Annotated in this window: 53 protein-coding genes (2 of these 53 cut by a window edge); 28 read left to right on the top strand and 25 right to left on the bottom strand. The window is 37.9% G+C overall.

Annotation, left to right across the window (positions count from 1 at the left end):
• Window positions 1-1,300, top strand: partial view of an excinuclease ABC subunit A gene (locus tag DIZ80_04000; protein RDH84641.1) — the 3' portion only. It extends 4,298 nt beyond the left edge of the window; 1,300 of the gene's 5,598 nt are visible here — the last part of the coding sequence; the start codon falls outside the window, past its left edge; its stop codon occupies window positions 1,298-1,300.
• 54 nt (window positions 1,301-1,354) lie between these two features.
• Here DIZ80_04000 and DIZ80_03995 read toward each other — a convergent pair whose 3' ends face one another.
• Together DIZ80_03995 and DIZ80_03990 are read right to left on the bottom strand one after the other, a co-directional pair.
• Window positions 1,355-4,414, bottom strand: coding sequence for an MFS transporter (locus DIZ80_03995; GenBank protein ID RDH84640.1), 3,060 nt, complete (start codon window positions 4,412-4,414; stop codon window positions 1,355-1,357).
• A gap of 89 nt (window positions 4,415-4,503) precedes the next feature.
• Window positions 4,504-5,622 (bottom strand): efflux RND transporter periplasmic adaptor subunit, encoded by a 1,119-nt coding sequence (locus tag DIZ80_03990; protein RDH84639.1) that lies wholly within the window; start codon window positions 5,620-5,622, stop codon window positions 4,504-4,506.
• 105 nt (window positions 5,623-5,727) lie between these two features.
• Here DIZ80_03990 and DIZ80_03985 point away from each other — a divergent pair, with 105 nt between their 5' ends.
• Complete coding sequence (locus DIZ80_03985) at window positions 5,728-6,306, top strand: hypothetical protein (protein RDH84638.1); 579 nt, start codon at window positions 5,728-5,730, stop codon at window positions 6,304-6,306.
• 98 nt (window positions 6,307-6,404) lie between these two features.
• Here DIZ80_03985 and DIZ80_03980 read toward each other — a convergent pair whose 3' ends face one another.
• Window positions 6,405-6,662, bottom strand: coding sequence for a hypothetical protein (locus DIZ80_03980; protein RDH84637.1), 258 nt, complete (start codon window positions 6,660-6,662; stop codon window positions 6,405-6,407).
• A gap of 187 nt (window positions 6,663-6,849) precedes the next feature.
• On the opposite strand from DIZ80_03980, the gene DIZ80_03975 reads away from it, so the two are divergent.
• Window positions 6,850-7,251 (top strand): SCP-2 sterol transfer family protein, encoded by a 402-nt coding sequence (locus tag DIZ80_03975; protein ID RDH84636.1) that lies wholly within the window; start codon window positions 6,850-6,852, stop codon window positions 7,249-7,251.
• A 64-nt stretch (window positions 7,252-7,315) separates the two neighbouring features.
• Here the strand turns inward: DIZ80_03975 and DIZ80_03970 are convergent, their stop codons facing one another.
• From DIZ80_03970 to DIZ80_03960, 3 genes are read right to left on the bottom strand one after another with little or no spacing between them, the layout of a single operon-like run.
• Complete coding sequence (locus DIZ80_03970) at window positions 7,316-9,334, bottom strand: hypothetical protein (protein ID RDH84635.1); 2,019 nt, start codon at window positions 9,332-9,334, stop codon at window positions 7,316-7,318.
• The gene (locus DIZ80_03965; protein RDH84634.1) at window positions 9,292-10,278 is read right to left on the bottom strand and encodes a hypothetical protein; all 987 of its coding nucleotides are present in this window, start codon (window positions 10,276-10,278) and stop codon (window positions 9,292-9,294) included. The genes DIZ80_03970 and DIZ80_03965 overlap by 43 nt, the downstream gene beginning before the upstream one ends.
• A complete protein-coding gene (locus tag DIZ80_03960) occupies window positions 10,278-11,225 on the bottom strand; it encodes an AAA family ATPase (protein ID RDH84633.1) in 948 nt (315 codons plus the stop codon). The genes DIZ80_03965 and DIZ80_03960 overlap by 1 nt, the downstream gene beginning before the upstream one ends.
• 268 nt (window positions 11,226-11,493) lie before the next feature.
• Between DIZ80_03960 and DIZ80_03955 the strand changes: the two genes are divergently transcribed.
• The 8 genes from DIZ80_03955 to DIZ80_03920 all read left to right on the top strand — a co-directional run bounded on the left by DIZ80_03955 (window position 11,494) and on the right by DIZ80_03920 (window position 17,531).
• Window positions 11,494-13,203, top strand: a complete 1,710-nt coding sequence (locus DIZ80_03955; protein ID RDH84632.1) for a hypothetical protein — start codon at window positions 11,494-11,496, stop codon at window positions 13,201-13,203.
• A 1-nt stretch (window position 13,204) separates the two neighbouring features.
• On the top strand, window positions 13,205-13,654 hold the full coding sequence (locus tag DIZ80_03950) for an ATP-binding protein (GenBank protein RDH84631.1): 450 nt from the start codon (window positions 13,205-13,207) through the stop codon (window positions 13,652-13,654).
• 9 nt (window positions 13,655-13,663) lie between these two features.
• Window positions 13,664-13,984 carry an anti-sigma factor antagonist gene (locus tag DIZ80_03945; GenBank protein RDH84630.1) on the top strand — a complete coding sequence of 107 codons (321 nt, stop codon included), beginning with the start codon at window positions 13,664-13,666 and terminating at the stop codon, window positions 13,982-13,984.
• A gap of 18 nt (window positions 13,985-14,002) precedes the next feature.
• Window positions 14,003-14,794: an ABC transporter gene (locus DIZ80_03940; protein RDH84629.1), complete on the top strand. Its 792-nt coding sequence runs from the start codon at window positions 14,003-14,005 to the stop codon at window positions 14,792-14,794.
• Window positions 14,795-14,804: 10 nt separating this feature from the next.
• Window positions 14,805-15,662, top strand: a complete 858-nt coding sequence (locus tag DIZ80_03935; protein RDH84628.1) for an ABC transporter ATP-binding protein — start codon at window positions 14,805-14,807, stop codon at window positions 15,660-15,662.
• 8 nt (window positions 15,663-15,670) lie between these two features.
• A complete protein-coding gene (locus DIZ80_03930; GenBank protein ID RDH84627.1) occupies window positions 15,671-16,525 on the top strand; it encodes a hypothetical protein in 855 nt (284 codons plus the stop codon).
• A 9-nt stretch (window positions 16,526-16,534) separates the two neighbouring features.
• Window positions 16,535-17,128 carry a hypothetical protein gene (locus DIZ80_03925; GenBank protein RDH84626.1) on the top strand — a complete coding sequence of 198 codons (594 nt, stop codon included), beginning with the start codon at window positions 16,535-16,537 and terminating at the stop codon, window positions 17,126-17,128.
• A gap of 85 nt (window positions 17,129-17,213) precedes the next feature.
• Window positions 17,214-17,531 carry a hypothetical protein gene (locus DIZ80_03920; protein ID RDH84625.1) on the top strand — a complete coding sequence of 106 codons (318 nt, stop codon included), beginning with the start codon at window positions 17,214-17,216 and terminating at the stop codon, window positions 17,529-17,531.
• A 1-nt stretch (window position 17,532) separates the two neighbouring features.
• Here the strand turns inward: DIZ80_03920 and DIZ80_03915 are convergent, their stop codons facing one another.
• The 6 genes from DIZ80_03915 to DIZ80_03890 form a co-directional block, all read right to left on the bottom strand.
• Window positions 17,533-18,147 carry an adenylate/guanylate cyclase domain-containing protein gene (locus DIZ80_03915; protein ID RDH84624.1) on the bottom strand — a complete coding sequence of 205 codons (615 nt, stop codon included), beginning with the start codon at window positions 18,145-18,147 and terminating at the stop codon, window positions 17,533-17,535.
• 91 nt (window positions 18,148-18,238) lie between these two features.
• Window positions 18,239-19,687 (bottom strand): exodeoxyribonuclease I, encoded by a 1,449-nt coding sequence (locus DIZ80_03910; protein RDH84623.1) that lies wholly within the window; start codon window positions 19,685-19,687, stop codon window positions 18,239-18,241.
• Window positions 19,688-19,874: 187 nt separating this feature from the next.
• On the bottom strand, window positions 19,875-20,108 hold the full coding sequence (locus DIZ80_03905; GenBank protein RDH84622.1) for a hypothetical protein: 234 nt from the start codon (window positions 20,106-20,108) through the stop codon (window positions 19,875-19,877).
• A 130-nt stretch (window positions 20,109-20,238) separates the two neighbouring features.
• On the bottom strand, window positions 20,239-22,266 hold the full coding sequence (locus tag DIZ80_03900; protein RDH84621.1) for a hypothetical protein: 2,028 nt from the start codon (window positions 22,264-22,266) through the stop codon (window positions 20,239-20,241).
• Between the two features lie 111 nt (window positions 22,267-22,377).
• Complete coding sequence (locus DIZ80_03895) at window positions 22,378-24,498, bottom strand: hypothetical protein (protein ID RDH84620.1); 2,121 nt, start codon at window positions 24,496-24,498, stop codon at window positions 22,378-22,380.
• Between the two features lie 9 nt (window positions 24,499-24,507).
• Window positions 24,508-25,326 (bottom strand): AAA family ATPase, encoded by an 819-nt coding sequence (locus DIZ80_03890; GenBank protein ID RDH84619.1) that lies wholly within the window; start codon window positions 25,324-25,326, stop codon window positions 24,508-24,510.
• A 220-nt stretch (window positions 25,327-25,546) separates the two neighbouring features.
• Between DIZ80_03890 and DIZ80_03885 the strand changes: the two genes are divergently transcribed.
• Window positions 25,547-26,677, top strand: coding sequence for a hypothetical protein (locus tag DIZ80_03885; GenBank protein ID RDH84618.1), 1,131 nt, complete (start codon window positions 25,547-25,549; stop codon window positions 26,675-26,677).
• Between the two features lie 140 nt (window positions 26,678-26,817).
• Here DIZ80_03885 and DIZ80_03880 read toward each other — a convergent pair whose 3' ends face one another.
• Complete coding sequence (locus DIZ80_03880) at window positions 26,818-27,225, bottom strand: hypothetical protein (protein RDH84617.1); 408 nt, start codon at window positions 27,223-27,225, stop codon at window positions 26,818-26,820.
• Window positions 27,226-27,378: 153 nt separating this feature from the next.
• A complete protein-coding gene (locus tag DIZ80_03875) occupies window positions 27,379-28,782 on the bottom strand; it encodes a malate:quinone oxidoreductase (GenBank protein RDH84616.1) in 1,404 nt (467 codons plus the stop codon).
• A 105-nt stretch (window positions 28,783-28,887) separates the two neighbouring features.
• Between DIZ80_03875 and DIZ80_03870 the strand changes: the two genes are divergently transcribed.
• Together DIZ80_03870 and DIZ80_03865 are read left to right on the top strand one after the other, a co-directional pair.
• Window positions 28,888-29,754: a ribosome biogenesis GTPase YlqF gene (locus DIZ80_03870; protein RDH85028.1), complete on the top strand. Its 867-nt coding sequence runs from the start codon at window positions 28,888-28,890 to the stop codon at window positions 29,752-29,754.
• 414 nt (window positions 29,755-30,168) lie between these two features.
• Complete coding sequence (locus DIZ80_03865) at window positions 30,169-30,789, top strand: hypothetical protein (GenBank protein RDH84615.1); 621 nt, start codon at window positions 30,169-30,171, stop codon at window positions 30,787-30,789.
• A gap of 84 nt (window positions 30,790-30,873) precedes the next feature.
• Here the strand turns inward: DIZ80_03865 and DIZ80_03860 are convergent, their stop codons facing one another.
• On the bottom strand, window positions 30,874-31,353 hold the full coding sequence (locus DIZ80_03860; protein RDH84614.1) for a hypothetical protein: 480 nt from the start codon (window positions 31,351-31,353) through the stop codon (window positions 30,874-30,876).
• Window positions 31,354-32,075: 722 nt separating this feature from the next.
• On the bottom strand, window positions 32,076-33,137 hold the full coding sequence (locus DIZ80_03855; protein RDH84613.1) for a 23S rRNA (cytidine(2498)-2'-O)-methyltransferase RlmM: 1,062 nt from the start codon (window positions 33,135-33,137) through the stop codon (window positions 32,076-32,078).
• Window positions 33,138-33,420: 283 nt separating this feature from the next.
• Between DIZ80_03855 and DIZ80_03850 the strand changes: the two genes are divergently transcribed.
• The gene (locus tag DIZ80_03850; protein RDH84612.1) at window positions 33,421-34,248 is read left to right on the top strand and encodes a hypothetical protein; all 828 of its coding nucleotides are present in this window, start codon (window positions 33,421-33,423) and stop codon (window positions 34,246-34,248) included.
• Between the two features lie 125 nt (window positions 34,249-34,373).
• Window positions 34,374-34,616 carry a hypothetical protein gene (locus DIZ80_03845; protein ID RDH84611.1) on the top strand — a complete coding sequence of 81 codons (243 nt, stop codon included), beginning with the start codon at window positions 34,374-34,376 and terminating at the stop codon, window positions 34,614-34,616.
• Window positions 34,617-34,761: 145 nt separating this feature from the next.
• Here the strand turns inward: DIZ80_03845 and DIZ80_03840 are convergent, their stop codons facing one another.
• Complete coding sequence (locus DIZ80_03840) at window positions 34,762-35,559, bottom strand: inositol-1-monophosphatase (protein ID RDH84610.1); 798 nt, start codon at window positions 35,557-35,559, stop codon at window positions 34,762-34,764.
• A 131-nt stretch (window positions 35,560-35,690) separates the two neighbouring features.
• Between DIZ80_03840 and DIZ80_03835 the strand changes: the two genes are divergently transcribed.
• Window positions 35,691-36,440: a tRNA (cytosine(32)/uridine(32)-2'-O)-methyltransferase TrmJ gene (locus tag DIZ80_03835; protein RDH84609.1), complete on the top strand. Its 750-nt coding sequence runs from the start codon at window positions 35,691-35,693 to the stop codon at window positions 36,438-36,440.
• Window positions 36,441-36,535: 95 nt separating this feature from the next.
• Here DIZ80_03835 and DIZ80_03830 read toward each other — a convergent pair whose 3' ends face one another.
• Complete coding sequence (locus DIZ80_03830; protein RDH84608.1) at window positions 36,536-36,904, bottom strand: DUF423 domain-containing protein; 369 nt, start codon at window positions 36,902-36,904, stop codon at window positions 36,536-36,538.
• Window positions 36,905-36,955: 51 nt separating this feature from the next.
• Between DIZ80_03830 and DIZ80_03825 the strand changes: the two genes are divergently transcribed.
• Together DIZ80_03825 and DIZ80_03820 are read left to right on the top strand one after the other, a co-directional pair.
• Window positions 36,956-37,441 (top strand): YajQ family cyclic di-GMP-binding protein, encoded by a 486-nt coding sequence (locus DIZ80_03825; GenBank protein ID RDH84607.1) that lies wholly within the window; start codon window positions 36,956-36,958, stop codon window positions 37,439-37,441.
• A 93-nt stretch (window positions 37,442-37,534) separates the two neighbouring features.
• Window positions 37,535-37,753, top strand: a complete 219-nt coding sequence (locus DIZ80_03820; GenBank protein ID RDH84606.1) for a DUF2835 domain-containing protein — start codon at window positions 37,535-37,537, stop codon at window positions 37,751-37,753.
• Between the two features lie 14 nt (window positions 37,754-37,767).
• Here the strand turns inward: DIZ80_03820 and DIZ80_03815 are convergent, their stop codons facing one another.
• From DIZ80_03815 to DIZ80_03800, 4 genes are all read right to left on the bottom strand, one after another.
• Window positions 37,768-39,267, bottom strand: a complete 1,500-nt coding sequence (locus DIZ80_03815) for a hypothetical protein (GenBank protein ID RDH84605.1) — start codon at window positions 39,265-39,267, stop codon at window positions 37,768-37,770.
• A gap of 5 nt (window positions 39,268-39,272) precedes the next feature.
• Window positions 39,273-39,713 carry a hypothetical protein gene (locus tag DIZ80_03810; GenBank protein ID RDH84604.1) on the bottom strand — a complete coding sequence of 147 codons (441 nt, stop codon included), beginning with the start codon at window positions 39,711-39,713 and terminating at the stop codon, window positions 39,273-39,275.
• A gap of 210 nt (window positions 39,714-39,923) precedes the next feature.
• The gene (locus DIZ80_03805; protein RDH84603.1) at window positions 39,924-40,292 is read right to left on the bottom strand and encodes a hypothetical protein; all 369 of its coding nucleotides are present in this window, start codon (window positions 40,290-40,292) and stop codon (window positions 39,924-39,926) included.
• Window positions 40,293-40,455: 163 nt separating this feature from the next.
• Window positions 40,456-41,244 (bottom strand): 16S rRNA methyltransferase, encoded by a 789-nt coding sequence (locus tag DIZ80_03800; GenBank protein RDH84602.1) that lies wholly within the window; start codon window positions 41,242-41,244, stop codon window positions 40,456-40,458.
• Between the two features lie 118 nt (window positions 41,245-41,362).
• Between DIZ80_03800 and DIZ80_03795 the strand changes: the two genes are divergently transcribed.
• From DIZ80_03795 to DIZ80_03755, 9 genes are all read left to right on the top strand, one after another.
• Complete coding sequence (locus DIZ80_03795) at window positions 41,363-43,108, top strand: 30s ribosomal protein S12 methylthiotransferase accessory protein YcaO (protein ID RDH84601.1); 1,746 nt, start codon at window positions 41,363-41,365, stop codon at window positions 43,106-43,108.
• 22 nt (window positions 43,109-43,130) lie between these two features.
• Entirely contained in the window at window positions 43,131-43,958 is an 828-nt protein-coding gene (locus tag DIZ80_03790; protein RDH84600.1) for a hydrolase TatD, read from the top strand.
• Between the two features lie 183 nt (window positions 43,959-44,141).
• Window positions 44,142-44,762 (top strand): hypothetical protein, encoded by a 621-nt coding sequence (locus DIZ80_03785; GenBank protein ID RDH84599.1) that lies wholly within the window; start codon window positions 44,142-44,144, stop codon window positions 44,760-44,762.
• Window positions 44,762-45,493: a flavoprotein gene (locus DIZ80_03780; protein RDH84598.1), complete on the top strand. Its 732-nt coding sequence runs from the start codon at window positions 44,762-44,764 to the stop codon at window positions 45,491-45,493. Before DIZ80_03785 ends, DIZ80_03780 begins: the two co-directional genes overlap by 1 nt.
• Before the next feature lie 251 nt (window positions 45,494-45,744).
• On the top strand, window positions 45,745-48,018 hold the full coding sequence (locus DIZ80_03775) for a hypothetical protein (GenBank protein RDH84597.1): 2,274 nt from the start codon (window positions 45,745-45,747) through the stop codon (window positions 48,016-48,018).
• Between the two features lie 20 nt (window positions 48,019-48,038).
• Window positions 48,039-48,836, top strand: a complete 798-nt coding sequence (locus DIZ80_03770) for a Stp1/IreP family PP2C-type Ser/Thr phosphatase (protein ID RDH84596.1) — start codon at window positions 48,039-48,041, stop codon at window positions 48,834-48,836.
• Between the two features lie 9 nt (window positions 48,837-48,845).
• Entirely contained in the window at window positions 48,846-49,025 is a 180-nt protein-coding gene (locus DIZ80_03765; GenBank protein RDH84595.1) for a hypothetical protein, read from the top strand.
• 15 nt (window positions 49,026-49,040) lie between these two features.
• Window positions 49,041-50,030: a LacI family transcriptional regulator gene (locus tag DIZ80_03760; GenBank protein ID RDH84594.1), complete on the top strand. Its 990-nt coding sequence runs from the start codon at window positions 49,041-49,043 to the stop codon at window positions 50,028-50,030.
• A gap of 20 nt (window positions 50,031-50,050) precedes the next feature.
• Window positions 50,051-52,474 carry a hypothetical protein gene (locus DIZ80_03755; GenBank protein ID RDH84593.1) on the top strand — a complete coding sequence of 808 codons (2,424 nt, stop codon included), beginning with the start codon at window positions 50,051-50,053 and terminating at the stop codon, window positions 52,472-52,474.
• A gap of 18 nt (window positions 52,475-52,492) precedes the next feature.
• Here the strand turns inward: DIZ80_03755 and DIZ80_03750 are convergent, their stop codons facing one another.
• The 3 genes from DIZ80_03750 to DIZ80_03740 all read right to left on the bottom strand — a co-directional run.
• Window positions 52,493-53,770, bottom strand: coding sequence for a hypothetical protein (locus DIZ80_03750; GenBank protein ID RDH84592.1), 1,278 nt, complete (start codon window positions 53,768-53,770; stop codon window positions 52,493-52,495).
• Between the two features lie 144 nt (window positions 53,771-53,914).
• A complete protein-coding gene (locus DIZ80_03745; protein RDH84591.1) occupies window positions 53,915-54,652 on the bottom strand; it encodes a phosphopantetheine-protein transferase in 738 nt (245 codons plus the stop codon).
• On the bottom strand, window positions 54,649-57,671 hold the 3' portion of the coding sequence (locus DIZ80_03740; GenBank protein ID RDH84590.1) for an AcrB/AcrD/AcrF family protein. It continues 73 nt past the right edge of the window; only the last 3,023 of its 3,096 coding nucleotides appear in the window; its start codon lies beyond the right edge, outside the window; the stop codon is at window positions 54,649-54,651. Before DIZ80_03740 ends, DIZ80_03745 begins: the two co-directional genes overlap by 4 nt.

Genomic DNA, 57,671 nt, shown 5'->3' with positions numbered 1-57,671 from the left:
GATTAAAACACTTCGTCAAATACAGCAGCAGGGCAATACAGTTTTAGTAGTCGAGCATGATGAAGATACCATTCGTGAAGCCGATTATCTCATTGATATGGGGCCAGGCGCCGGAATAGAGGGGGGGGAAGTTGTCGCGCACGGTACGTTGAAGCAGATGATAAAGAATAAAAAATCATTAACCGGGCAGTTTATTTCAAGTCCGCTGCGTCACCCGATGAATGATTTACGTGATAATGAAAAACGTTCATTACTGGAAGCTGAGAAAATTAAAATAGTAGGTGCTGTTCAGAATAATCTGACAAATATAGAGGTTGTTATACCCTTACGAAAACTGGTTAGTGTTTCTGGTGTGAGTGGCAGTGGTAAAAGCACATTGATTAGATCGGTTTTACATGGAAACTTAAAAACGGCGATAAATAATCAACGAAGCAAAGCAGGGCGTAATAAAAAAATTAGCTGGCAAGGCTGTAAAGAGATTAAAGGCTGGGAATCTATACAAAGAATTCTGGAGGTCGATCAAACGCCTATTGGAAAAACGCCACGTTCATGTCCGGCAACCTATATTGGTATCTGGGATACAATTCGAAAACTATTTTCAGATACTGTTGATGCGCGATTAAAAGGATTCAAACCCGGGCGTTTTTCATTTAATGCGGGTGATGGTCGATGTGATGCCTGTGGTGGTCACGGTATGCGTAAGGTTGAAATGAATTTTCTTCCTGATGTCAGGGTGGAGTGTGAAGTTTGTCATGGCTGGCGTTTTAATGATGAAACGTTGTCAGTTCGTTATAAAGACAAACATATTGGTGAAGTGCTTGGCATGAATGTAAAAACAGCCACAGAATATTTTTCAGCTATTCCGAAATTGCACCATGCATTACAGTTATTACAGGATGTTGGTTTAGGTTATTTAACATTAGGCCAACAAAGCCCGACATTAAGTGGAGGCGAGGCTCAACGAATTAAGCTAGTGGCAGAGCTGGCCAAAGCCAATACCAGTCCAACGGCAAAAATTCGCCAGCATAATTTATATATTCTGGATGAACCCACGGTGGGTTTGCATATGGCGGATGTGGAAAAATTGTTACGGGTTTTACATCGTTTAGTTGATGCGGGTAATTCAGTTATTGTTATTGAGCATAATCTTGATGTTATTGCGGAATCAGACTGGGTAATTGATATGGGGCCGGAAGGTGGAAAATACGGGGGTAAAGTTGTGGCTCAGGGTAAACCTGAAATAATTTGTAAACGTAAGAAGTCTCATACTGGCGTTTATCTGAAAGAGCTTATTAATTGATGTGAATAAGTTTGTAGGTGCACCTGAAGGAGCACCTACAGAAGCATTACAGTTTTATTTTTCTAATGGAATATATTCAACCTTATAAACGATGGCATAGATTGCCGGTACAACAATTAATGTTAATACCGTAGCAAAACCTAAACCAAACATAATCGTTACTGCCATGGATGAGAAAAAGGCATCAAACAGTAATGGAATCATACCTAAAATAGTTGTTGCAGCAGCCATCGATACGGGGCGAACACGACTTACAGCTGAATCAAAAATGGCGTGATAAAGGTGTTTGCCTTCATGAAGTTCCAGATTGATCTGATCTACCAGAACGATACCGTTTTTAAGTAACATGCCTACTAAACTGATGAAACCAAGTAACGCCATAAAGGTAAATGCAGAGTTGGTAATTAATAAACCAAACGCCACGCCAATAATGGCCATAGGAGCCAGTGACCAGATTACCAATGGTTGTTTAATCGTGTTAAACAACAATACGGTAATGATAAACATAACGATCACCCCCATGGGTATTGCCCCCATCAATGCTCCATTTGCATCCGCAGAACTTTCTGCTTCACCGCCCCAGACTAAACTGTAACCTTTTGGCAGTTCAATCGCTTCAATTGCGGGTTTAACTTTTTTGTATAAATCGTTAGATGTCTCTTCGCCTAACAGGTTTGCATTTGCGATAATCGTAATGGTACGTTTTCTATCGCGTCGATTAATAACCGCATCTTCCCATTCAACGGTGAACTCTCTCACTACCTGTTCAATTGAAATATAACGTTCATAAACAGGGCTCCATATTTGCAGGCTGTGAATGGTATCAATATTTGAACGTTCATCTTCAGGTGGGCGTGCAATGATGGGAAGCAGGGTTGTGCCATCACGATACAGTCCGATAGATTTTCCTGAATAACTCATTTGTAACACGTCATCAAGATCCTGTTTACTAATGCCTGCACGTCTGGCCTGAGCTTCAGAAAACTGGGGTCTAACGACCTTGGTGCGTTTTTTCCAGTCATCGCGGATACCCACAACATTCGGTTGTTGATGTAAAATATCTTTTGCCTGAATGGAAAGTCGACGTAAAACATCCGGGTCAGGTCCAGAGAATCGGGCTTCTATTTTGCCGTCTTTACTGGGGCCTAATTCGAATTTTTTAAAGTCATAATTTACATCTGAATACTGGTCATCTAAATGCTGACTGATTGATGCGATGAATGGGTCAATCTGTTTATAGTCTTCGAACTCAACCATAAGCTGACCATAGCTGGAAAATATTTTTTCTGGCGAGTAAGTCAGCATAAAACGTGTGCCACCTTTGCCCGTATTTGAGCTTACTTTCACAACGTTGTCCTGTTGTAATATCCACTGTTCTACAGCCTGAATTTCTTTAAATGTCTGGCGTATATCCGTACCATGTTCTTTACGGTAATCAACCAGTACCATCGGTGTTGTCATTGCAGGGAAGAAAACAACTTTGACCTGCTGAAATCCGTAAATAGAGAGCACCAGTAAACCAACCGTGGTGCCAGCTGTTATCCATTTATGTCTTAAGCAGGTATCCAGTACACCTTTAAAGGCTTTAAAAAATGCTCCCTGATATGGGTCAGAGTCATCTGTGTCGGAATCCTTGTCTTTTAAAATCATATCTGCAAAGAAAGGCGTTAAACTGATTGCCGTAAACCAGCTCAGGAGTAATGAATAAAGCAGAACATAAAACAGTGAACCGAGCATTTCCCCGGTAGAATCCTGTGATAAACCGATGGGTGCAAATGCAGTAACCGCAATAACCGTCGCACCTAAAAGAGGCCAGATTGCCTGTTTTACAATGGCGCTTGCAGCTTCTATTTTTGTTTTACCACGTTGTATACCAATGAGTATGCCTTCAGTAATAACAATGGCATTATCAACCAGCATACCGAGAGCAATAATCAGCGCGCCCAGTGAAATTCGCTGTAAATCAATGCCCTGTAATTTCATAAAGGTAAAGGTGCCAATAACCGTAAGAAAGAGGATTAAACCGATCAATAATCCGCTTCGTATGCCCATAAAAACAAGCAGTACAATAATTACAATAGCAACGGCTTCAAGCAAGTTGACAGCAAAAGCTTTAATTGATGCCTCAACCAGTTTTGGCTGGTCATAAAGTGTTGATAACTCAATGCCTAAGGGGCGTGCATATTCAAGTTCCTTCAGTTTATCGTCGATGCGTTTACCAACATCAACAACATTAAACCCTGAGGCAAATGAAACACCTAGAGAAATGGCCTGTCGTCCATCAAGGGACATAAGGTGAGTGGGTACTTCCTGAAAACCACGACTAACAGTGGCTACATCTCTTAAATAAAGCAGGTTCTGGTCACCGGGGCTACTGATTAACAGGTCTTCCAGTTCTTTTACATTTTGAAATTCACCTGTTGGGTGAAAGCGTATGTTTTCAGATGAAATTTTTATGGCACCGGCATTTGAAACAATATTCTGTGTGGCAAGAATTTCATAAATGCGTTGATAAGGTATGCCCAGTTGCGTCATTCGACTAAGGGCAATTTCAACAAATACCTGTTCCTGTTGCTTGCCGGCAACTGTGACTTTACCTACACCTTCAACGAGTACCAGTTCACGACGCAGGTAATCGACATAATCATTTAATTCCTGATAGCTATATCCATCACCGATTACAGCAAATAATAAACCGAATATATCGCCAAAATCATCATTAACAAAGGGGGGCTGGACACCGGGGGGAAGGCTGGGTGCCAGGTCGTTTACTTTGCGTCGTAATTCATCCCAGATCTGTGGCAGGTCATTACTATTGTATTGACGCTTCATGGTCACGGTTATCTGTGAAAGACCATTGGTAGAAACTGAGCGAATGTAATCTACATACTGTAATTGCTGTAAGGCATTTTCCAGAGGATAGGTGACTTCTTCTTCTACCTGCTGTGGTGATGCACCGGGATACTGGGTGACAATAACTGCATCTTTAATTGTAAATTCAGGATCTTCCAGTCTGGATAATTTGCTGTAAGCAAAAGCGCCACCAATAAGAAAAATGATGGTGATTAACCAGCTGATTAGTTTGTTACGTATAGAAAATTCTGCAATATTCATAGCGTTGAATTACTTTAAGTGTAGAGAAATAAGGGATATTAAAGTTATAAACTTAATATCTTCCATTTATAAAATCCTGACAGATTTCTTTAAAGCCCTGCTTCTTTTACCCAGGGTTTTACTGTCTGGCCTTCTTTTATGAAGTTAACACCCGCAGTAATTACCTGATCCCCTGATGTTAGCCCTGATGTTATTTCAATTCCGGAACTGGTAATTTGCCCAATGGTTACTTTAGTTGCCTGAGTTTTCATTGTGTCATTATCAAGTTTCCATACCTGATAGCTGCGTGATTTAAGGTTATCATTTTCAGGAGAATAAACGGCTTCAATCGGTATGACTATTTTAGCTGTTTCAGACTCCACAAGTTTGTTGAAATTTAAATGTACATTTACACTCATGCCTGGCAATGCAATAAAATCTTTAGGAGACGGCATTGTGAGGGTCACTTTGTAAGTTCGAGTTGTCGCGTTTGCTTCAGAGTCAAACTCTTTCACGGATGTTTCATAAGACTTATCCGGGTAGGTATCAAACACAACTTTTGGTTGGGCTTTTTGATCACTGCCTTTTTTTAGTCTCGAGATGATGTTTTCAGATAATTGAAAGGTAATATCAATATCATTAACTGTTTGAATAACTAGAACAACTTCATTTTTTCTAACGTTTTCATGGTTTTTTACATTTAATTTTGAAACAACGCCATCGAAAGGTGCACGTAATTCTGTATAAGATAAATTGGCTTTAGCTAATCTTAGATCTGCTTTAGCTGCAAGCAGATTGGATTTTGCTGTATCGAAATCGGATATAGGTATTAATTGCTGCTTTACCAGTTTTTCGGTTCGGTCAAACTGTACCTGTGTTAAGTCAAATCTGGCCTGTTGTTCATCAACACGTAACTGAAAATCTGAAGCATCCAGTTGAGCTAACAGTTGCCCCTTTTTAACTTTTAAGCCGGCTTTCGCAGGTAACTTAACCAGTTCACCCCCCACACGAAAAGCCTGTTCAGAGCGGTCACCTGCTTCTACCTCACCGGGATAAACTCTTTGTACACCTGCAAGAGGGTCACCAACCGTAATAATTTTTGCTGGTCTGATAACTTCCGCTTTTACTTCGTTATTATCATTGCCACAGGCAGTGAGCGATAAAGCTGAAATAGCTGAAAGTAGGCAAATCAGGGTTTTGTGGGGTATCTGGCGAGTGCGTTTATTCATATAAATAGTTCCATTATATTTTATGGTTCAGGTTGAACCCGAATTTAGGCATAATAGCAGAATTATATAGTTAGATAAGATTATAAATCATTCAAAAGGCAACTTATGAAATCAATAAAAATGGCAATGGCAATTTATGCTTATTTAGTATGTATTTCTTTAGTCACATTTAATGCTCAGGCGGAAGTAACCCCTGAATTAATGAGATCATCGGTCGTGGTTGTGGCTCAGCCTGAATTTTCATTGACGAGTCTGAAATCATTTTCATGGGCGGATAATCATGCTGATATTTCAGCAGGGCTTCAAAAATCCAGTTTTTCCGTTTCGGCATTAATTGATGAGGCGATTGTTCAGGCAATCAGTAAAAAAGCCTATCCGATGGAGCAGGGCCCTAAAAGTAGTATGATGATTCAGTACCATGTGTCTTTAGCATCTGAAATGAGTGATACTGCTCTGACATTGAAATATGGTCTGTCTCCAGGTTTGAGAGGAAATAGTATAGAGGCAAAATCACGTGAAAAAGGCGTTCTAATTGTTGATCTGATTGATACGCAGTTAAATAATGTGGTGTGGCGTGGTGCAGTAGAAGTTTTTACCGGTATCGAAGATACAGACAATGGTCGCCAACAAAGAGTAAATGGTTTGCTGGTTGAATTGTTTAGTTCTATTCCTGATCTTAAATAGTCGGTGCTGAGTTAGGCAGGATTTAATAAAAATATAGCTACTACACTCTTATCTATGTTTCAGATACTTGTGAAGTAACTAGTATCAGGCTATAAAAATCATACTTCCAGGATCGTAGCACCGGTTATTGTATTTGGTGGTAACTTTTCGGGAGCAGGGTATACCTGAAGATATTTTATATTATCAACGGGAATAAATAACATGGCTCCGTTTGATTCAACCAGAAAGTGTCTGCTATCTAGCATTTCATTGAGTTTAGTGACCATGTCGTACTCATTGACATCCTGTTTAGGGTATTCAATCACAAGTTTTGTGCCGTCATTAAAGTAAATGGTCACGCCCTTAACTTCTTTCATTACTCTTTCCTTATTTGTTCGTATATTAGCTAAACATAGCCGAAAACAGTGCTTTCTGCTAATTAATATACATAATTTGTTATTAAATGATGACTGTGGTGTGAATTTACTGGATTCAAATAGCATTTTTTGCTAATTTCACCGCATACGTTTAAAATGTTGAAAAATACAATGGGGTCAATGGCTTATGCCTGAATTATTTACAAATGACTGGGCTACAAATTATAAAGAATTGTGGAACAGTAACGATGGCATTGCGAAGGAACTAGGTCAATCAAACTTCAATTCGGTTGTTGCTTTTGGAATAGAAGGGGAAGATGATCCTCGTGTAGTATTAACTATTTCCAATGGTCAAATTATTACTGCTGGCACGCCTAACGGGGAACTAATTAACTGGGATTTACGAGCATCCAATGAAAACTGGATGGCACTTGTAGCAAAACCACCTGGTTTGATGAAACTGGGGCTAGCATATACATCACGTAAGCTTAAATTTAAGAAAGGTGATTATGCTGTAATGATAAAGGACCCTCGTTTATCTACAGCCTTTGTAAAATGTTTTGCTTTAATGGGTAAGGCTGTTAATTAATTCAAAGAGCCCCTGTGTGAGGATTTTTTAACTAAATCTTCACACTACTTCTGCTACCTGTATTTCATTTAGATGGTTTAAACGTTCTGACGAGATGCCGGAACTGGTGAAACTGTTTTTCATTATTCGATGATTCATACCTCAATTTTGTATACAAATGAGTAATTAACTCAATTGAACTTTTATTGTTCGGTAATATCCTGATAGCTCTCTTTGAAAAATCTAATGGTCCTTCATATATCTCTCTGTGAATACCTCTGGAGTCTAACTTCCTGCAGAAGTTATTATAGGTTTTCACGACAGGATCAAGTTTCTGTTTTTTCCAGGGTTTGAAAATAATGATTGATAAAATAATAATCATTACGCTAAAACTGATCACCAGCATCAATATAATGTCAGAAAGGTTAATTTTTTTACTGGTTATCGCCTCTAATAAGTCCTGTTGAATTTTTTCATCATAACCAACTACCCATTCGTTCCATTGATTATCGACTGCATCCCAGTAAAATAAAACATCTTCAATGAAACCGCTATTAATCAACATATGAAATGGGCGATATTCAGAAGGTGCTAATGCTGCCTCAAGGTTACGTTCTATTCTCATAGGTGCTATGGCTGCTGTTGGATCAATACGTACCCAGCCCCTGTCTTTAAACCAGACTTCAGACCAGGCATGTGCATCACTATTGCGAATGGTCATTACTTTATTTAAAGGGTTTACTGTACCCCCCTGGTAACCTAAAACTACTCTTGCCGGTATGCCAGCTGCGCGCATCAGTAAGGTAAAACTACTGGCATAGTGCTCACAAAAGCCACGGCGTGAATTAAATAAAAACTGATCGACAGGATTAAATCCAGGCGTTAATGGTGGGCGTAACGTGTAATGAAAATTTTCTTTATTAAAAAGATTCAATACATGATTCACAATATCATCTTTATTCTTATATTGTTTTGATAGTTGCTTACCCAACTGAACAGTTTGGGGGTTTGTATTTATGGGGATTTTAAGTCCTGCACTTTTTTCCCACGGTGTTATTTTACTTTGAATAATATAATCAAAAATTGATGATACTTTATACTGATAAAGGCTATTTATTTTCTGCTTTGTGCGTAAATTATAGTTTTTTGTATAGAATGCATTGTCAGGTATATCGTAGGGGATATCTAATGCGAATAACCAGTTCTTCTGATGTGGTTCCATAGTTACTGTGTAACTAACTAAATCATTAGACCGTGGATATAATGTCGTAACGGGTGAAAGATTTTGTTTTCCCTGTTCCCATGTTTTACCATCAAAATACCATAAAACAAGGGCTCTCCAGTATAGTTTGTTTTGCTGGGGAATTTCTTTTTCAAAATTAACCCGGAATGCAACAGAGTTTGACTGTATCAGGTTAGAAATGTTGCCAGGAGACATGCTGTCACTCAAGCCGCTTTGAGAAGATAGATTGTCATCGGGAAGCTGCCATAAGGTTCCTGATATTCTGGGGAATAGCACAAACATAATTAACATGAGCGGGATAGCTTGCAGTAGCATTTTTACAGCGAATTTTGATTTGTATTTAAAACTAAGGGGAGCTGAACCCTGGTTAATACTAATCATGCTAATGATTAAAAATATTATAGCCATTAACATAAAAATAACAGTTGGGATGCTTTGTGAAAACAGAAAATTAGTAACAATGACAAAAAAACTTAAAAATATTAATAACATGTAATCACGGCGAGACTGACTTTCATGTAGCTTAATGGCAAGTAAAATTGATAACACAACAGAGCCTGCCGTTTTTCCAATCAGCGTGCCAAAAAATATAAATATTCCGGCTAATGATAATATACTAATTAATAATAGAAAAAATTTAGGCGGTAACCAGCGTTTATGTTTTATGCATACGAGTCGCCATAAAAATAAAACACTTATAAGAACAATTGACCATGCTGGGAACCGACCCAGATGAGGAGTAATGACAAATGCCAGTGACAATGTAACCCAGAATACAGGCGATTGACTAAGGGCATTTATTGTCTGGTTATTTAAATTCATTGTTCGTTGTGACCAAACAGGGCAAGCGCTTTTAAACATTGGTGTTTATGTTGTAAGCCAGAAGATGGAGCAATACTGGTACCCGGTATATCTACTCCATAAACAGTATTGTTTTCGCAGGCATCAATAATCATGCGACATAAAATTGATAGTCGTTGCTCTATATCCAGGGTTTCACTGGTGTTTTTCCAGCTTATCCATATCTTTCTTGAAGTTTCGTGGTTAAATAATTTTGTCTGTAGTTCACCTGTTTTAGCGATTGCTTTCCAGGCCATATGGTTAGGTAAATCACCCGCGTGGTATTGTCTGATACCAGCAAAATCATCTACACCCTGCTTATCGCTAATAGTTAAACCCTGATTATCGTCTTCTGAAAAACTGAAAGGGTGGTGATGTGAGTCTGGAGCAGGGTAAACCAGGCATTGGCTTTGAAGATTTAACCAGCTCCAGGCATGAAATAATCCCAGTGGGTATTCACTCGATAACTTAATTCGTCCGGGTGAAATATATCCCCTATGAAGTGTGCTTAATGAAAGATTACATTCGGTTTCTGTTGTCTCAATTAAATGCGCAGTTGATATTTGACCGGTTTCTGAAAGTAGCTTTAAGTTCGGACGGGTAATATTTGATACTTGCGAAATATAGACTGGAAATAAAATATCCTGCCCGGCAAAAACAGGTTCAGCGCGGCCCAGCTTTACTACAAGCTGGTTTATATTGAAGTGGGTATAGATCATTGCGAGAAAACCCAGTGCCACCAGTAGAAACGTCAGCATATAACCCAGACTGTTTTCATAGTTGATAGAGCCAAACAGAATTAGCAATAATATAAAGAGATATGTGATGCCATGACGAGTAGGCAAAATATATAACTGACGATGGTTTATGGTAATTTGAGGGTGAGTAAGGGGCTGACGTTTTTCTGCCCATTTGAGTATAAAACGTTCAAAAAACTGAGGAATTAAGGGCAGGCTGGATGCCATTAAACTGGCACCTGCTTTACAAGTAACGTTATCAGATCATTGATATTCTTACCCTGGTGCTCAGGATGTATTTGTAATCGGTGTGCAGCCACACAGGGAAGCACTTCCTGTACATCTTCAGGTAATACATGGTCACGATTCTGAAGAAATGCCCAGGCCCGGGCGCATCGTTGTAATGCAAGGCCAGCGCGAGGAGAAAGACCGCTAATAAACCAGGGAGACAGGCGACTGCTGCGTATAAGGGATAAAACATAATCCAGTATTGCCTGTGACATATGTATTTTTTCTACAGATAACTGTATTTCAATCAGTTGTTCAGGTGTGATAACGGTCTCAAGTTGCTGGATCATTTCATGGCGGTTACTGCCTTTTAATAATTCCATTTCGGCCTGTTGATCCGGGTAACCGATATTAATGCGCATCAGGAAACGATCGAGTTGTGATTCAGGCAAAGGAAATGTACCTACCTGTTCCATCGGGTTCTGAGTCGCAATAACGAAGAATGGGGTGGGTAAAGTTCGGGTTACACCGTCCTGCGTGACCTGTTTTTCTTCCATTGCTTCAAGTAATGCACTTTGAGTTTTAGGTGTAGAGCGATTAATTTCATCAGCAAGCAGTACCTGTGTGAATATGGGGCCCTGATGAAACGTGAATGACTGTTTGTGTGCATCAAATATAGAAACACCTAATACATCGGAAGGCAATAAATCGCTGGTGAACTGAATACGTTGAAAATCGAGCCCAAAAACACGAGCCAGTGTCAGTGATAGAGTGGTTTTGCCAACTCCAGGTAAGTCCTCAATTAACAGATGTCCACCGGCTAGCAGGCAGCTAAGGGCGAGTTGAATTTGCCTGTCTTTACCCAGAATAATAGAAGAAATTGATTTTGAAGTAAGTTTTATTAACTGCTGGCGTTGATCAATATTTAAACTAGACTGCTGAGGCATAAAAAATTCTCATAATAATTGCTATAAGACTGTGTTTTTGATGTGTGGTTCCATTTATGAGTATAGAGCTTAGTGGAGTAATATTCACAGGTACTATATAAGAATTTAGTTGTATCGCTTAACGAATATAAAAAGCGGAAAGCCGATTGTTCGGATTCATCTCTGTTCAGCTTACTTGCGATTAAATCACTGTTTTCTATCACTTTTGTGTCAAACAGCAGCTATACTCTATTCACTTTAATTTATAAAAATTTTAATCTGAAAACCTGTGCCTGCTCATAAAACAGTTAATTTAAATGCCCCGGGTATGCCTGATTTGCCCGCTATTGCCCGTGATTTTCTGGAATTAGCTCAACATACGGATGATATGGAGCAGGCGGTTAATCAGTTGATGGAAAAATATCCGCAATTTTTTCAGCGGTTGCTTAAAATTATTAACTCAGATCATTTTAATTTAACAACAAAAGTACAAACCATTTATCAGGCAATTAACTTGTCGGGTATTGAGCGAGTTACGCAAATAGCGATTATTCAGATTATTTATCGCACGTTAAATCAGTATAAAATTTTTGGTCTGGATATGCCTGCTTTCTGGCAGGACTCGTTGCGTCGTGCTGTTAGTGCAAAAATGGTCGGTGAATTAATCGGGCTTGATGCCAGCCTGTGCTTTACCGCTGGATTCATTCAGGATATCGGGTATCTGTTGCTGTTTCTAGAACAGCCAGACAAAGGTGCGCTCTGGTCTGAGTTTCGAAAACGTGAGCCGGAAGCCCGCTTAAGTATGGAACAGAATATATTCAATTTACAGCATGATGCACAGTTAAGTATTTTTATGAAAGCGTGGGGTATATTTCCGCAAATAAAAACCCAGTTAACTCATCATCACAATTGTAGCAAATCAAATTTAAGTGATGCCGGTTTTACAGAGCTGGATAAACAGCTTTGCAAAGTGGTTCATTGTGCAGACTGGATGACGTCAGTTTATACCGCTGATGATAAAAGTTATGTTATTAATAGATGTAGAAAAATGTTGTCTGACGATTTTTTCATGGAACCCTATCGAGCAGAAGAGTTACTTGAGGCAATACCGGATGAGGTTGATTTAACCGCATTGGTGATGGGAATACATGTACATGAACATATCGCTTTTTCACAAATATTATATGAAGCAAATATCAGGTTAAATGAAGATAATGTTAATTTTCAAGAGTTAACATTACGACTTGAGCAGGCACTGGATGAACGTGATCGTCTGGCAAAAGAAATCAATCGCGATTTAAATTTAGCGAGGGAAATACAACAAAGCTTATTACCTGCGAGTCAGGGTGATGGTTTTCCGGTTAACGGAATTAATATATCGGCAAAAATTTTATCTGGTGATTTTTATGATTTCTTTGAACTGGATAATGGTGATATTTATTTTAATCTTGGCGATGTTTCCGGCAAAGGTGTGAATGCCGCATTATTAATGGCTAAAACCTGTAGCCTTTTCAGGTGTCTGGGTAAACGGATTGATGAGCCGGCTCAGTTGATGTATGAAATAAATAATGAATTATGCGAAACATCGATCCATGGCATGTTTGTAACGATGGTTGCAGGTTTATACAGGCCATCAAAAGATGAAGTGCATCTGGTAAATGCGGGAAACCCGCCTGCATTGTTATTTTTAGAAGAGGGATTCTGTCAGGAATTTGAAGCAACAGCACCTCCATTGGGTGTGATGCCTGATACGCTTTATACAAAATCAATAATAAAATTAGGCAGTGGCAGTCTGTATATATACTCTGATGGTGTAACGGAAGGATTTGTTAATGAAAAGTCTATGCTTGAATTAGGTGGGTTGTTTAAGCTGATAGCCAGTATGGATAAAAAATTATCTCCAGTTGAAAGACTGAAGTTAATAGTTAATAAGTTTACGAATACGGCTCAGCCATTACGTGATGATGTGACGTTATTACTATTAGAAAAGTCTGAATAAGATGATTAGACTTGAACGTATTCATTTGTTATCCCGTGCTGATAAGCTGAAACCACTGCGACACTTTGTGCGTGATTTAGCTGAGAAACAGGGCTGTTGCCCTGAGAATCTGGACTGCATGGTTATGGCGATTAATGAAGGATGTATGAATGTAATGCAACACGCCTATCATGAGCAGGATAGTGAAGAGATTATTGTTGAATTCTGGAAAGATAAAGAAGAGTTTTTAGTAAAAATATTTGATTTTGCAGAGGGTGTAGATCTTGATTCTATACATTCAAGAGATCTTGATGATATAAGACCCGGAGGATTAGGTGTGCACATCATCAATCAGGTAATGGATAGTGTGGAATATAAAAACAACCCGAGTGGTACAGGAAATATACTGGAAATGCGAAAACAGTTAAATAATCCTGTTGTCTGTTGTATAGATGAACAATGTAAAAAATAAGGCAGTTTAATGAAGTATCCAGTTGCACAGCATTTAAATTATTCGGTTATCAGTTTGTCTGGTGAAATTGATTTGAATGAATCACCAAATGTAAGAAAACAAATATTAGCTTACATAAAGAAAAATTCGAATTTATTAATAGATTTATCACTAGTCGAATATATTGATAGCTCTGGTGTAGCGAGTCTGGTTGAAGGTTTGCAGACTGCTCGATCTAAAAAAATAAACTTTGCACTGGTCGGTGTGAGTGATTCTGCGATGCAGGTTTTACAGCTGGCTCGTCTTGATTCGGTATTTACTATTTATGATTCTCTGGATGAGGTTGAATAGAGGTATGACGCGTACAAAATGAAACGCCGAATTGAAAAACTGGGGCAGGTTGCGGTTGGAGCGGTTGAAGAGCTCGGCTATGGCGTCATGTTATTTATTGAATCAGTTTACTGGCTAATAATGGGCTGGTTTAATAAACAGCCTGTCAGTTTGCATCTTATTTTTACTCAGGCAGTACAGATAGGTGTAACCGCATCACCTATTGTTATCGTGTTGTGTTTTTCAGTAGGAATGATGCTTGCAATACAGGGGCTGGAAACACTCAAACCTTATGGGGCACAGGCGCAGGTTGTAACGGGGATTGCAGTCTCAGTGACACGTGAGTTCGCAGCTTTAATTACCGGTATTATTGTAGCTGGGCGTTCAGGCTCTGCTATCGCAGCACGAATAGGGACGATGAAGGAGTCACAGGAGATAGATGCATTACGAGTGATAGGCATAAACCCGGTGCGCTACCTTGCTGCACCTGCACTTGTAGCGATGCTTGTGGCGATGCCGGTATTAACTATTTTTGGTGATTTAATGGGAATGTTAGGTGGGGCAGTATATACATCTTACGAACTAGGTATGCCTGTAGACGTGTATATGAGTCGAAGTTTTGATGTGATTACCCGCTTTGATTTAATGCAGGGTATTTTTAAGAGCATCGTGTTTGCAATACTGATTGTTATTGTCAGTGTGCTTAATGGTTTTCAGGTTAAAGGTGGGGCTGAAGGTGTAGGGTTGGCAACTACTCGTTCGGTGGTTATGTCTATAAGTCTTATTGTAATTGCGGATATGATTTTTACTTTCTTTTTAACCAGAGTTTAGAGTATTTATTATGCAAGCTGAAAACAACCAGAAAGTAATTGAAGTGAGTGATCTGATTACGCATTACGGAAGTAAAAAAATACTTAATAGTGTTAGCCTTGAAGTGAATAAAGGCGAAATCATGGTTATTATGGGGGGGAGTGGTTCAGGTAAAAGTACTCTTTTACGGTATATGTTAGGGCTTAATAAACCAACTGCAGGTAGTATTAAATTACTTGGCAAAGACATTACCAGAATGACCTCTAACCAGCTGCATCAAATGAAAAAGCAGATTGGAGTGTCTTTTCAGGGTGGTGCTTTGTTTGGTTCCATGAGTGTATCTGAAAATATTCAGTTACCTTTAAGCGAACATGCAAACCTGGATGAGAACACCATGCGAATAATGAGTCAGATGAAACTGGAAGTTGTTAACATGGCCGGTTTTGAAGACTTAATGCCGTCCCAGTTATCCGGCGGTATGATTAAACGTGCCGCATTAGCCAGAGCAATTATCCTTGATCCGAAACTATTATTTTTTGATGAGCCCTCAGCCGGACTTGATCCGGTTGTGTCTGCAGAGCTTGATGAATTAATTCTGCGCCTTAGAGATGCAATGGGTATGACGATTGTAGTTGTTACCCATGAACTGGAAAGTGCATTTAATATTGCTGACAGAATTACTATTTTAGACAGGGGGGATATATTGATGTGTGGTACGGTAGAAGAGGTGAAAAATAGTGATAATCATCGTATCTATAATTTACTTCATAGAAAACCGCGTCGAGATATAGTTGATGTTGATGAATATTTGCAGAGATTGACGGGTAAAAGTCTGGATTCGGTACCTGAAAAATCAAATTTAATTAATCCTAATCATTCAAGATATTAGTTAATAATATGAAAAAAGAAAATACGAATTATTTTATGGTAGGAATTTTTGTTCTAACCGGTTTAATAATGTTATTTGTTATGTTGTATAAAATAACGGGTGGACAATCAGAATCAGATGAATATTTTGTTGAGTTTAATAACGTAACCGGAATAAAAGATGGCATTGTTGTCACGTATGGAGGTTATGCCATAGGTGCAGTTAAGGGTGTAGAACCTATATTTGATACCAATAAAACGGTTTATAAATTAACCTTATGGGTGAAATCCGACTGGAAAATACCAGCTGATAGTACAGCTCAAATTGTGATGCCAGCCATTATTTCAGATAAACAAATAGAAATAACTCAGGGAAGTTCAAAAAAATATTTATCTCCTGGAGATACACTGGAAAGTGCAGAAGCGGTTGATATTATGGAGCTGGTTGATTCAATTGCTTCTCAATTAAATGATTTTATTCCCCAGTCAACAAATAATATAAATAATTTAATAGCAAAATTAAATTATTCTGCGGATAAGGTGTCGCTTTTATTGAGTGATAATAATGTGCAACATTTAAATAATTTATTCAAACATGCCGATTCATCCGGTAAAAGTTTATCAGAACTGGCTGCTGGTTTTACAAGAATCAATAAACAGCTTGATAGCATTCTTACAAGAACTGATCTGATCCTGAATGATAATAGTGAAGATATTCGCTATACCGTAATAGAACTTAAAAAATCTATTGATGTTGTTTCCAGTCGCATTGAATCAGTTATGTATAATCTGGATGCAACCAGTCAGAACATGAATGAGTTCAGTCGAGAATTACGTAATAATCCGGGTGTGATATTAGGCAGTAAACCACCCACTGATAAGTAAGGAATATCAATGTTTCGATTAATATTATTACTCCTTTTAGTGAGTAGTATCTGGAGCTGTAGTCTGGGTGGTGGCCCTGCACCTACCGATCACTTTTATCGCCTACCTGAAGTTGCACTGGATTCTCAGGTTGCATCTTATAAATCGATAGTGGTTAAAGCGGTAAAATCCACGGGCTTATATCATGAGCGGGCTATTTTATTTATAGAAAGTGATAAACCATTAGAGCTACAGCGTTATCATTATAGTTTCTGGTCAACCACACCTGCTGAGTTAGTACATAATGCGTTATATCAGGGAGTAGTATCCAGTGGTATAGCTGATCAGGTTAATCGTGACTTAACAGAAAATCGACCTGACTTTGTTCTGGATACCCGAATTATTCATTTTGAGCGAATAATTAATGGTCAAACTGTAAATATAGAAATTGAACTTGAAGTATCTGTGAAAAGTGGAAGCCTCACTGGTGACACCTGGACTAAGCGTTACAAAGTAAATGAGGCGTTACAGAATACTGATATGCATAGTACTGCAGAAGCCTTTGGGGCGGCTTTGACGGCAATATCTAATGAATTGATCGAAGATCTTCTGAGTAAAAAATAACCAGTTAATCTATTGAATTAGTATTAAAGAAACTCATGTCCTGGCCGATATATTAAAAAGTAGCCTATTAGTGCAGGATATTCATATGTATATGTCACATCATCAGGCTGTTCGACAGCAGGGTGCTTACCATCAATTTAATGGCGTCGTTTTTAGCGATATCAGCTTTGGATTTATGCCGGCATTTAAAAATTTAAAGAACCAGCATATACATCTCTCACAGGACCGTAACGGTGAATTATCCGTCATGCATTTATTTGATGGACTGCCTGAATGCTGGATAAAAGAGAGAGATGATAAAGGTGTGGCATTGACCCTAAAAGAAGAAGTTATTGCAGGTTTTATGCGAAATGCACAGTTTTATACATTAAGTGAAATTGTGAATAATATTAAGGATAGTTGATCTAGTTTTTAAACTTAATTATTTCATATGAATCAATCATGATGCCTGAAATTTCATGTTGTTTAATTTTTGTATGATAGTTGTCAGTATTTTTAATCTGCTCCCAGGCAGTGTCAGTAAGTAAAATATTGTTTTTATCGGCTATATCTTCACCTAACTTGCTTGCACGATTGACAGGCTCACCCCAGTAATCGGTATCTTCAAGTAATAAATATTTTCCGTAATCAATTCCAATAGATAAATCTATATCAAGATCATCGTGTGTTGTTCTATTGGTCGCGTCGATCGCAACAAATATATACTTTACTGCTTTTAATGCTTCTTCTACGGTATTGAATCGGGCAAAACAGTTATCGGCTTCAAACTTAACGACGCTTCCATTGTGTTCTTTAATAATAGGTTCAACGATAATTTGCATTCTTCTTACCATTGACAGGTAGTAAATAATGCCCTTTTCCTGTGATGCCCGGGTAAAACCACACATATCTATAACGCATACAGCACCGGTTTTACCAAATTCTTTCCAGATAGAATCTTCAATTTTTTGTCGTCTATTGTCATCTCGATATGTATTGAAATCAAACAGGTGAGAATTTAAACAGGATAGAGATGGCATATAAGTTACCTATATATATTTTATAATTTACGATTTATTCGTTACCATAAAATAATGTTTGTATAGTTTTTGTTGTTAGATATCTATTGAGTTAAACGTTTAGGTCTTCCGTTATAGACTGCCCCCATTCCTGCAGTTCATGCAATATCTTCTTTTTATTGTTATCAATTGAATCGTCTTCCAGTCGTTCAGTTAATAATTTATTGTAAACTTCAAAACTTAAATTATTTTTTGTTTCATTATCAGTGAATCTGTTTGTTCGGTACTCATTCCAGCGGATATTTTCATCATTACTCAAACTGCCAGGGTAGTTACGTGCGCGATAACGGAATATCATTTCAGGAATTCGTTTATCTTTAAAATTAAAATCAACATTCGCTAATTCGGCTTCTCTTAACTGGCGTAAATCATCCATGCGTTTTTTATCATCAGGACTAAAAAATCCACCTCCATATAAACTTTTATCCGGATCAGTTTCAGGTGAAAATGGGTTGTGACTGAAAATCTGGTTCAGCTTTTTATTCAGGTCAGGTATGTCCTGTAGCATTTTAAGGTGTTCTGTATATTGTTGTTGATTGATTTCAGTTCTTTTAGAAGATGCTTCATCAAGTGTTTTAACGGGTGCAATTACCGGACATTTGTTTATGTGTATCGTTTTCAGAGGAATACGTTCAACGCCTTCAGGTAATTGATCTCTGGGTGTATACAGGCGTTTTATAATTTCTTCGGCACTGAGATTTTTCAAATCTTCAGGTGAAAATCGTAGGTCAAAAACTATAATGCCATTTTTATTGGTTGGGTGCTGAGCAAGGGGGTAAACGACCGTGGTATTGCAAATTGTGCTTGGATACATTCCGGAGGTGTGAAGAACAACCTCTGGTTTATATAAATTAAGCATTTTAGAAATCTTCTGCTTCTTTTTATTTTCAAATACGAAATCAAATAATCTGGGTTGTTTATCTTTAATTAATTTAGCCAGTGCAATCGTGGCATATACATCTGATAATGCATCATGTGCAGCTTCGTGGCTGATTCCATTTGCCTTCGTAATAAGCTCTAGTCGATTGCTTGCAATGCCATTTTCATCAACTGGCCATTCGATGCCTTCCGGACGCAGAGCCCGGGTCATTCTGACTAAATCAATAATATCCCAGCGAGAACAACCGTTCTGCCATTCACGAGCATAGGGATCAAAAAAGTTTCGGTACAGGCTGTAACGGGTAAATTCATCATCGAAACGTATACTATTAAAACCAACAACACAGGTATTAGGTGTAGCAAACTCTTTTTCAATAAGAGAAATAAACTCGGCTTCAATTAAACCATTCTCAAATGTTTTCTGTGGGGTAATACCTGTAATCAGGCAGGCTTCAGGATTAGGTAAAATATCATTACTTGCTCTGCAGTAAATATCTACAGGCTCTTCAATAATATTGAAGTCCATATCAGTACGAATGCCGGCAAACTGTGCAATTCGATCAGTTCTGGGGTCAGTACCGAAGGTCTCATAGTCGTACCAGTATAAACTTGGGGAGTGCATGATTATTATATTTTTTTAATGGAGTAGAGCTGAGTTTGAATTGATAAAATTGATGTGTCAAATGATATTGTTATTTGACTTAAGTAGGGTGGATATTAATAGATATCAGTAAGTATGTGGTAGATATATTATGATATCCGGCTGGATTAACTGTGTAATTAATCCAGCCGGATTGAGTTGTATTAAATTAGCCTTTCTGGAAGAACTGCTTTCTAAACATGCATGCAAACCAGAAACTCACCGTGTATAAAACGCCTGCTATTGCTGTCCAGCCCAGTATTGCTTCAGTTGAACGTCTTGTCTCAATACCATCGTAAGTGCCCGTAATAATCATATATATAGCGGCAACGGTAATAACCAGGCCAATTAACATATTAATTCTAAATATACGTTTAAATTTTTGTAGAATAGTATCAGACATCTTTAGTAACACTCCGTGAGAATAAACCGGAATGTTGAGTGTCAACTTCCAGAATAGTAGTTAAATTTGTAAGGTCTAATATATTAATGTACTGAAAAAACCGTATTGATATATATCAATACAATAAATATCAACCTGTTAATTGAGTTCTAAATACTGATATAACGTTATCTAGCCTGTCTGTTACTTTGTCCAGATCTGATTCTGCAGTGTGAAGGGACTCTGTGCTAAGTGAGGTTTTTTCTGCAATAGTGCTGATAGAGGCGATATTATTAGCTATCTCATGGGAGGTGCTGCTTTGCTGTGCGCTCGCGGTAGCTACCTGCCCTAAAACATTATTGATGTTATTTATTTCTTCTTTAATCTTGTTAAGTGAGTTTGCAACTTCTTCCACCTGGGCGCTATTGTTGTTTGCTTCGTCTATAGATGAAGCCATAACTGTAACCGCATTATCAGCGCCATGTTGTAATTTATCTATTAACTCCTTAATCTGGTCTGTCGAGTCCTGTGTTCGGCTGGCCAGGGTGCGTACTTCATCAGCTACAACAGCAAAACCTCTGCCTTGCTCTCCAGCTCTAGCCGCTTCGATTGCCGCATTAAGGGCTAATAAATTGGTCTGATCTGAAATGTCACGGATAACATCCAGTACCATACTAATGTTATTAGTATCTACCTGCAGAGAATGAATAACTTTTGCTGAATTATCAAGATTCTGTATTAAATGCTTCATTCCATTTAGTGCTGCATTAGATTTATCAGATCCGGTTTGAGTATCAATGTCTGCATGTTTTGCAGATTCAGAAGCTGCGGATGTGTTTTTAGCAACTTCTTCTGATGTTAAAGACATTTCTTCTGCTGCAGTTGAGACGAGTTCAGTTTCCTTGTTTTGTTGTTGTATATTTTCTGTTGTTACCTGAGTGACAGAAATCAGGTTGTTAGAAGTGCCGTGTAATTCTGACACGGAAGATCTAATTTCATCGATAATTGATTTCAAACTTTTGCTGAATTGATTTACTGTTTTCCCCAGACGACCAATGTCACCTGCTCGATTTTCATTCATGCGTAATGAGAAATCTCCACTCAGGATGTTTTTTAAGATACTGTTGATTTCCAGAACGACTGTATTGATTTGTTTACAAGTTATTTTCGCAGTGATAAAACCAGTTAATAGTGAAATTATTAATACAATAGAAATTAAACTTAACGTGTTTTTAGTTTTTGAAATAAGTTCATTGTTTCCAGATTCAACCTGATATTTTTGATAATCAATCATGGAATCTATTTGAATGCTTATATCATTCATTAACGGAGTTATTTCATTTTTAATTAAACTCACGTCTTCTCGCCATTTATTGTTTTTTAAAATATTAAAAATAACATTTATGTATTTGAAGTATTCATCTGATATTAAATTTAGTCTTGGTATGCCTTCTTCCTGTTCAAAGGTGAATAAGTCAGAGTTTTTATTAAGCGCATCCATCATGTTTTTATTCTGATCAATATAGATTGTTAGCTGATTTGTGCGTTCAAGATTTGGATTGGCGAGAAATGTTCGTAATAATGCGACAATACTCATCCAGTTCTGTCTTAAATTATTTATCTGTTGAAGATGTTCTCGACGTTCATTCGTTGCATCTTCATCAAATTCTGACTCAATCATTTCTGAAAATATCTGTAGTGTTTCCTGATACCTTGGGTTTATTTCAGAATTAGCTATTTTCATTGCAGGGTAATTTTCAATAAAGTTTTTATTAAGAAAATTAATCTTTTCCTGATGTTTAATAAACTGGTTAATTAATTTCTCAAGCTTAAGAGACTCATTCTGCATATTTACATCTTGTTGAACTGCAGGTAAGTCATTGTATTTTTTTAGAGAGATTACTAATGTATTCAAAGCATGAGTAAATTTTTCAGAATATTCAGGTGTTTTATTTATTATATAAAGCCCCATAAGACTGGTGGTGGACTGAATATGTTCTTTAAGCGTTAGAGCGGATAACATGGCCGGTTGTGCGTAGTCAGCAATACCTGTAGCCTGATTTTGTACCTGCAAGAGTCTAAAATATGAGATTGATGAAACGAGTAAAATGAGCAGCATTATGCTTATAAAACCAGCCCATATCTGTTTGCGAAGAGAAAGCTTGCTGAATATTTTCATAATCTAGCCTCGAAAATAAACTCTTGTCTTTTTTTCATTTAAAAACAAAAGCTTATAAATTTATTTCAAGATTTGTTTATTACTAATATATAGACTATTTTAATTGATTTATCAGCTGGTTATATTGCGATAAATATCAGCCACTTTGAGGGGCAGCTGTTTTACGTCATCAAGTACCACATAACTGGCACTGCCATACATGGTTTTTAAATAATCCCGACCCTCTTTGTCGATAGTGATGCAAAAGGGGTGAACGCCTTGTTGTCGTGATTCAAGCAGAGCCATTCGGGTATCTTCAATACCATACTCACCGCGATAACCATCATAGTCTTCCGGTTTGCCATCGGATAAGGTAATCAGGATTTTAGTTTTAGCTTCAACTGTTTCAAACATCTGATTGAAGTGACGAATAAATACCCCGAGACGAGTATAGTCCTGAGGTTTTATATTGCCTATTCGGCCTTTAGTTTCATCATCATACTCATCCTCAAATGTTTTGACCGGATAAACTTCGCAGCGTTTACGTGTGTTTCCAGTAAAACCGTAAATAGCATAACGATCACCCAGTGTTTCAAGGGCTTCACTTAACAGAACCAGTGATTCACGTTCTGCATCATTTATCCATCCTTTGGTTGAACCACTCATATCGACCATAAATATTACGGCGATATTACGTTCTTCTTTATGCATTTTGGTGAAGGTGTTTTGTGACATTTCAAGTCCGCTGGCCATATCTGCCCAGGCCTCAACGAGTGCATCAATATCAATATCATCACCATAAGGCTGTTTTTTTAATGTTTTATCTTCACCGCGTAATATTTCAAAAGTACGGCGTAAATTTTTTATTAAACCGGCGTATTTATTAACAGTATCTTTTACAAAACGAGTGTTACCCGATGTGAGCTTAACTTCACGCAGTGCACACCAGTTTTTCTTATATCTTTGTCTGCGGTAATCCCATTCTTTATGTAAATATGCGCCTTCTTCATGATAGGTTCCTGCCCAGACATTTTCATCTTCTGATTTTTCAGCTTCCGCTATTACTTTGTAGTTACCATCTCCTGCGGCGACCAGATATTCATCAGGAATTTCTCCTAGATCCTGAATTATAGAACTCATTAAGCTTTCAACACCGTCAGGCGGTTCAATTGACTGACCATCAAGCTCTAACCGATACTTAAAACCTTCAGGCATATCAGGGTCAGGGATTTCATGTGCACTGATTTCACGTCTTTCTTCTTCGGTGAATTCACTGGCTTTTTTATCTTTTTTCTCTTCTAGTACATGTGCTATAGCCTGACGAAATAAGTCCTTTTCTTTTATTAAACGTATTTCACGTCTGAGTTCAACCTGCTCAGTCTGTAAACAGCCTGCATAAAAATTTAACCCGGGAGCCTGTTGATGAACAACCTGAGGTAATAATTTAAGTACATCCTTAACGCTGCTTTGAAGAGTGATGGTTTTTTCCAGGTTTTTTTTCTCTAAACCTGTAATCTCTATATCGCAGACTCTGGTGTGGCCAGCCAGTTCACATAAACGTTGCATTTGTCGGTGTATACCAGGTAATTCGTGTTTTATTTTTTGATCAAGGCGAATCATTTCCATTACATGAAACCATTGCAGTGCAAGCGCCGGGTCATCATGTTGTGACAGTGTTTCTGTTAGATTATTGTGCCAGGTACCAAACCAGTTTTGAGCCCATAAAAAAACCACAGTGCATTTATATAACTGAAAGTTGTCATTTTTTTCGGAAAAACGATTTACCATGCCAGGGAGGAAAATGGTTTCTGTATCGGTATAGGTTTTTTTATCACTTTCAATTTTAAGTTTTCGACCATTTAGGCCGACAACAAAATGCTCAAGCATATTGCAAACTTCATCAAAGGCAATGCCAGTGAGTTTCTGTTTTGCATGATTGGCTACTGATTCCAGTTCGTCCAGTTTCTCTATTGCACCGTAAAGGCCTTTGCTGTCAAATACATCAATGGCCTGATCGAGCCACATCTCAATGGTGTCAACTTCCATTAATTCAATTGCACGTTGCAGACGATTGGAAAACTGGAATGCAAGACCGCTATTTGTGCTGGCGGCTTTTTCAACAATCACCAGCAAAGCATCCTGTGTTTGAATATCAAACTGGGTCAGGTGTTGTATAACTGACTCATTTGCTTCAACAAACATATCATCGAAACGCTCTTCGATTTCTGCAAATGTAAAGGGGGGTAAACTCATTGTATTATTTTAAAACAGTGAGGAACTGAGTTCATTAATTGCGGCAAGCATTTCTGGGTCATCTGTCAGTGCCTGAGAAATAGATGTATGGCAGGCATCAACTGGAGAGATTCCGGCAGATATTAATTTAGCAGCATGTACCAGTAAACGCGTACTTGCTCCTTCTTCAAGACCACTGCCTTTGAGGTTTCGTGTCATATGGGCAAATTTAACCAGACGCTCAGCTAATGATTGATCAATGTCAGCTTCCGTTTTGATGATTCGGGTTTCCAGTTCGGCAGACGGATAATCAAACTCAAGTGCTACAAATCGCTGGCGTGTGCTTTGTTTTAAATCTTTTAGTACGCTCTGGTATCCCGGGTTATATGAAATTGCCAGACAAAAATCATCTGTTGCTTCAAGCACTTCACCTACTTTTTCCATGGGCAATACACGGCGATCATCTGCCAGAGGGTGAATAACTACAGTCGTGTCCTTACGGGCTTCAACAATTTCATCTAAATAACAGATGGCACCGTTTCTGACTGAGCGTGCCAATGGGCCATCTATCCATTTTGTTTCACCACCGGATATCAGAAAACGCCCCACCAGATCTGATGCGGTTAAATCATCATGACAGGACACGGTAATCAGGGCTTTTTTTAAGCGCCAGGCCATATGCTCCATAAAACGGGTTTTGCCACAACCTGTCGGTCCCTTAAGCAATATAGGTATTTTTTGCTTGTATGCGGCCAGGAATATATCTATTTCTGACCCTACCGCTTCATAGTAAGGCTCGTCTGTAATAAAGCATTCTTCTGGCTTGAGGGATTTGGCAATGTCGTTCATTAATGGCTCCGGGGGCAAACAGGCAGAAATTTTAGCTGGTTACTGTTTGAAAACTGGTTATTTTTTCTATTCGTCATGAATTTACAGGTGGTGCTTAAGAAATACAATAGTAAGCCGATATAGATAATTAGAAAGCAATTAAAATGACAATTATCTCTCTTATTTACTGCAATGTCTGAAATCGTTATTTACCAAAATAATAGATCAGAAGGACGTCATCATGAATACTCTATTTAACGGCACTGGATTCGGTTCGGGTAATGGGTTAGATTTGCACGCCTTAAATAAACCTGAATTTAAACAAGGTTATTCTCAACATTCAGCACCATCTAAATCGCCAGTTGAATTACTGGAAAACCAGCTTAATAAAAAACTCTCCGGGTTTGCACCGGTGAATCAGGTAAATACTGCTGACTTTACCCCCAAGGCCGTTGCAGATCGTATTCTGGGTTTTGTAGAAACGGCAATTAATCAAAGGGCTGGTAGTGAGCTTGAAGCGCAGAGTATGTTGCAACAGGCGAAAGAGGGTATAAGTCAGGGATTTGAAGAGGCTAGAGAGATACTAAGTGCTATGCCTCAGATGACAGATGAAATTGCTGCACAGATTGATGAAACAGAATCACTGGTTTTTAAGGGTTTGGAGAGTATTGGAAGTACAACGATTGATACTCCACGACAACAACAGATAGGCCGGATAATTTCAGAAAGTGGCTCTTTAACAAGTCAGTTCAAACAGAGTAGTCAGGCTACTATTGAAATAGTTACTCAGGATGGTGATAAAGTGGAAGTGAGTTATTCTGCGTTTATTGAGTCGGCTTCAAGTCAGCAATATAGCAGTAATCAACAGGGTGAATCAGCCTCATTTGAGTATTCAAATATTTCATCAGCTTCTTTTCAGTTTAGCGTGCAGGGTAATATTGATGAAGGTGAGAAGCAGGCAATTAATGAACTGTTGAATAATGTAGGTGATTTAGCAAATCAGTTTTTTAATGGTGATGTGCAGGCCGCATTTAATTCAGCAATGGAACTGGGTATTGATAATAAAGAATTGAAAAGTTTTGCTTTAGATTTTCAGCAAAGTACTTATGTTGAAGTAATGCAGACTTATCAACGAACAGAATTGATTGATGATTCAGTAGCATCACGTTCTGGTGGAGGGTTTAGTCCCGCACCTGCAATCAATGTATTGTCTCAGTTAGAGGAGTTGATTGAGGTGGCAAAAGAAAATGCGTTAATAGAACAGCCGGAAAAGGCAATTAAGTCTTTACTGACTGATATGTTAGATTTATTAAAACTGGATGTTGATCTCCCGGTAAAAAATTATATTAAAAGTATTATTGATGATACCTGAAATAAAATATTATCTACTCCTAAAAAGATAAGTTTATTCTTGTCTCTGCCGGTTATGCACAGAAAATCCTAAAGGTAAAAACTGATTCCAGACAGAGAATGTAATAATATAGTTCGTTAATAATGTATTTTATAAAATTATTAATTTATATACGGAAACAGTTTATCCTCTTCCAGATTTATACGTTTCGTCACTAGATGAAAAATGTTTTTTGTCTCTTCCACAAAGGCTTCATTACTTGAAAAATCATGAGGCACATTACACCAGTGCTTGGCATATGACTTCATAATGCCTGTTAACTGGTTGGTGTTATTTATAAACTGCACAGCCACTTCGTGAGCACCATTATCATTTTGTGGTAATAGCTCTTTAATTGCGGTTCGTCCTTCATGATTTAAGTGCTCATTAACAGAGCTTGAGAAATCTTTTAATAAGTTGCAAAAAACGGGATTTTTACGTAATTCATTATGATTAAGTAAGTGTGCGAGTATTTCAATGGTATTGGATATACCCTGATTTTCCTGAAGAAGCTCTTCTTTAAGTGTCATTTTTTGCTCCATTTCTTCGTAAAGTTAAGAGAAAAATATTCTTAATTAAGAGCCTAGTTAAGGCTGCTGTTTTTGTTATTGCTTCACATCAATTACATGATTTATAAGATGTTGGCGATATTCTAATGTCTGTGGGTTGCTACATATGAAGTGTTAATTTGCATTATCACCGCTAATTACTACCCCGGCAAAATCATCTGCATTATGTTTAACATCATCAACAAGCAGGTCTTTTTGAAGTGCATCTTCATCAATTGTGGCGCCAAGATGTTTTACAATGGTACGCATATCAATTTCGGCATTTTCGATGCAGGATGTGCCACCGGGTGAAGGTGTCATATTGAAAATTCCCCCGATACCGGAATCTATTTTTGCTTCACCCATTAATAATTCGCAACGATCTTTATCTATTAACTGAGGCCGAATACCGCCAACTTTATTAGCGAACTTTAAATCTCTTAAATTTAATGAAGGGATTATTTTTCGAACATCTTTTAAGAAAAGAACTTTTCGTATAAAAGGAATTTCAAAAAGCATATTTTTAAACATATAGTTTCTAATGTCGCTTACTTTTAATAAATCCCATAGCACTTTAGCTACACGACTGTCGAACCGAAAAACCTGAAGAAAATCTGGCAGGGTTTTTAAGTTATACCGCTCAAGTATTGGCAGGACTAGTGCTGTTGGGCCAAATCGAGTTGCACCCGGTACGAGAACGTCAGGGTCACCATGAATTGCTGCAAAAGGCAGTGCATCGTTTTGAACGGTATAAACCTTGCCATTTAAAACGTGTGGGGTGAAATAATAACTACCGGCAATTGGGAGTACTGAATAGTGGTGTCCATAACCCATATCATGAGCCAGCTTAAGGCTGTGGCCACCGGCGCAGACAACAAGAGATTTAGTTCGATAACAGACACCGTTTGTTTCAACAATAAAACCGTGTTTATCGATTTTAATATGATCTACATATTCATTGTAATGAAGGTCGATGGATTTCTCAGGGTGCTCATTTGCGATAATTTCTGCCTGTCTGACAAAAGAGCGGGACAGGGCTTCGAAATTGACAGCGGTATATTCATCGGTTGAACCCAGAGCAATTATTTCATCTTCTCGAAATTTGTGATTATTCATCGCCACATTGGGCTCGATGCGGGCTATGGCTTTTTTATCAAGAAGCTTTAAATAAGGGTAGTGTGGGCTGAAGAGCTTGAATCGTTGTTTTAAAAGATCACATTCTTTTTTGCCTACACCAAGTACCATTTTTGAGTATTTAAATATGATGTGATGAGCATCTGGCTGCGCCACAGCATAATTGCGTAACATGCTGGCTGCGCGTTGAACTTTCAGTGCTTTATCCAGACTATAATTTGTTTCGATGTCGCCACAGTGCAACGTCTGGCTGTTATTGCTGGATAACGAGTTGACACGAGCAGGTGCTGAATATTTTTCAATAACTCCGATATGTTGAATATTTGTATATTTGGTGGTGAGATAAAGCAGTGCACTACCGGAAACACCGGCACCAATAATTAACAGATCGTACTGGTTTGACATAGGTTTCCAGTGGGTGAGAGTTATTAATAATTAAGATGAATTTTAGCCTAGTTTGATGCTGTTTTGGGTTAAAATGCGGCTAATCAAATGTTAATGGATAGTTTTATGGCAATTCAGTGGTTCCCGGGGCACATGCACAAGGCGCGTAAAGAGATCAAAAAGGTCATGCCTAAAATTGATCTAATTATAGAAGTACTGGACGCACGTATTCCTTATAGCTCTGAAAATCCGTTGATTGCTGAGCTGCGTGGTGATAAACCGTGCATCAAATTGCTTAATAAATCTGATCTGGCGGATGCCAGTATTACACAGTTATGGATAGATCATTTTCAGGAATCACGAAATATTAAAGCACTTGCTGTAACACAGGAGCAACCCGCTAAAATAAAACAGACATTGAAAATGTGCCGTCAGTTTTTTCCTGAAAGGAATGTATCGGTTAAACCGATACGTGTGCTGATTATGGGTATTCCTAATGTGGGTAAATCTACAGTTATAAATACTCTTGCTGGACGGTTTATTGCAAAAGTGGGGGATGAGCCAGCTATCACCAAACGGCAGCAAAAAATCATTCTGGATAATGGTATCGAGTTAATGGATACGCCGGGTTTTTTGTGGCCTAAAATTCATAATATTAATAGTGGTTATAGACTGGCTATTACTGGTGCAATAAAAAGTACAGCGATGGAATATGAAGATGTTGCGTTATATGCAGCGGGTTATTTTTCTTCAGCGTATAAATCATTATTGCTTAATCGTTATAAGCTTGATGATATACCTGAGGATGCAATGGGTGTTTTAGAAACCATTGCTAAAAAACGTGGTTGTCTGCAGGCGGGCGGAGTAGTGAATTTACACAAAGTTTCAGAAATATTACTCAATGAGTTTCGTGCCAAACTAATAGGTGAAATGAGTCTGGAAACACCGGGTATGATTCACGCAGAACTGGATGAAATGAGAAGCAGTTTATAACTATAGTTAAGAATTACATGTGCTTATTAAATATTACTGGTTAAATTCTCGTAAATTTTATAAATTAATAATAATTTATATTAATGGCTATTAATAAATTGGTTTTATGAGGTTAGTGGTTCTTTATTGATCCGAGTCAATGCAGGGTTTTACAATACTCTATAGCTGGAGTACCATGAATATCTCATTATAAGTTTTGTTATTAAAGCTAAGTACATAATCAAGATCTATTTCAATTTTATTTACAGTTTAATTTTGTAAATAACAGCGTAAATGTTTGTAAATACAAACTATCTAACATCAAAGAGTTATCGTTTATATGATATGGACGGGAGCTCTGAAAGTGTGACTTTCGATTTCATTTATGAAATTTGAATTTTAAAAATGATAAATCTGTAAAAGGTAGGATCTAATATGAATATTTCTAGAAAAATAGCGATTGCTTTATGTGTCGTCCCCCTCAGTCTATCAGTTAATACATCATACTCTGCATCTTGTTCACCAGGTGGTTATGCTAATTCATTCTCAAGCGGTACTGGTTTTGAAATAAGCTGGGATGTTTGTGCAGGAAATTTATTGCAGATGGAAATAAGTAATACGAGTACCGGCTGGATTGGTATTGGTTTTTCTTTTGATCAGTTAATGGCTAATACAGATGTATTTCTGGGTGGTTTTGATGGAGGAGCGTATGGCTATGATGGTTTTGCATTTGATGGTTTTAGTGGTCCACCAGTGGATGCATCTCAGGATTTTACGATAGAGTCATCTACAGAAGTGGGTGGTACTACAACAATGGAGTTATCCCGTTTGCTCTCTACGGGTGATATAAATGATTTCGATTTATCTATAGGTGAATACTATTTATTATGGGCATTCGGTGGTTTAGATGACTTTGCATTTCATGGCGTAGGTGATGGGCGTGGTTTTAGCGCAGAGACATATTCATTTGCAGCTGTACCTGTTCCTCCAGCATTGCCTTTAATGCTTTTTGGTCTTGGTTTTTTTGGTTTTATGGGATTTCATAATCGAAAATGAATTCAATAGTTGTTTAAAAAATACAGGTGGTTCTTCTGCCCGTATTTTTTGATCGGTTTATTTAAGTGTAATGAGTAATCAATGTTACATCATTTCAATTACCCATCGTGTAACAGTACCGGTGGCATGCGCGCACTGGTTTCCTCTATCTTTATCAAACTGCTGGTATTGCTTAGCATCCCACATATCATATGTGCGTCCGGTAAACTTTTTTTGCAGGTCCTCGCAGGTAATACCCCCGAACTCTTCCTCAAATTTTTCTACAAGTTCTTTACCGTTTTTAAAGTTATTAATAAATTTTCCTTTTTCGAGTTTATTCCTGTCTCGTCCTTTCTTTGCGCTGAGAGCCATTAAGCCACCAGTTAAAGCTCCACAGGTACCCTGGCCTAACAAACCGCCGCCTCCAGATAAACCGTGACTGGCTTTGATAGTCTGGTCATCAATAATGCCGATGGTTTCCTGAACGGTTGCTAATACGCATTGGGGGCAGCATCCGTAATCAACTTCATATTTAACGGCTTTAACATATGCTTTTTCTGCAAGTAGTTTTTTTGTTTCATTCATTGCCTGTTAACCTCGTATTAGTGTTTTCTTATATAGTATTCGTTTTAATATTTATAGATGTGACTTATATCAATTGGAAATATTTTTATGTGTTTAATGAATATTTTTAAATATAATGTTTTATTAACATCATTATTTTGTGATTATAAGTAGGGTTATCTTATGATCGTAAAGAATTAATTATAAATTATGAGTAATTAATTATAAGGTAATATTGCGTGTTAACTTATTGATATATATAGAATATAATCGATACGGATTTTGTCTATAAATGTATTATATAGTGGATAAAAACAGTTATTTAGATTGTTATGTATTTATTTGATATATATTACCTGTGGATCTTGAAGGGATGCTCGGTTGTTGCAGGTGGTTTTTGTTAATTTAAATTTAAATGATAAATAGGGGTTTAATGTTATGAGTAGTGTAGTGAAAGAAATTGGTGGTGTGTGTACTTTTTGCGGTGTGTTAGCTGTATCAATTGTTGCGATAGCATCTGCGGCTATATTGATCTGGATCCAGTTTATGTAGTTGTCTAATGCATGCTTGCGGGTGTGTATAAAGGTGATTGAGTAATTTTAAAAAAATCGCTTCAGCTGAGGCGATTTTTTTGTTTGTGAAACCGTGTTTTCAATTTTATAAGATGTTGCTTTTTTCATTTTAAAGGTAAAAGTTATAGCATTAGCAATGGTCTCAGCGTTTGGGGAAGAGTTTGAATGTTTTCAGGTTAATAAGACTATGCAGGTAACTTCTTCGCGGTCATGGTATAAGTGTTTTATGTTTATATTGTAGGAAATATTTAGCCGGTCTAATTCCTCCGAGATGTAATTCTTGCAGTCCATTACCATGTCATAGCGTTTTTTCATGGGAAGTTTTAAATTAAATGCAGCATACTTACAATGTCCATCTGTAAGCCATCGGGTCATTAGGCGTGTTATGTGCATAGGGCGTTCAACCATGTCACAAACTAGCCAGTCTACGGGGGTTTCAGGTAAATATTTAAAACCATCAGCTTTAATTTCTTTTACAATACCGCTATCCATTAATGCTTTGTCCATGGCTCCGTTATCAATAGCGTTTACGCGAATTCCTCTGTTAACAAGTTGCCATGTCCATCCACCTGGGCAGGCGCCAAGGTCTACTGCAGTCATTCCATTTTTCAAATAATCCTGTTGTTGTTTTTCGCTGAGCATGGTTTTAAATGCTTCTTCGAGTTTTAAGGTGGAACGACTGGGTGCCATTTTTGGAAAACGTAATCGTTTAATGCCCATAACTTCAGTTGAGCTATTTCTTATGTGGCTAATTCCTATGTATACAGCGCTAGAACTTAAAAAGAAAAGATGTAATCTCCATTCACTTTTTTTTTGAATTAAACTTTTTCGTTCTAATGCAATTGTTAAAGGCGTGGTAAATTTTTTACAGAAGCCGCTTAGCTGTTTGCCTTCGTTTGTATCTGGAGTTTCGAGAAATACAGTGTTAAAGGTAAGGTCTATTGTTTGAATAGCTGTGAGTAAGGGAGTGATTCTGTCTTCGGGTGGCAGCGTGTTAATCATTTCGCTTACGAATAGAGACTGTCTGGAAAAAATCATTTCTTTGAATTTAATAGATTTATTAAATTCAATTAAATCAATGGGGGATGTCGGATAAAATCCGACATAACCACTATCAGGTTTTGCTTTGATATATCCCATAATATTATGCGATTGAGTCAGTTGCATAATTTCAGAGGCAGATTCTTTTTCAAATCCGGGGCGGCAATATAACAGGCAGCAAAGTGGTTTCATATTAACTTCTTGAGTAGATAAATAAACTTATTAGTATTTATTATATAGAATAATTAAAAAATTATAATTAGCTAATAGTATAAGGTTGAATACGTTAAAAACCTATTCATAAGTTCACAATTAAATATCAGTGACTTAGCTGATAGTATAGTTCTGGTGCGAATAGCATAAATATATGAGGCTCAAAGTTGCATTTTAATAGCTTGTTCATAAACTGAATGCAGAAATAAAAAAATTATATTATTACTTTTTACTGGATGTTACAAAAATCAGAGGTATTGCCATGCTTTCAGCAGGAAAACCTCAAGCTGATATTGAATCGGTTGCGTTAAAAAATGATCATGTCAGCTTGTATGTTCTTTCGCATCATGAAATCTATACAGATGGATTGATTAATCTTTTATCTCAAAACACCCATTACCATGTTACCTGTTGTCTGGATGATGTGGTTGATTTAATGCATTTTAAAGTGTCAAACCCGGATGTATTACTGGTGCATCAAAGTATTGTTGAGCCGATGTTAGTGACCGGTACTTCTATTGATTTATTGTTTGCAGATTATAAAAATATATCACCTGATATTCGTATCATGATTTTTGGAAATCATGTAGATGAATCTGATATGCGAAAAATGATTCGCTCTGGTGTGCGGGGATTTATTGATAGTAGTATGACGCAGTATGATCTGACGATGTCTATTCGTGAAGTGAGTTTGGGTGGCTACTGGATTAATCGTCAGGTAATGGGTGAACTTATACACAATGCGATAGAGATTGAGCAGGTAATGGAGCAGGAGGTAAAAAATAGAATTGAAGATTTACAATACAAACTAACTCGACGAGAGGCAGATGTATTTCATCTGGTAATGGAAGGTATGCCGACTAAGCAAATTGCCAGTACCATGCATCTTTCAGAACAGGGGGTAAAATTACATCTGGGCAGGTTGTTTAAAAAGTTTAAGGTCAGTAATCGAACTCAGTTAATTCTTATGACGTTTACCCGAATGTGCCCGGTGAATAATTTAATCCAGTTGATACGTAAATCCGTTGATAAGCGTAGAATGGAGAAGGGGTATTCACCATTAATTGCTGATCCACTGAAAGGTATTTGACAGGTGTAAGGTTTGCAGATTGTTGTGAGCGCTCCGAAGTTAGCTTATATCCATTTTTTGAGACTGGTTGAAATATCGTATGGGCGGTGTAATATCCTACATCCAATAAATAGTTCGAGTTTAAAATGTCAGCTGAAGATGTAAAAAAGTTAATTGAAGACGGTGTAGAAGGCGCTCAGGCGATTATTTCCGGTGAAGGTTGTAATCTTGAGGCGATTGTTATTAGTGATGCATTTGAAGGTAAAACCATGCTGGCTGAGCAGAAAATGGTTTATGCGACGGTGAATCATTTGATTCAGACGGGTGAGTTACATGCATTAGGCATTAAAGCTTATACGAAAGCCGAGTGGGAAGAAAACAAGTCTTAAGTCATATAAGTTTTAAATCAATTCAAAAGAAGTCATCCTGAGCGGCAGCGAAGGATCTGGCGTAGTGAAAAAATAATGCAGCTATTAAATTATAATCCTTTGCTAACGCTCAGGATTATAGAAAAAACCTGTAGACTAATGACTATTATTTCAAGTTGTCAGTAAGGTGGGGCTTAATCGCTTCATAAAGCGCAGGGTAAACCTTATTGGCTCCTGCTACTACATTACCCGTTTCCAGATAGTTACCTTCACCACTAAAATCAGTGATAATTCCACCGGCTTCACGTACCAGTAATACACCTGCTGCCATATCCCAGGGGCTCAGGCCAATTTCCCAGAAGCCATCCAGGCGACCTGCTGCTACATATGCCAAATCAAGTGCGGCAGAACCTGCGCGTCGAATACCGGCTGCCTGTGGGTGCACAGCCTTGAATGTTTCAAGATAAGTATCTAAATGCTGAGGGTATTTAAATGGAAAACCAGTACCTAAAAGAGAGCCTTTAATGCCTTTATGATCAGTAACGCGGATACGTTTGCCGTTTAGCTGTGCGCCATCTCCGCGAGAAGCGGTGAATAATTCATTTTTAATCGGGTCAAATACCACGGCTACTTCCATGCGTCCTTTAAGTTGCAGGCCAATGGATACTGCGTACTGGGGAAAACCGTGGAGGAAATTAGTCGTGCCATCTAATGGATCAATAATCCATTTATAGTCGCTATCTTCGTTAAAAACACCGCTTTCTTCTGCTAAAATACCATGATCAGGATAAGCTTTCTGTAATGCTTCGATGATAACTTCTTCAGCTTTTCGGTCAACCTGAGTCACAAAATCATTTTGTGCTTTAACTTCAATTTTAATGCGATCGAGCTTGTCGATGTTGCGCAGGATGATATTACCCGCGTCTCGGGCAGCAGCAGTAGCGATATTTAACATGGGATGCATAGTTGACGGTCTTCACAGCAGTTCGGAGGGCGCAGATGATAGCAGAAATTAACTATGATTTCTGCTCAAAATGGCTGCCCATGTGATAATTAAATCGGTATCATGTCGTTTTTTCATAATGATAGTTTTCAATGTTAGATAATATTCGTATCGTTCTGGTTAATACGCACCATCCTGGAAATATTGGTTCTGCTGCCAGAGCCATGAAAAACATGGGTATAACACGGCTCTATTTGGTAGAGCCTAAAAATTTCCCTTCTTTTGAAGCCTCTCAGCTGGCCTCTTCCGCAACAGATGTGCTTAAAAATGCCGTGGTTGTTGATACATTAGCCGAGGCGTTAAAAGGCTGTAGTTTTGTCTGTGGAACAACAGCGCGTTTACGCTCGGTTAAATGGCCTCAGGTTGACGGTCGGGAGTGTGGTGAGCTTATCCATCATGAAAGCGAGCAGCATGAAGTTGCTCTTGTTTTTGGGCGGGAACGTTCAGGATTGTCTAATGATGAGCTGGAATTGTGTCAGACGCTGGTAAATATCACCACGGGGGAGGCGTATAGCTCATTGAATCTGGGGCAGGCCGTACAGGTTTTAAGTTATGAAATATTGATGGCTAGCCGTAAAGATGTAGTTGAGCCTGCTAAACAGGTGGCATCAGTTGATGAAAAAGATGAACTGGCTACGAATGATCAGTTAGAGGGTATGTATAACCATTATATGGATGCACTGTCAGATTTGAATTTTTTTGGTAAGCGTAATCCGGAACATATTATGCGCAAGCTGAGATGTTTATATGGCAGGGCAAGACCAACGTTAAGAGAAGTCCAGATAATGCGCGGTATATTATCTTATGCGCAGGGGCGAAGGACGCAGACGCCGGAGAAGTGATCCATTACATTGTTCAGGTGCATCTCCATCGGGGATGGAACTCGCTTTTTGAGCTCCGTCCCCTTATTGATACCATCAAGTGTTGTTCGGAGTAATTATTTTTGCTTATAAACAGAAACAACTAACCAGCCCCAAGCTATCAGAAAACACACCCCACCAAATGGCGTAACCATACCCAGTGCCTTAATTCCAGTCAGGCTCAACACATATAAACTGCCTGAAAACAGCACAATTCCGCTGAGCATAATCCATCCGGGTTTATTTAAATTTATTTTAAGGCTGTTTGCTATCAATCCGATTAGCAGCAAACCCAAAGCATGCGCCATCTGATAATCCACAGCGGTTTGCCAGATGCTTAACTCATAAACGTTCAGGCTTTGTTTTAAACCATGAGCTGCAAAAGCGCCCAATGCTACAGCGATAAGGGCATTTATTGCGCCTGCAATAATAAATTGTCTATACATTTTTACTGGTAATCCATAAAATCAGACACTAAGTATAACAGGAGAATTTAAATGCCATCATTTGATGTGGTATCTGAAGTTGATACGCATGAGTTAAGTAATGCAATTGACCAGGCTGTTCGTGAAGTGAGCACCCGTTTTGACCTTAAGGGTTCAAATGCAAAAATTGAATTAAAAGATTCTGTCATAAAAATTGAAGCAGAGAATGAGTTCCAGTTAAAACAGATATCACCCATAATTTATACAAAACTAGGGAAGCGTAATATTGATATTCGCTGTCTTGAAAAAGGCAAAGCAGAGCCACGTGGCAAACGCGCCTATCAGGATATAACGGTAAAGCAGGGTATAGAAAAGGAAGATGCTAAAAAGATTGTTAAGCTGGTTAAAGAAATGAAAGTTAAAGTTCAGGCTGCTATTCAGGGTGAACAGGTACGTATAACCGGTAAAAAACGTGATGATTTGCAGCAGGTAATGGCTTCATTAAAAGCATCAGATAAACTTGAGATGGCCTTGCAGTTTAATAATTTTAGAGATTAATATAAACCCCCTGTGGGAGTCAGCTTTAGCTGACGATGGTTAGTAGCCCAATAGTAAGCTAAAGCTCGCTTCTACAAAAAATAGTAAAATTTTATGCAAAAAATGCGTTTCTCACTCAGTATTTCATCTGAGAAATATCAGGCCTACTACGCAGGTCATGCAAAATTTGTGCGTGTGCATGCAGAAGATGGCCGTTCATTAAAATTTCCCGCAGTAAACCTGAAACAGTTTGTTATGCATGACGGAATTCATGGGCGTTTTGAAGTTGTGTTTAATGATCAGAGTAAACTAGTTAGCTTGCGGCGAATTTAAAATATTAAATATTTTTAATGCTGTGAAATGTTGGGAAGGTGAAAACCTAGAGAATTCTCTTTCGCGTGATACATGGCCTCATCGGCAATATTAATCAGGTCATCTGCTTTTTTATGGTGGTCTGGGTAAATGGCAATACCAATGCTCGCACCTGAGTTAATTGTCTGACCCTTTATATCATAAGGATTACTTAGGCATTCAGTTATTTTTTTAGCGATCACGAGTGCATCGTCATAGTGTGAGATGCCCGGGATTAATATAGTAAATTCATCCCCCCCTAAGCGGCATACAGTGTCAGCATCTCTTAAAGAGCACTGGATCCTCATCACTACTTTTTTAAGTAACTGATCGCCAATAATGTGACCATATGTATCATTGATTATCTTAAAGTCGTTTAAATCAAGAAACATCAATGCAAATTTTTCCTTGTTACGTTTACTGCGTAAAATTAATTCTTTTAAACGATCATTGAAAATAATGCGATTTGGTAAGTTAGTTAAGGAATCTGTCGTCGCCTGTTTATCAAGTTCTTCATAAAAACTGGCCAGCGCTTTTAAGTAGTTGCTAAAACCAGCTGTTTTTTCATCTGATTCAAGACTGGTGCCCCTTACCTGGTGTATTTTTTTTGTTAACTCCTGTAATGGGCCTAGTGTTGATTGCCTTAGAAATACAAAGCTAATAAACATAGCGAATACAATGATAATCATAGATATAATAATCATCGTATTACGAACATAATTCAACTGACTTTCAAAATCCTGCATATTATTTAATAATTCTATTTTTAAAGCAGTGGGGTGATTTTTGGATGTTAAATGTCGAATAATATGAATGTTTGATTTTGCCTGTTCCAGTGTGTTCCAGTCTTTTGATTGATATAAGGTGTTTTCATTTGCATCTGATAATTTGATAGGGTAATTGAAAAATTCCTCAAGCTTATGCAAATTATGTGCAGGATCAATTATAATCTGTATATACCCAAGTTGATTGAAAATCGAGCCAACAGGTACAAGGATGCTTAAAGAAAGTTTCCCATCCTTAAAACAGCGTCCTTCCATTATTTTTGAACGGTTTGCACCCTGTCTGTTTTTTGCTTCATTAATAAATGTCTGGCATAAAGTAACTGAATTAGAATTGGTTGTAATAAGATTCAGCTTTTTATCATATAAAAATATAGATTTTATTTTGAGAAATCCCATGGTGACAAAATAGCGATTCTGTTGAGCCTGTATATGCTTATCCAGAGTGTTAATGTTTTTGAATTTCATAGCATGCTGAAAATCAAGATCCTGTTGTACTGACAGGGCGAGTTCTTTGGCTGTTGTGATTGCTTCAGTCGTAATGTTATAAATTTGTATATCTAACAGATGTTCGATTGCTGTTTTCTGGTTTTCATATGTCAAAATTCGAAATTGATTAATAGTCAGATAAACAAGAAATATACCTATTCCACCTAATATAAGCAGCGTGAAAATAAGATTTTTTTTAAGGCTGAAACCCGTATGTTGAAGCATGATTATTATTCTTTTGCATAGGGGTATTCATTGGCTAGCCACTCGTCGAAGCCCCCTCTGAACCAGTATAGTTTTTGGTAACCACATGCACGAGCAATATTAATGGCATTTTCACTACGCTTACAGCGAACGCCATTGCAATAAAAAATGACAGGGTGTTTCAGGCTGGCTATATTTTGTTTGAGGCTTGTACAATTTGTACTAGTGTCAGGCAAAGGGATTGAACCCTGTATGAAACCCTGTTTTCTATCTGCCGGATAGCGTGAGTCAATTAATACGATAGTATTGTTATCTGTTATTTCATTGATAATCTGATTGGCTGAGAGAGTTGTTACCCCTTTGATAGCTTCAGGCGCTTCATGCTGAAGGGTATCGGAAGTAGCGGGATTAGCTCGTGCGACAGAGTATACCTGAAGGCTGAAAATGAGTAGTATTCTTAATATCATGGGGGTAAAAGTTAAATAGTGATAGATTTAAGTGTAGCACTCAAAAGCCCTTTGTGAAGGTTTGAGGCGAGTTAATGTTTTAGTAATAATTAAATTAAGGGCCATCGAAATATATGAAAAACAGCTTTTAAAGTACCAGGGAGTAGAATAAACATTATTCATTCCAATACGAGTGTAAATTCAATTATTGACTGTTCCTTAAAGGTATCTCTAATACTCTGTAATCTCACAACGTAAGAAATGGTGGTCTTTTAAACCTAGCCAGTCAATTGCATGAGAAACGTTTTTTTGTGACTCTTCATCCATGCCAGTAAACTGCACACCGATTTTACGAAAATCAGCTGATTCTTCTTCATCGATCCAGACTACACCGGCGTCAATATCAAACTCTTCAAGCCTGGATAGTTCCGGGTGTAATATTTTCATGCATACTTTACCTGATACGCCTTCAATGCTTTTTGAAATTAAAAGCCCTGCTCCTCCAGCAGAAATATTGATAATAAGGCTTTTTTTAGTTTCATCCGCATTGTCTATATTGGAAACACGGCATTGGGTGCGGCGCTCTACTGATTTAGACATCTATACTCTCCGTCAATTTTCTAAAAGTATCTTTAAATGTACATTGTAGTATAGACGGGGAAGAATGGTTTTTTAACTGATTGGCCTGCTGGTTTTGATGTGCCTCAATTAGCGGGTGCAAAATCTGGCTTCGAGTAGCCTGAATCTGCCTGTTCTTAATGTGTTATCTGGACTGAATTATATAAACATCATAACGTGTGCCTTTGCTTTCATAATTCAGGGTAGGAGGCTTATTAGCCTGCAAAACGGGAGCTCCTTTGGGGCGTTTAACAACTACACGCTTTTCTGCTTTGTCTAAAGCGGCTTCTAATACTTTATCTGTATCCAGATCATGTCCGAGTAATTTTTGCAGCATTTGCATATTCTTTTTAACCGAGGCAGATTTTTTTTTCTCCGGATACATTGGATCAAGGTAAATTACATCTGGTTTATTATTGCTTTCTATTGCCTGTATGTATTCCAGGGCATCACAATTGTGCAGGACAAAGCCTTTATCAATGATCTCAGTGAACTCAATATTCAGACTGGCGCGTTCAATTCCATCTTTGACCAGAGCGGCAATGACCGGTGAGCGTTCGATTAATGTAACCGGGCAGCCCAGGCAGGCAAAGACATAACTGTCCTTACCCAGCCCGGCCGTTGCGTCCAGCACGCTGGGCACAGGCTTGCCCTGTTTTATGCCAATGGCTTTAGCAATGGTCTGGCCTTTACCACCACCGTATTTTTTTCGATGCCCCAGGCTTCCACCAACAAAATCAATACTGAGTTTCATGTTTTGAGATAGATCGATAAGTTCTAACTGCATTTCAGTGAAGTTCAGAGTGAGTTCAGATTGTGCTTTGTGTAGTGCCTGACAAGGCAGGTTAAATTCACAGGCAAAGGCTTCGGCGGCCTGTTTTTGTGCCTGATGGGCAAAGCTGACACTTAATAGGTGATGTGTTGGTGTTTTCATTAGGCAAATTGTAATAAGATTCGCTCTTCTGTGCCATTACATATTGTAGCTGCCCCCTCAGGTGCACAGATACCAAACAATGTGCGCCTGAGAGTGCACCTACTGGAATAAGAATATTATGAACGAACAAACTTTCATTATAGGCAAGGATCAGGCCCTGGAAACTTCTATTGAAACCATGCAGCAGAAGTTGAAAGATTTGAATTTTGATATAGAAGAAGCCTCCTGGTTAAACCCGGTACCCAATGTCTATTCTGTGCATATACGTGATAAAGATTGTGGTCTGATGTTTACAAATGGTAAAGGAGCGACAGCTAAAGCCTGTCTGGCAAGTGCGTTGGGTGAGTATTTTGAGCGCCTAAGCTGTAACTATTTTTTTGCAGATTTTTATCTGGGACAGGACTTTGCAAAGGCGGATTTTGTTCATTATCCGGATGAAAAATGGTTTGATGCTGATAGCGATACCATGCCGGATGGTTTAATGGATGATTCTCTCTGGGATTATTATGACCCTGACAGGGTGTTAAAACCGCATAATATTGTGGATACTAATTCTGGCGTAGGTGAGCGCGGTATTTGCGCTGTGCCTTATGAGCGCCTACGAGATAACAAAACCGTCTATATCCCTGTTAATGTTATTGGCAATGTCTATGTCAGTAATGGCATGTCAGCAGGAAATACTCAGAATGAGGCCAGAGTGCAGAGCCTGTCTGAGGTTTTTGAGCGTTATGTTAAAAATAAAATCATTGCGGAAGGCATTTGTCTGCCCGAGATTCCTTCAGATGTCATCGCTCGTTTTCCGGGCATTAAAAAATCTATGGATGAACTGGAGTCACATGGTTATCACTTGCGGGTTGCAGATGCCTCATTAGGAGGTAAATACCCGGTAATCAGTGTGACTTTAATTAACCCGAAAGACGGAGCTGTTTTCGCCTCATTTGGCGCACACCCCTGTTTTGAGGTTGCTTTCGAGCGTACGGTTACTGAACTGCTGCAGGGTAGAAGCCTTGATCAACTGGATGGTTTTCTGCCTCCGTCATTTGATCTGGAAGAGTGTGCTGATCACCATAATCTGGAAAGCCATTTCATCGACTCCAGTGGATTGATCTCTTATGACTTCTTTAAAAACAAACCGGATTATGAATTTTCTGACTGGAACCATAACTCGAGCACTGAAGATGAGTTTGAATATTGCAGTCGATTAATTCATGAAATGGGATTTGATATTTATATATCAGATTACAACCATCTAAATGTTTACGCCTGCCGTATTGTTGTTCCCGGTATGTCGGATATCTATCCGGTAGATGATCTGGAGTGGAGTAATAATAATGAAGGTGCATTATTTCGTGAAGAAATTCTGTTACTCAATCATCTGGATAAAAATCAATGGCAATCTATCTTGCAACGTCTCGAAGAGGGTGGTTATAACGAAGTGCAACGTGTTGCAGAGTTTATTGGTGTAGCGCCAAACCCGGGTACTGTCTGGGCCGGCTTGCGCATTGGTGAATTAAAAGCCATGTTGTGTCTGGCACTAGAAGACTATGATCAGGCTATGGAGTGGAATGACTGGTGTTTACAGATGGACCAGTTAAGCGATGAACGTATTCGTTTTTATAGAGGTTTGCAGGCTTTATTGGAAATTAAACTGGATGATGCTCGTAACTATGATGATTATATAGAAAGCCTTAATTTGATGTATGGTGATGAAGTCATCAGTGTCGGGATTAAACTACTGGAAGGTGAAGAAAAATTTCATGGGTTACATAGCCCCGGCTTGAGTCTGGATGGTTTTACCCTGCATAAAAAACTGCTGGATGGTTATGCTAAATTGCATAAAGCGAAGCTTGAAAACTGGTCGTGAATTTTGTATTAGTGATTAAATAATGTCGACAGATAAAGCAGAAACATATAGTGATCTTATTGATATAGGCGTAAATCTGACCGCTAAATCATTTCAGAAAGATTTAACTCAGGTAATTAACCGCGCAACGGGTTCCGGTGTGTCGCAAATGGTTATTACAGGCACAAATTTGCAGCACAGTGACGCCGCGATTGAATTATGTGAGAAATGGCCCGGTGTTTTATTTTCAACAGCGGGTGTTCACCCTCATCATGCTAAAGAGTGGACTGATAAAACAGCTCAGGAAATTTATGGTATGGCGCAAACTAACAGTGTCAGGGCCATTGGTGAATGTGGTCTTGATTATAATCGCAATTTTTCTGACCCAAAAGACCAGCGACGCAGTTTTGAGGCACAACTTGAGCTAGCTGCCGACCTTAGGTTACCTGTCTTTCTTCATCAAAGGGATGCGCATGCCGATTTTATGTCTATTCTGGTGCGCTGGCGTGATCAATTAACCGGTGGCGTTGCGCATTGCTTTACCGGTACAGTAGAAGAAGCAAAAGCATATCTTGAGCTGGATTTAATGATTGGCATTACCGGCTGGTTATGTGATGAGCGTCGTGGCCAGTCATTGCAAAAGGCAGTAAAAGAAATACCGTTGTCGCAGTTGATGATAGAAACTGATGCGCCTTATCTGATGCCCCGTGATCTACCTGATTCGATATCGGCTGATTTACAGGAAAGGCGTAATGAACCTTTTGTATTACCTCACGTATGTACTGCTCTGGCTCGATATAAAGATGAGGAGCCCAGCGAGGTGGCTAAACAGACGACGGCTTCAGCGCGGCATTTTTTTAATCTTCGCTAGTTTTTTGTTAATAAGTGGTATCTCATGTGCTTAAATCACTTACTCTTTTCTTATATTGGGCTATATTCAATGGGTGTCTGTAATTAAATACAGGGCGACATTAATGTTGAGACATATCAAAGTTTATTGATATACCCATAATTAATGGCAATTAATCAGTGAGTTTATTTATATATTATTAATATGGCAAAAATAGAACTACAACCTCCTTTCGTTATTTCCGCATTACTGGCGGGCAGACTTTATCGAATGCTTGAAATTACAAAAGTAATGTATATCAGTTCAAGTAATGCTAAATGCATATCGATCAGGGGTGGGGATAAAACCGCCGGTTTTAAACCTATTACCGAGTTTATAAGTGATATGGCTCGAGACACTATCTCGATCTCATCAAAAATAAATGCAGTTGCATTGAAGTTTTCTATTACTGCGGTTAATGAAAAAAGAACAAATAATGCGCTTAATAATTTTACCAAGGCAATTGAAAAGCTGGAAAGTGAATCTAAAGCCAGAGAAATTTCAGCATTAATTGAAAAATTGCATATAAAAATAAGCGAATTAAAGAAATCTCAGGCAGATGACTGTAAATATCTGTCTGCTTTATTTGATGACATTTCTCAGGGTATTCGAGCTGCTAAAGTTATCGTAACAAATTCCAGAACTGAAGCATCAAGAGCGGGTGAGTATCAGACCAATTTATTTGCCATTGCAAATGACCTTGAGGGCTGTAGCGATGATATAACAAGTGAAATTAAAATCTGTAAAACCTATCTTGATGATCTTACAAAAATGACAGGAAAATAATGAAATCTACCATCTTTTATAACGGCAGGCATCAATGGATCGTATTTGGGCGTGATCCGGATAAACCAGATAAAATCATCGATACAAATCAATATATGATTGTTGATGGAGATAAATCGTTTTTAATGGATCCGGGAGGTATAGAGATATTTTCATCTATGCTGGCTGCCGTATTAAGGCACACAGAGATTGAAAATCTGGTTGATATTTTTGCATCTCATCAGGATCCGGATATCATTTCTTCATTAGGCTTATGGGATGAAGCATTACCAAAAGCAACGCTTCACGCACCATGGATATGGGAAAGTTTCATTCGTCATTTTGGTTTAAATAATATTAATTATAATGCGATTCCTGATGATGGTTTGTCTATCGTGTTGAATAATGCAAAGTTGCAGTTTATTCCGGCGCATTATCTGCATTCTTCAGGTAACTTTCATGTGTATGACCCTCAGGCTAAAGTTTTAATGAGCGGTGATGTGGGTGCCGCATTAGAGACGCCCGGTGCATCAATGTATGTAGAGGATTTTGAAGAACACACTGGGAAGATGAAGATGTTTCATCAACGCTGGATGCCATCAAATAGAGCCAAGCAGGACTGGATCAATAGAGTTAGAAAGCTCGATATTGAGTACATGGCACCACAGCATGGAAGAATATTTAAAGGTGAGGATGTGCAGAACTTTCTTAACTGGTTTGAACGACTGGATGTAGGCTCGGCTGTTGAATAAAAATTGCAGAAACATTAGCATTGGCTGATGTTTCTGCGACGTAATATACTTGGAACTGTTTCCCATAATTGTACATAGTTGTGCAATTATGCCCTCAAATCTGCTATAAATAGTGCTTATTCCCATAATTATAATAAGCGCTTATTTTGAATCAGCATCGAAGACTTTATTTTTCTCTTTTTATTTTAATTTGCTTTTTACTGGCTTTGTTGTCGCCACAAAATAGCACTGTTCGCTGGCTTGATGCCCAGATGTTCCGCTTTGCCAGTTATTTATTGCCCGCACAGGCTGAAATCAGTGGTGTGCGTGTTGTTCAGTTAAGTGAATCTCAACTGCAGAAACCGCAGGGTATTAAGGATTTCCGGTTTTTATTACGTAAATTAGACAAATCCAAAGCAGCGGAAATTGTCTGGCTGACAGATGACTTTCCTCAGATGGATTATGTTCAGCAGGAACCTCCAGAAAAGAAGAAAAATAAAAAACAAAAAGAAAAGAACAAGGATAAGAAAGTAGAAGAGACCGTTCACTGGAAACCAACAGAAGGGGAGCGTAATAAGCTGGCATGGATGTTAGAAAATCAGAATGTCTTTCTCACACAATATAAAAATACAGCTCAGCATCAAAACAACATTCCTTATAATGAAGTACTGATCTACCAGGATGGTTGGCGCAAATACATACCTGCACTGTTTTTATCACAGAAAAAAACCTTCAGATTAACTAAAACTGAATTGCCTTATCGTGTATACCCTTTCGATTATCAGGAGTCAGGTGAAAAATCGTTAATATGGTATGACCATGATGGGTCATTTACATTACCTGATCTGAGTCTTGCTTTGTTTAGCCAGTATCAAAATAATAAAAAATTATTCTGGAATGAATCGGGCCTTATAAAACTGGATACGCTTAAAATAAAAACAGGTCTGTCAGGAAAAGTGTTTAATTATTTCTCTGATCTTACGAATAGGCATACACGAATTAATTCACTGTCTTTAGAGATGGCAGAAAAAAAATCAAAATCGTACTTTAAAAATAAAATAGTTCTAATTGGTCAGGACGAACATCAGTTACAGGTGTTGGCAGACTCGCTAAGCAGTATTGATGCGGGTGCTGTTTATCATACGCCGGCATATAGCTGGTGGTTATTGCCCGTCATTATGTGTGTACTTGGTATCTACCTGTTATGGGTGTTGCCGTTATTATCAAAAACAAGTGGTTTGTTTTTAGGTGCATTTATTATACTGGGAATCATATCAGTTCAACCTGTGCTGTTGATATTAAACGGGGTATGGTGGCCGACAATTAACTTATTGTTATTTATGTTTATAGGCCAGATATCGGTTTATGTTTATCTGTCTGGTTATGACATATTAAAAGACCTGTCTCAGAAGCAAACAGATGCCTGGTTTCAATTGGGGCATTATCAATATCAAAAAGGTGATTATGAGACAGCTATTACAAGTTTACTTAAATGCCAGGCTAATGAAGAGGTATTGTCTGATTTATATGAAATAGGCCTTAGTTTTGAACGTAAGCGCCAATATGACAGGGCATTACAGATTTATTCAGAAATAAATATTCGACAGAAGAAATACAAAGATATAGATAAGCGACTGAAATCTCTTAGTGGTTTTTCGGAAACACGTACAGAAATATTATCACCTGCCCAGGCGCAGAAAACACTGGTTATGCCTGATATGGAAATGCCAGAATTTGGACGTTATAAAATTGAAAAGGAACTGGGGCGTGGTGCAATGGGCGTGGTGTATTTAGGTAGGGATCCTAAAATAAATAGAAAGGTTGCAATTAAGACACTTGATTATACCCAGTTTAATAAAACAGAATTAAAAACAGTAAAGTCACGATTTTTTCGTGAAGCAGAAGCAGCAGGCCGTTTGTCACATAATAATATAGTGACAGTTTATGATGTGGGTGAAGAAGATGGTTTTGCCTTTATTGCAATGGATTATGTAGAAGGCGTGCCACTTTCTGATTTCACTCAGAAGAACAAATTATTACCAGTGCGTGAAGTGTATCGAATTTTACAGGTAGTAGCGGATGCTCTGGGTTATGCCCATAGTCAGAATATCGTTCACCGTGATATAAAACCGGGAAATATTATGTATAACCCGGAAGACAGGCAAATTAAAATCACTGATTTTGGTATTGCGCGCATTACCGATTCGGTGAAAACCCGCACAGGAAGTTTTATGGGCAGTCCGTCTTACATGGCGCCAGAACAAATGACCGGTTCCCGAGTGGATGGGCAGGCTGATCTGTATTCACTTGGGGTGAGCATGTATCAACTGTTAACAGGTAATCTACCGTTTGATGCAGATAGTCTGGGTAATTTAGCTTATAAAATTACCAATGAAAAACATAAATCTATTCGAGAAATTCGACCTGAATTACCTGCCAGTGCAACACGTATTACCAATAAGGCTTTACAGAAAAAATCTGAAAAGCGTTATGCAAATGGTGCTGAGATGGCAGATGCATTGAATAGAGGCATGCCATCAGAGTAGTTATATAAACTATCTGGTTAATGGAAAATATGATGACGGATAAAAACACATCAATTGTTTATGCAGGAGGTACAGATAGAGGTAAGGTACGTCAGCAAAATCAGGATAGTATATTGATGTCAGAGTTTGAGCATAGTAATGCAGTGCTCTTGCTTGTGGCTGATGGTGTAGGTGGGCATAAAGGTGGCGAAGTCGCCAGTAAGCTAGCAGTAGATACTATACAGGCATATGTGGCAAAGGCTATTTTGCAGGCACATAGTGGTGGAGGTTATGGTTCTGACTGGTTAAGTCTTACACTTAAACATGCTATTGCTGATGCAAACCTGCATATAATGGAACAACAAAAACTTAATTTTGATTTGAATAATATGGCAACCACAATTGTTGCGATGTTAATTCATGATAATGAAGTAGCAATCAGTCATTTAGGTGACTCAAGGTGTTATCAGTATTCTCAGCAGTTACTTAAACAGGTAACAGAAGACCATACTATGTTGCAGAAAATGCTAAACGAAGGAAAAATTAATCAGCATGAATTTGAAATTATGCCGATGCATCACATGATTAGCCAGGCAATAGGTTTGGTAGATGACCCTGATATACAGGCAAATCGTTTAGAATTAAATCAAAATAGAATTTACTTATTATGTTCTGATGGTTTGACTAACTGTGTATCTGATGAGCAGATAAAGCTGATTTTAGAAAAGAATGAATGTCTGGAAACTGCGGTTGATGAGTTGATAACCAGAGCTAATGATAATGGTGGAGTAGATAATATATCGGTGATAATAGTTAAGTCTGAAGTGATGGCTAATTGAGAGGGTAATATGGATAAGTTAAAGAAAAATATTGATCAGCTTGTAGCGGGTAAAGTTTTAAATGATATACATAAGATAGTAAATGAAGAAGATAAAAAAGAAATACAGGAAAAGCATTGGTCCGTAATTATTTCAGTACTTATTGGGGTTGCAGTAGTCGTTATAGTCGTTTTGACAATATTAGGTTAAACTCTAAACTGGCAAATGTATAAAAATATTAAAAAGAGTCAACACCCTATGAATGCACATTTATTTAAACTGTTTACAAAATGTATCGTATTAATAACAATAATTTTTAGTATCAATATACAATTATCACATGCAGACAAAAGTGAGCATGATAAACAATATATAGTAGGTTTTGCACAGGATACACTTGCAAATGACTGGAGAAGGGCGCAGGTGAATGAGCTCATTACGGAATTCAAAAAACATCCTGAAATCAAGTTAATAGTTACAGATGCAGGCGGGGATAGTGCTAAACAGATACAGGATATTGAAAATCTGGCTTATCAAAAAGTGGATGTCTTAATTACAAGCCCGAGAAATGGGGTAACGAGCACACCCGCGATATCACGAGTCTACAAACAGGGTATTCCTGTCGTATTAATTACCCGTACTATTACATCAGATGATTATACTACGTTGATTGCGCCTGATGATTATCAGATTGCAACAAAAGCCGGGGAATATATTTCGAAAAAGTTATCAGGCAAAGGTAATGTGCTTGTGCTGCGCGGTGTACCCACAGCAACAACTGCGATAGCCAGGACAGATGGTTTTATGAATAGCTTAAAACGCTATCCCGGAATTAAAGTCAGTGCTATAAAAGATGCAAATTACCTTCGTGGAGATGCTATTACCCAGACTGAAGCCGCTATAATGGAAAATATAGCCTTTGATGCTATATATTCTCAGAGTGATAGTATGGCGGTAGGTGCTCGACTGGCTTTAAAAAAGGCGGGTATCTCACCTAAAGAGAAATTAATAGTGGGCATTGATTATATAAATGAAGCAAGAGAAGCTATTAGAACAGGAAATCAATCTGCTTCATTTGTTTATCCGACCTGTGCCAAAGAAACTGCAGAGATAGTACTCAGGATATTACATGGCAAATCAGTACCAAAAATTGTTCGAGTTGAAAGTAAAATTATAACTAAAGAAAATGTTGAGAAAATTTCACCTATATTTTAATCAGATATAATTAAATAAACATGAAAACGATCAGAAAAAAAATAATGTTATTACTTGTTCTCTCAATGGGGGGAAGTATGTTACTGGCGGGTTTGTCTTTAAGTTTCATTATTAAAGATGATTATGAAAATTCAACTCGATTAAATTTTAAAAGTTATTATGAGCGAGCAAAGAGTAGCTTTAATCAGATTCAGGTAGATACCCGATTTTATGCAGAAGAATTGTCTAATCGGAATACAGTAATAAACTCTCTTAATCTTATTTCTGAATATGCTGAAATAGAAACATATCAGGCTAATATTTACGATGAAGAGAAGAAAAACATAGCTCACGCATTATATGATTATGCTAAATCCACACGCTTATATGAATTAAGAGTTTATGATAAAAATGGCTGGTTAACGGCTTTCTCGAGACCTGGTGAAGTTGCAATGGGTATCTTATCATTCAAATCAGGAAAGCCTGTTTATATATTATCGGTTGAAAATGATAATGAATGGATAGTTTCTGAAAATAATAATTTGTTTCCGGTGGTTAATATTGAACCAGCCGTAAATAGAGCTGAGAGTGTTTATACTTACCATGAAGAAATAGTTGGTGTGGAAGCAGTATCTAGTGTGGACAGGTTGTATCTGGACGGTGCTAAAAAGAATATTGGTAGTTTATATCTGGTTAATCCTATAAATGAATCAATTTTAAATGTATTGTCTAAAGGCTCCAGAGCAAAACATAGTATAATTTTACCAAATAATAAGCATATCGGTGATGATATAAATGGTGCAAGGCTAGAAAGTTTAAAGTATTCGCCAGGGCTTTTTAATGATAAAGATGATCATAAAACAAGCTGGATAAAACATAAGAATTATTTGATAGAGTCATATTCTATTCCTCTTTCTAGTGGTGAGAGATTTTACCTGGTTTCAAGTCTTAATAAAAATATTATTAATATGCAAATTAATGACACCATAATTGTCATGTTTTTTGTGTTTCTTATATCAATTTTGACTTTATTGCCTATAGGTTTGATTTTTTCTCGTTATAGTATTACCACTCCAATCGATAAATTAGTTAAATCGGTGAGGTCTTTAGAGAAAGGGGATTATGAGTTATTTAATGCAGATGAAAGCACGAGTTATGAAATCAATGTGCTTGCAGATGCATTTAATGTTGCAGCTAAAACAGTTGATTTAAGAGAGAAGGAGTTGCTTGCGTCTCAGGAGTCACTTGAAAAACGTGTAGAAGAAAGAACAAGAGACTTGCTTGCTTCTAATGAAAGCTTACAGCGTGAAAATAAAGACAGAATTGAAGCTGAAATTAAACTGGAAGAGTCAACACAGTTTCTTAAACTTATAATGGATAACATCCCTCAGTATGTTTTCTGGAAAGATATTAATTCTGTCTATTTAGGATGTAATAAAAATTTTATAGATGTTTGTGGTTTGCAGTACCCTGAAGAGATTATAGGGAAGACAGACTATGATCTGCCCTGGACAAAAGACGAATCAGATTTCTATGTAGCTACTGATCGTAGAGTAATGGGCTCGGATCAGGCAGAGTATAATATTCAGGAGACTCAGGAAACATCATCAGAAGCTGAAACCTGTGTAGAAACTAATAAAATTCCTTTGCATGATATTGATGGAAAAGTTATTGGTATACTAGGCACGTATCATGATATTACCGAACGTAAATATTTTGAAAAAGAAATCCTGAATGCTAAAGAGTATGCTGAAAAAGCAAATCAGGCAAAATCTGAATTTCTTTCAAAAATGAGTCATGAATTACGCACTCCGTTAAATGCGATACTCGGCTTTGCTCAATTGCTTGAAATGGATCTTGCGAATATTGATGATGAGAATGTTTCAAGTAATATTAATGAGATTTTAGAAGCTGGCGGGCATCTCCTTGAGTTAATAAATGAAGTGCTGGATCTGGCACGTATTGAATCAGGCGGCCTTGTTTTAAAAATTGAAAGTATCAATGCATGTGATGTGTTAATTGATAGTTTAAAATTAACTAAATTATATGCAGAGTCTCAGAATATTAGTATTGAAGATGAAGTGACTAGTTGTCTACAGCCATTTGTTATGGCTGATGAAACAAGATTAAAGCAGGTTTTTATCAACTTTGTAACTAATGCAATTAAATATAATAAGCCAAATGGAAAAGTTATAATAAATTGTTCAGATGTAAATAATTCACATATTAAATTTAAAATTATAGATACCGGTTTCGGTATTTCTCAGGAAGGTATTGATAAGTTATTTACTCCATTTGAAAGACTTGGAGCAGATGGGTCGAGCGTAGATGGTACAGGTATAGGTCTGGTTATCTGTAAACAATTGATAGAGTATATGGGAGGAGAAGTGGGTGTTGAAAGTAAAGAAGGAGTGGGTAGTATCTTCTGGTTTACAGTGCCCTGTGATTTAGACAGTTTAGTGTAATGCTCTGTGACTTTATAATTACCACCATACTTCAGCTTGAGCTCCAACCGTCCAGCCCTGGGTATCGTTAGCATAGGGTGCATTTCCAGGAAAATGACCGATAAGCCCTTTCAGCTCATCACTCCATTCAGCAAGCGTAACGAAAAAACGTAGTACGGGCCGACTTTTTAGTCCTCTATCAGCCGAAATCTGTAATACAGTACTGAGTTTTGTTAATGTTCCATTGCGATTATTAACTTCGTCATCGACATAATCAATTCCGGCTTCAAATGCCAGGTTTATGTGTTTACTGAAATAAAAAATGGGTCTTGCACCTGTGCTGTACCAACTGAAATCGGTGTTTTCAGTAAAGCCATGATCTTCATGGCGATAGAGCAAGGTCCATTGTATAGAGTGATCTGGAAGCGACTCGTAAGTTAATGTATTACTTATTTCAAGAGCTGTTGCGTTATCAAGCTCCCAGCCCTTATCTTCACGAATAGGGTTAGGGTTAAAGTCTGCCTGCGTGATTGCAGATCCTGTCTGGTAAATAATGACAGAGGTGTTTTTTATATTTAAATGTTTATGATCTAACCATCCACCCAGGCCATATCCTGATTTATCTTCATAATTGAGATCATCATTTGCATGACGTAGAGACAATCCGGCCCAGAGTGTTAACTTTAAATTATCATTTATGTTTAGATCATGCCATCGAGTATCAATGCTTGTGCTGTTTATTAAGTGAGATGTTCCGTTGATATCAAAATCATCTTCATAACGGAACAGGGCAATATCTAATTTTCCACTACCTGTATTTATATCTTCAATGCCAGCTCCAGCCTGTGAGCGTTGTCCGGGATTAAGCCAGTAATGGTTCATAATATGGATAGATTTTCTATCATAATAACGACGCCCGACCCAAAGTTTTATTTCATTGTTAAAAAAATTATTAAAACTCAAATAACCCTGAGCAAGATTGTCTACTGTAAAACTATTGCTCTCACCGTGATGTTTAAAACCATCAAGCATAATAATACCCTGAACATGGCTGTTTTCATTTTCAGGTTCTTTCATGTCGTAAGTGTAAGTTAGCTGCAACTCCATATTGGTTTCAGGTTCATTGCCTAAGCGATATTTTGCGCGTGCCCCGGGTGCCTGAAATTTTGCCTGTGTTGCACCTGATTCGCTTGATCCCAGACCTCCGCGAAAATAACCATGAAATTCCAGACTGTCCTGTCCAGTTAATATATCTATGGCATAAGTTTTAGAGCTGATAATGAATATGATGAAAATAAGAATATTCTTATTAATCATTCTAACTGTCTCCAGGAAGTTATTAAAACTCTATGGTTTAAAGTAAAGGTATAGAAAGATAATAATATAAGATTTGATAAATTCAAGGCGTGATATATGGATTATAGAGTTAACCATTATATGCTTAAACGTAGATATTTTATTTCAGGAGTGTATGAACTGGGTAATGTTGTCAAAATCAAAGTCAGCAGATAGACAGGCGAAGTAATCTTTAAACATGTCTGGCAACCTGATATCTTTCATTTTGTAATAATGATTGTCTACTGTTTTCATATTGCCAATAAACTCGGCGGGTGACGGTGGAACAGTGACTTCAAAATGCGATGGTGCCAGAGATAAACCCTGACCTGTTACTTTCATATGCGCTTCTTTACGCGTCCAGACCTGGAAAAAAGCATCTCTTTGAGCTGATTCGTGTAATTTAAAAAGTTGTGATTGCTCATTTGGAGTAAAAAACCGTTTGCTAATACCCTGCCATTCTATTTTTCTTTCAGCGTATTCAATATCTACTCCCAAAGCATGTTGTTTACACACAGCAAGTATCGCAATATTGCCTGAATGACTTAAGTTAAATTGGATGTTATTAGAATTCTGTTTTTCAATGAGTGAGGGTTTCCCCAACTCTGTTTGAGTAAACTCAATTTCACCTGCAGATGCATCAATGTAATATGAAAGCACCATTTGCATAAAACCATGAGAAGCTATGAATGCTTTACGGTGTTTATAAAACTTAAATCGTTCGCTACGTTCTTTTTCTTTATTGGATAGAAGCGGGTAGAGGTGCTTTATTCTGGCTTCATGAACATTCAGGTAATTGAGCCATATGTGAATATCATTTTCAGCAAGTTCTGTATATGAATCCTGATTATACCAATCGCTCAAGTTAACGATTCCTTCTTATGAACAAGTAAATACAGCATGGGGATAAGTATTAAAGATACCAGTAATGAAAATGACAACCCAAAAACCACGACTGTGGCTAGTGGTTTTAGCATTTCAGAGCCTTCACTTAAACCCAGAGCCAGAGGTAGCATACCGAAGACGCTTGTTAAACTGGTCATAAGTATAGGCCTTAGGCGTAACATAGCTGCTTCTAATACGGCATTTACTTTTTCCATGCCCTGTTGTCGACAAATTTCAATTTGTTCAACCAGTACGATCGCATTATTAACCACAATGCCTGCCAACATAATTATTCCCAGTCTGGCAGGCATACTTAGCCGACCATCAAGTGCGAATTCAACTGCTAGATAAACACCTATTAATGTAAAGGGTACGCCTAAAATAATAATAACTGGATTGGTCAGGGATTCATATTGAACAGTCATTACAACAAAAACCAGAAATACGGCTAACGCTAATAAGATATAACTGGTTGAGCTACTTTCCTTGAGTGTATCAAGTGTGCCACCGTCATAAACAATATATCCATCGGGTATGGGCATCTCATTCACGATATCAAATACTCTTTCAATTAACTGCTGGTAATCTACATCAGAATTAACCGAGGCTGAAATTTCATTTATACGTAATTGATTATCCCGTTTAATGATACTGGGAGCAGGTGAAATGCTAATGTCAGCAACATCAAATAAGCGTATGGCTTCACCCTGCTGTAGTGAAATAATAATGTTATTTATATCATGTAACTGTTTTATTTCGCTTCGTTGTAAACGTAAACGAATATCATATTCTCTGTCACCTTCAATATACTCTGTCGCGACCTGTCCATTTAATGCCAGTTGTAATGCTGTGCCTATGTCTTCTGTGCTGATATTTAAATCAGCCGCTCGTTGGCGTTTTACTTTTATAACCAGTTCATTGCTTTGTTCTTCATAGCTATGACTCAAATTCTTTAATTCAGGAATTAACCGTATTTTCTCGATAATAGTTTCAGCTATTTCGGTTAAAACTTCGATCTCAGAGCCTTGAATACGCAGGCTAAAATCATCATCACCATGGCTTGTGTGTATGCCACGCACACCCTTTACGCGCATACGGACTTTGTAACCAGCAAGTTGTAGCTTCTTTATTTTTTTGTTAGTTTTTTTGACCCAGTTTGAGCTGCTTATATTATTTCTTTTGGATAAAGGTTTTAGTTGAACCGATATTGATCCACGGTTGCTTTTCTGAAACTGGGATCGGCCAAACACAAAGCCACCGGAGCTTACAAAAGCGGTGCTAACTTCGGGTTGCTGTAAAACGAGTTTTTCAATTATTTGTAATGTTTTATCTAATTCGCTAAGTCGGGTTCCCGGTTCAGTGCTAATGCTTATTGAAACCTTGCCTTCATCCATTGTTGGAAAGAAACTATTTTTTGCGTCAAGTAACTGCATAGAGCTTAATATTAATACGATGCTAAACAGGCTAAATATGAGTAAGCTATGGGGTAGTAAAAATGTCAAAACCTTCTTGTAATTCTGTTTTAATGTATCGAAAAAAGTATTTTTTTTCTGATCTACTGGTGCCTGTATCTTTGCTCCAAGTGCGGGAATCAATGTTAATGCAACGACCAGTGATGCAATGATAGCAGCACTTAAGGTAATAATTAATTCACTGAACAGCAGTCCAATTAAACCGCCTATAAAAAGAAAAGGTAGAACAGCTACCAGGTTAGTTGTGGTAGAGGCAGTGATCGCGCTAGTTACTTCTGCAGCGGCATTTGATGCTGCAATGTCGGGTGTCTTACCTAGCATCTGATGTCGTGATATGTTTTCCAGCATTACAATTGTGTTATCTACCAGCAATCCTATACCCAGCGCTAGTCCACCCAGTGACATAATGTTTAAACTAATATCATTTAAACTCATAATTAGAAAAGTAATGAAAATAGCCAGAGGAATTGCGGTTGCAACGATTAATGTACGGCGAATGTCACGTAGAAAAAGATAAACAACTAACATTGCCAGTAATGCACCGCTGATAGCGGCATAACTGGCATTGTTTAATGCATGTTTTACATAAACCGATTGATCATCGACGGTTTCAATTTGTATGTCAGATGGCAACAGGTTTTGAGTTTTAAACCATTCAATCTGTTGGTGTAAACGATCGGCAACATCAATAGTATTAGTGTCGGGTTGTTTTTGAATGGTAAGTTTAATACCTGGCTGTTGATTTAAACGAATGCGTAACTCTTCATCCTGATGGGCATCTATAATTTGAGCAATATCACTTAAAATAAGGTTTTTTTCACTGCTATTCAGTGGGCTGGTATTTAAGGGCAAGTTTGAAATTGTTTCTATAGAGTCGAAGCGGCCTTCTGTTCGTGCGCTTAGCTTGTGTGTGTCCATATAAAGAACACCACTGGATATATCCTGATTTTCATTTTGTAAAAGTTGTTTTATATCCGCTATTTTATAACCAGCTGCGGCAAGCTTTTCCTGATCAATAATAACCTGTATTTCTCGAACAAGACCACCACCCACTTCGGTTGAAGCTACGCCCTCAATATTTAAGAACCATTTTGAAAATTCATAATCAACCCAGCTACGTAGTTCAACGGAGCTGCGTGTTGATGAGCTAACAATCAGTTCCATTACCGGTAACTGGGATGGGTCTCGTTTATAGATGACAGCAGGTTCTGCGGTCTGGGGTAGAAAGCGTTTTGCTCTGTCGAGTCGTGTGCTGGCATCCTGTAAAGCTCTATCAATATCAGTGCCATAAGGAAAGATCAGATTTACGGCGCTACGTCCCTCGGATGTGTCGGACTGAACCCGTATAGCGTCTTCAGTAATAGCTAACTGTTCTTCAAGCTGGCGAGTGAACTTATCTTCCATTACCTTAGCTGGAGTGCCTGGTTCCAGTATACGTATATTTACATTTGGATAAATAATATCGGGTAGTAAATTGATATTTAAACGGTCAAATGAAAATAACCCTATAACGAGTACTGTCAGCG

This window comes from endosymbiont of Galathealinum brachiosum, from assembly GCA_003349885.1.
Classification (GTDB): Bacteria; Pseudomonadota; Gammaproteobacteria; order SZUA-229; family SZUA-229; genus SZUA-229.
The sequence above is the reverse complement of the archived record's forward strand: the minus strand, read 5'-3'. Positions and strand labels throughout refer to the sequence as shown.

What these genes read in the sequence shown, in the direction of transcription:
- DIZ80_03815 (RDH84605.1), bottom strand. Translation starts at nt 39,267, where the DNA reads ATGCTTCAACATACGGGTTTCAGCCTTAAAAAAAATCTTATTTTCACG.
- DIZ80_03805 (RDH84603.1), bottom strand. Translation starts at nt 40,292, where the DNA reads ATGTCTAAATCAGTAGAGCGCCGCACCCAATGCCGTGTTTCCAATATA.
- DIZ80_03790 (RDH84600.1), top strand. Translation starts at nt 43,131, where the DNA reads ATGTCGACAGATAAAGCAGAAACATATAGTGATCTTATTGATATAGGC.
- DIZ80_03885 (RDH84618.1), top strand. Translation starts at nt 25,547, where the DNA reads ATGAATACTCTATTTAACGGCACTGGATTCGGTTCGGGTAATGGGTTA.
- DIZ80_03900 (RDH84621.1), bottom strand. Translation starts at nt 22,266, where the DNA reads ATGAAAATATTCAGCAAGCTTTCTCTTCGCAAACAGATATGGGCTGGT.
- DIZ80_03935 (RDH84628.1), top strand. Translation starts at nt 14,805, where the DNA reads ATGCAAGCTGAAAACAACCAGAAAGTAATTGAAGTGAGTGATCTGATT.
- DIZ80_03835 (RDH84609.1), top strand. Translation starts at nt 35,691, where the DNA reads ATGTTAGATAATATTCGTATCGTTCTGGTTAATACGCACCATCCTGGA.
- DIZ80_03775 (RDH84597.1), top strand. Translation starts at nt 45,745, where the DNA reads ATGTTCCGCTTTGCCAGTTATTTATTGCCCGCACAGGCTGAAATCAGT.
- DIZ80_03865 (RDH84615.1), top strand. Translation starts at nt 30,169, where the DNA reads ATGAATATTTCTAGAAAAATAGCGATTGCTTTATGTGTCGTCCCCCTC.
- DIZ80_03845 (RDH84611.1), top strand. Translation starts at nt 34,374, where the DNA reads ATGTCAGCTGAAGATGTAAAAAAGTTAATTGAAGACGGTGTAGAAGGC.
- DIZ80_03765 (RDH84595.1), top strand. Translation starts at nt 48,846, where the DNA reads ATGGATAAGTTAAAGAAAAATATTGATCAGCTTGTAGCGGGTAAAGTT.
- DIZ80_03870 (RDH85028.1), top strand. Translation starts at nt 28,888, where the DNA reads ATGGCAATTCAGTGGTTCCCGGGGCACATGCACAAGGCGCGTAAAGAG.
- DIZ80_03750 (RDH84592.1), bottom strand. Translation starts at nt 53,770, where the DNA reads ATGATTAATAAGAATATTCTTATTTTCATCATATTCATTATCAGCTCT.
- DIZ80_03855 (RDH84613.1), bottom strand. Translation starts at nt 33,137, where the DNA reads ATGAAACCACTTTGCTGCCTGTTATATTGCCGCCCCGGATTTGAAAAA.
- DIZ80_03910 (RDH84623.1), bottom strand. Translation starts at nt 19,687, where the DNA reads ATGCACTCCCCAAGTTTATACTGGTACGACTATGAGACCTTCGGTACT.
- DIZ80_03875 (RDH84616.1), bottom strand. Translation starts at nt 28,782, where the DNA reads ATGTCAAACCAGTACGATCTGTTAATTATTGGTGCCGGTGTTTCCGGT.
- DIZ80_03940 (RDH84629.1), top strand. Translation starts at nt 14,003, where the DNA reads ATGAAACGCCGAATTGAAAAACTGGGGCAGGTTGCGGTTGGAGCGGTT.
- DIZ80_03990 (RDH84639.1), bottom strand. Translation starts at nt 5,622, where the DNA reads ATGAATAAACGCACTCGCCAGATACCCCACAAAACCCTGATTTGCCTA.
- DIZ80_03825 (RDH84607.1), top strand. Translation starts at nt 36,956, where the DNA reads ATGCCATCATTTGATGTGGTATCTGAAGTTGATACGCATGAGTTAAGT.
- DIZ80_03785 (RDH84599.1), top strand. Translation starts at nt 44,142, where the DNA reads ATGGCAAAAATAGAACTACAACCTCCTTTCGTTATTTCCGCATTACTG.
- DIZ80_03770 (RDH84596.1), top strand. Translation starts at nt 48,039, where the DNA reads ATGGAAAATATGATGACGGATAAAAACACATCAATTGTTTATGCAGGA.
- DIZ80_03985 (RDH84638.1), top strand. Translation starts at nt 5,728, where the DNA reads ATGAAATCAATAAAAATGGCAATGGCAATTTATGCTTATTTAGTATGT.
- DIZ80_03800 (RDH84602.1), bottom strand. Translation starts at nt 41,244, where the DNA reads ATGAAAACACCAACACATCACCTATTAAGTGTCAGCTTTGCCCATCAG.
- DIZ80_03925 (RDH84626.1), top strand. Translation starts at nt 16,535, where the DNA reads ATGTTTCGATTAATATTATTACTCCTTTTAGTGAGTAGTATCTGGAGC.
- DIZ80_03895 (RDH84620.1), bottom strand. Translation starts at nt 24,498, where the DNA reads ATGAGTTTACCCCCCTTTACATTTGCAGAAATCGAAGAGCGTTTCGAT.
- DIZ80_03915 (RDH84624.1), bottom strand. Translation starts at nt 18,147, where the DNA reads ATGCCATCTCTATCCTGTTTAAATTCTCACCTGTTTGATTTCAATACA.
- DIZ80_03755 (RDH84593.1), top strand. Translation starts at nt 50,051, where the DNA reads ATGAAAACGATCAGAAAAAAAATAATGTTATTACTTGTTCTCTCAATG.
- DIZ80_03840 (RDH84610.1), bottom strand. Translation starts at nt 35,559, where the DNA reads ATGCATCCCATGTTAAATATCGCTACTGCTGCTGCCCGAGACGCGGGT.
- DIZ80_03795 (RDH84601.1), top strand. Translation starts at nt 41,363, where the DNA reads ATGAACGAACAAACTTTCATTATAGGCAAGGATCAGGCCCTGGAAACT.
- DIZ80_03905 (RDH84622.1), bottom strand. Translation starts at nt 20,108, where the DNA reads ATGTCTGATACTATTCTACAAAAATTTAAACGTATATTTAGAATTAAT.
- DIZ80_03950 (RDH84631.1), top strand. Translation starts at nt 13,205, where the DNA reads ATGATTAGACTTGAACGTATTCATTTGTTATCCCGTGCTGATAAGCTG.
- DIZ80_03890 (RDH84619.1), bottom strand. Translation starts at nt 25,326, where the DNA reads ATGAACGACATTGCCAAATCCCTCAAGCCAGAAGAATGCTTTATTACA.
- DIZ80_03970 (RDH84635.1), bottom strand. Translation starts at nt 9,334, where the DNA reads ATGTTTAAAAGCGCTTGCCCTGTTTGGTCACAACGAACAATGAATTTA.
- DIZ80_03945 (RDH84630.1), top strand. Translation starts at nt 13,664, where the DNA reads ATGAAGTATCCAGTTGCACAGCATTTAAATTATTCGGTTATCAGTTTG.
- DIZ80_03975 (RDH84636.1), top strand. Translation starts at nt 6,850, where the DNA reads ATGCCTGAATTATTTACAAATGACTGGGCTACAAATTATAAAGAATTG.
- DIZ80_03980 (RDH84637.1), bottom strand. Translation starts at nt 6,662, where the DNA reads ATGAAAGAAGTTAAGGGCGTGACCATTTACTTTAATGACGGCACAAAA.
- DIZ80_03860 (RDH84614.1), bottom strand. Translation starts at nt 31,353, where the DNA reads ATGAATGAAACAAAAAAACTACTTGCAGAAAAAGCATATGTTAAAGCC.
- DIZ80_03880 (RDH84617.1), bottom strand. Translation starts at nt 27,225, where the DNA reads ATGACACTTAAAGAAGAGCTTCTTCAGGAAAATCAGGGTATATCCAAT.
- DIZ80_03760 (RDH84594.1), top strand. Translation starts at nt 49,041, where the DNA reads ATGTATAAAAATATTAAAAAGAGTCAACACCCTATGAATGCACATTTA.
- DIZ80_03820 (RDH84606.1), top strand. Translation starts at nt 37,535, where the DNA reads ATGCAAAAAATGCGTTTCTCACTCAGTATTTCATCTGAGAAATATCAG.
- DIZ80_03920 (RDH84625.1), top strand. Translation starts at nt 17,214, where the DNA reads ATGTATATGTCACATCATCAGGCTGTTCGACAGCAGGGTGCTTACCAT.
- DIZ80_03830 (RDH84608.1), bottom strand. Translation starts at nt 36,904, where the DNA reads ATGTATAGACAATTTATTATTGCAGGCGCAATAAATGCCCTTATCGCT.
- DIZ80_03810 (RDH84604.1), bottom strand. Translation starts at nt 39,713, where the DNA reads ATGATATTAAGAATACTACTCATTTTCAGCCTTCAGGTATACTCTGTC.
- DIZ80_03995 (RDH84640.1), bottom strand. Translation starts at nt 4,414, where the DNA reads ATGAATATTGCAGAATTTTCTATACGTAACAAACTAATCAGCTGGTTA.
- DIZ80_03960 (RDH84633.1), bottom strand. Translation starts at nt 11,225, where the DNA reads ATGCCTCAGCAGTCTAGTTTAAATATTGATCAACGCCAGCAGTTAATA.
- DIZ80_03965 (RDH84634.1), bottom strand. Translation starts at nt 10,278, where the DNA reads ATGGCATCCAGCCTGCCCTTAATTCCTCAGTTTTTTGAACGTTTTATA.
- DIZ80_03780 (RDH84598.1), top strand. Translation starts at nt 44,762, where the DNA reads ATGAAATCTACCATCTTTTATAACGGCAGGCATCAATGGATCGTATTT.
- DIZ80_03850 (RDH84612.1), top strand. Translation starts at nt 33,421, where the DNA reads ATGCTTTCAGCAGGAAAACCTCAAGCTGATATTGAATCGGTTGCGTTA.
- DIZ80_03930 (RDH84627.1), top strand. Translation starts at nt 15,671, where the DNA reads ATGAAAAAAGAAAATACGAATTATTTTATGGTAGGAATTTTTGTTCTA.